50 protein-coding genes, 1 tRNA gene and 4 pseudogenes (2 of these 55 only partly in view) are annotated in these 57,671 nt (G+C 63.3%); 12 read left to right on the plus strand and 43 right to left on the minus strand.

Going from position 1 to position 57,671, the window contains the following annotated elements; translation table 11 throughout:
• The 3 genes in view from tssM to C4B30_RS15505 are tightly spaced (at most 4 nt apart) and all read left to right on the plus strand, a layout consistent with a single transcriptional unit that may run on beyond the window.
• A protein-coding gene (gene tssM, locus C4B30_RS15495; RefSeq protein WP_027783395.1) for a type VI secretion system membrane subunit TssM crosses the window boundary here: on the plus strand, positions 1-3,959 show its 3' portion. The gene continues 16 nt to the left of window position 1, outside the view; only the last 3,959 of its 3,975 coding nucleotides appear in the window; the start codon falls outside the window, past its left edge; its stop codon occupies positions 3,957-3,959.
• Positions 3,956-4,945 (plus strand): type VI secretion system-associated protein TagF, encoded by a 990-nt coding sequence (gene tagF / locus C4B30_RS15500; RefSeq protein WP_027783394.1) that lies wholly within the window; start codon positions 3,956-3,958, stop codon positions 4,943-4,945. Before tssM ends, tagF begins: the two co-directional genes overlap by 4 nt.
• 4 nt (positions 4,946-4,949) lie before the next feature.
• Positions 4,950-5,888 carry an OmpA family protein gene (locus C4B30_RS15505; protein WP_027783393.1) on the plus strand — a complete coding sequence of 313 codons (939 nt, stop codon included), beginning with the start codon at positions 4,950-4,952 and terminating at the stop codon, positions 5,886-5,888.
• A 92-nt stretch (positions 5,889-5,980) separates the two neighbouring features.
• On the opposite strand, the gene C4B30_RS15510 is transcribed toward C4B30_RS15505, so the two are convergent.
• The 3 genes and pseudogenes from C4B30_RS15510 to C4B30_RS15520 form a co-directional block, all read right to left on the minus strand.
• Positions 5,981-6,175, minus strand: coding sequence for a hypothetical protein (locus tag C4B30_RS15510; protein WP_027783392.1), 195 nt, complete (start codon positions 6,173-6,175; stop codon positions 5,981-5,983).
• Between the two features lie 21 nt (positions 6,176-6,196).
• Positions 6,197-7,001, minus strand: a pseudogene (locus C4B30_RS15515) (DUF3304 domain-containing protein).
• A 61-nt stretch (positions 7,002-7,062) separates the two neighbouring features.
• Complete coding sequence (locus C4B30_RS15520; protein WP_419188574.1) at positions 7,063-7,929, minus strand: DUF3304 domain-containing protein; 867 nt, start codon at positions 7,927-7,929, stop codon at positions 7,063-7,065.
• A gap of 295 nt (positions 7,930-8,224) precedes the next feature.
• Here C4B30_RS15520 and C4B30_RS15525 point away from each other — a divergent pair.
• A pseudogene (locus C4B30_RS15525) lies at positions 8,225-8,473 on the plus strand (OmpA family protein); the annotation flags it as partial.
• A 62-nt stretch (positions 8,474-8,535) separates the two neighbouring features.
• Here the strand turns inward: C4B30_RS15525 and C4B30_RS15530 are convergent.
• The 15 genes from C4B30_RS15530 to C4B30_RS15600 form a co-directional block, all read right to left on the minus strand.
• The gene (locus C4B30_RS15530) at positions 8,536-10,797 is read right to left on the minus strand and encodes a DUF2235 domain-containing protein (protein WP_027783389.1); all 2,262 of its coding nucleotides are present in this window, start codon (positions 10,795-10,797) and stop codon (positions 8,536-8,538) included.
• The gene (locus tag C4B30_RS15535; protein WP_034185457.1) at positions 10,784-11,704 is read right to left on the minus strand and encodes a DUF3304 domain-containing protein; all 921 of its coding nucleotides are present in this window, start codon (positions 11,702-11,704) and stop codon (positions 10,784-10,786) included. The genes C4B30_RS15530 and C4B30_RS15535 overlap by 14 nt, the downstream gene beginning before the upstream one ends.
• Positions 11,705-11,822: 118 nt before the next feature.
• Entirely contained in the window at positions 11,823-12,677 is an 855-nt protein-coding gene (locus tag C4B30_RS15540) for a DUF3304 domain-containing protein (protein WP_027783387.1), read from the minus strand.
• Positions 12,678-12,886: 209 nt separating this feature from the next.
• On the minus strand, positions 12,887-13,672 hold the full coding sequence (locus C4B30_RS15545; RefSeq protein WP_158683500.1) for a hypothetical protein: 786 nt from the start codon (positions 13,670-13,672) through the stop codon (positions 12,887-12,889).
• Positions 13,673-13,700: 28 nt separating this feature from the next.
• On the minus strand, positions 13,701-14,723 hold the full coding sequence (locus C4B30_RS15550; RefSeq protein WP_027783385.1) for a DUF4123 domain-containing protein: 1,023 nt from the start codon (positions 14,721-14,723) through the stop codon (positions 13,701-13,703).
• Positions 14,723-17,281 (minus strand): type VI secretion system Vgr family protein, encoded by a 2,559-nt coding sequence (locus C4B30_RS15555; RefSeq protein WP_027783384.1) that lies wholly within the window; start codon positions 17,279-17,281, stop codon positions 14,723-14,725. Before C4B30_RS15555 ends, C4B30_RS15550 begins: the two co-directional genes overlap by 1 nt.
• Before the next feature lie 68 nt (positions 17,282-17,349).
• On the minus strand, positions 17,350-18,471 hold the full coding sequence (tssA, locus tag C4B30_RS15560; protein WP_027783383.1) for a type VI secretion system protein TssA: 1,122 nt from the start codon (positions 18,469-18,471) through the stop codon (positions 17,350-17,352).
• A gap of 43 nt (positions 18,472-18,514) precedes the next feature.
• Entirely contained in the window at positions 18,515-21,184 is a 2,670-nt protein-coding gene (tssH, locus tag C4B30_RS15565; protein WP_027783382.1) for a type VI secretion system ATPase TssH, read from the minus strand.
• Positions 21,185-21,223: 39 nt separating this feature from the next.
• On the minus strand, positions 21,224-22,324 hold the full coding sequence (gene tssG, locus C4B30_RS15570) for a type VI secretion system baseplate subunit TssG (protein ID WP_027783381.1): 1,101 nt from the start codon (positions 22,322-22,324) through the stop codon (positions 21,224-21,226).
• Entirely contained in the window at positions 22,288-24,123 is a 1,836-nt protein-coding gene (gene tssF, locus C4B30_RS15575) for a type VI secretion system baseplate subunit TssF (RefSeq protein WP_089499517.1), read from the minus strand. Before tssF ends, tssG begins: the two co-directional genes overlap by 37 nt.
• Positions 24,124-24,199: 76 nt before the next feature.
• Positions 24,200-24,685, minus strand: coding sequence for a type VI secretion system baseplate subunit TssE (gene tssE / locus C4B30_RS15580; protein WP_027783379.1), 486 nt, complete (start codon positions 24,683-24,685; stop codon positions 24,200-24,202).
• 63 nt (positions 24,686-24,748) lie between these two features.
• On the minus strand, positions 24,749-25,252 hold the full coding sequence (locus C4B30_RS15585) for an Hcp family type VI secretion system effector (RefSeq protein ID WP_006477093.1): 504 nt from the start codon (positions 25,250-25,252) through the stop codon (positions 24,749-24,751).
• Positions 25,253-25,322: 70 nt separating this feature from the next.
• On the minus strand, positions 25,323-26,813 hold the full coding sequence (gene tssC, locus C4B30_RS15590; RefSeq protein ID WP_027783378.1) for a type VI secretion system contractile sheath large subunit: 1,491 nt from the start codon (positions 26,811-26,813) through the stop codon (positions 25,323-25,325).
• A gap of 15 nt (positions 26,814-26,828) precedes the next feature.
• Positions 26,829-27,344: a type VI secretion system contractile sheath small subunit gene (gene tssB / locus C4B30_RS15595; protein ID WP_027783377.1), complete on the minus strand. Its 516-nt coding sequence runs from the start codon at positions 27,342-27,344 to the stop codon at positions 26,829-26,831.
• A 46-nt stretch (positions 27,345-27,390) separates the two neighbouring features.
• Positions 27,391-28,017 (minus strand): tetratricopeptide repeat protein, encoded by a 627-nt coding sequence (locus C4B30_RS15600; protein ID WP_027783376.1) that lies wholly within the window; start codon positions 28,015-28,017, stop codon positions 27,391-27,393.
• A gap of 374 nt (positions 28,018-28,391) precedes the next feature.
• Between C4B30_RS15600 and tssJ the strand changes: the two genes are divergently transcribed.
• The 3 genes from tssJ to icmH all read left to right on the plus strand — a co-directional run bounded on the left by tssJ (position 28,392) and on the right by icmH (position 31,231).
• Entirely contained in the window at positions 28,392-29,003 is a 612-nt protein-coding gene (tssJ, locus tag C4B30_RS15605) for a type VI secretion system lipoprotein TssJ (protein WP_027783375.1), read from the plus strand.
• A gap of 102 nt (positions 29,004-29,105) precedes the next feature.
• The gene (tssK, locus tag C4B30_RS15610; protein ID WP_027783374.1) at positions 29,106-30,452 is read left to right on the plus strand and encodes a type VI secretion system baseplate subunit TssK; all 1,347 of its coding nucleotides are present in this window, start codon (positions 29,106-29,108) and stop codon (positions 30,450-30,452) included.
• Complete coding sequence (gene icmH / locus C4B30_RS15615) at positions 30,449-31,231, plus strand: type IVB secretion system protein IcmH/DotU (RefSeq protein WP_027783373.1); 783 nt, start codon at positions 30,449-30,451, stop codon at positions 31,229-31,231. Before tssK ends, icmH begins: the two co-directional genes overlap by 4 nt.
• A 90-nt stretch (positions 31,232-31,321) precedes the next feature.
• On the opposite strand, the pseudogene C4B30_RS15620 reads toward icmH, so the two are convergent.
• The 8 genes and pseudogenes from C4B30_RS15620 to C4B30_RS15650 form a co-directional block, all read right to left on the minus strand.
• A pseudogene (locus tag C4B30_RS15620) lies at positions 31,322-31,638 on the minus strand (DUF7716 domain-containing protein).
• 159 nt (positions 31,639-31,797) lie between these two features.
• Positions 31,798-32,178, minus strand: coding sequence for an Imm10 family immunity protein (locus tag C4B30_RS15625; protein ID WP_034185391.1), 381 nt, complete (start codon positions 32,176-32,178; stop codon positions 31,798-31,800).
• Between the two features lie 53 nt (positions 32,179-32,231).
• Positions 32,232-32,432 carry a hypothetical protein gene (locus C4B30_RS35355; RefSeq protein WP_155257339.1) on the minus strand — a complete coding sequence of 67 codons (201 nt, stop codon included), beginning with the start codon at positions 32,430-32,432 and terminating at the stop codon, positions 32,232-32,234.
• 59 nt (positions 32,433-32,491) lie between these two features.
• Positions 32,492-32,626: an RHS repeat-associated core domain-containing protein gene (locus tag C4B30_RS36065; protein WP_105132692.1), complete on the minus strand. Its 135-nt coding sequence runs from the start codon at positions 32,624-32,626 to the stop codon at positions 32,492-32,494.
• Positions 32,627-32,838: 212 nt separating this feature from the next.
• A complete protein-coding gene (locus C4B30_RS36300) occupies positions 32,839-33,195 on the minus strand; it encodes an SMI1/KNR4 family protein (RefSeq protein WP_105132668.1) in 357 nt (118 codons plus the stop codon).
• Between the two features lie 275 nt (positions 33,196-33,470).
• Complete coding sequence (locus C4B30_RS15640; RefSeq protein ID WP_155257338.1) at positions 33,471-33,905, minus strand: SMI1/KNR4 family protein; 435 nt, start codon at positions 33,903-33,905, stop codon at positions 33,471-33,473.
• Complete coding sequence (locus C4B30_RS15645) at positions 33,902-38,548, minus strand: RHS repeat-associated core domain-containing protein (protein WP_105132669.1); 4,647 nt, start codon at positions 38,546-38,548, stop codon at positions 33,902-33,904. Before C4B30_RS15645 ends, C4B30_RS15640 begins: the two co-directional genes overlap by 4 nt.
• 57 nt (positions 38,549-38,605) lie before the next feature.
• A complete protein-coding gene (locus C4B30_RS15650; protein WP_105132670.1) occupies positions 38,606-41,785 on the minus strand; it encodes a type VI secretion system Vgr family protein in 3,180 nt (1,059 codons plus the stop codon).
• Positions 41,786-42,154: 369 nt separating this feature from the next.
• Here C4B30_RS15650 and C4B30_RS15655 point away from each other — a divergent pair, with 369 nt between their 5' ends.
• A complete protein-coding gene (locus C4B30_RS15655) occupies positions 42,155-42,955 on the plus strand; it encodes a transporter substrate-binding domain-containing protein (protein ID WP_105132671.1) in 801 nt (266 codons plus the stop codon).
• 59 nt (positions 42,956-43,014) lie between these two features.
• On the opposite strand, the gene C4B30_RS15660 is transcribed toward C4B30_RS15655, so the two are convergent.
• Both C4B30_RS15660 and C4B30_RS15665 read right to left on the minus strand, forming a co-directional pair.
• Positions 43,015-43,218: a hypothetical protein gene (locus tag C4B30_RS15660; RefSeq protein ID WP_027783368.1), complete on the minus strand. Its 204-nt coding sequence runs from the start codon at positions 43,216-43,218 to the stop codon at positions 43,015-43,017.
• Between the two features lie 317 nt (positions 43,219-43,535).
• Complete coding sequence (locus C4B30_RS15665; protein WP_105132672.1) at positions 43,536-44,078, minus strand: hypothetical protein; 543 nt, start codon at positions 44,076-44,078, stop codon at positions 43,536-43,538.
• Positions 44,079-44,457: 379 nt separating this feature from the next.
• On the opposite strand from C4B30_RS15665, the gene C4B30_RS15670 reads away from it, so the two are divergent.
• Together C4B30_RS15670 and C4B30_RS15675 are read left to right on the plus strand one after the other, a co-directional pair.
• Positions 44,458-45,492, plus strand: a complete 1,035-nt coding sequence (locus C4B30_RS15670) for a sensor histidine kinase (protein WP_199779071.1) — start codon at positions 44,458-44,460, stop codon at positions 45,490-45,492.
• 1 nt (position 45,493) lies between these two features.
• Positions 45,494-46,228 (plus strand): LytR/AlgR family response regulator transcription factor, encoded by a 735-nt coding sequence (locus tag C4B30_RS15675; RefSeq protein WP_105132674.1) that lies wholly within the window; start codon positions 45,494-45,496, stop codon positions 46,226-46,228.
• A gap of 69 nt (positions 46,229-46,297) precedes the next feature.
• Here the strand turns inward: C4B30_RS15675 and C4B30_RS36305 are convergent, their stop codons facing one another.
• Together C4B30_RS36305 and C4B30_RS15690 are read right to left on the minus strand one after the other, a co-directional pair.
• On the minus strand, positions 46,298-46,924 hold the full coding sequence (locus C4B30_RS36305) for a hypothetical protein (protein WP_442778458.1): 627 nt from the start codon (positions 46,922-46,924) through the stop codon (positions 46,298-46,300).
• An 86-nt stretch (positions 46,925-47,010) separates the two neighbouring features.
• Positions 47,011-47,493: an RICIN domain-containing protein gene (locus tag C4B30_RS15690; protein ID WP_105132675.1), complete on the minus strand. Its 483-nt coding sequence runs from the start codon at positions 47,491-47,493 to the stop codon at positions 47,011-47,013.
• Between the two features lie 531 nt (positions 47,494-48,024).
• On the opposite strand from C4B30_RS15690, the pseudogene C4B30_RS15695 reads away from it, so the two are divergent.
• Positions 48,025-48,256 (plus strand): annotated as a pseudogene (locus tag C4B30_RS15695) (phage tail protein); the annotation flags it as partial.
• 150 nt (positions 48,257-48,406) lie between these two features.
• Here C4B30_RS15695 and C4B30_RS15700 read toward each other — a convergent pair.
• The 7 genes from C4B30_RS15700 to C4B30_RS15730 all read right to left on the minus strand — a co-directional run bounded on the left by C4B30_RS15700 (position 48,407) and on the right by C4B30_RS15730 (position 53,547).
• Positions 48,407-48,482: transfer RNA gene (locus tag C4B30_RS15700), tRNA-Thr, on the minus strand.
• A gap of 19 nt (positions 48,483-48,501) precedes the next feature.
• The gene (locus C4B30_RS15705) at positions 48,502-49,023 is read right to left on the minus strand and encodes a ClpXP protease specificity-enhancing factor (protein WP_027809263.1); all 522 of its coding nucleotides are present in this window, start codon (positions 49,021-49,023) and stop codon (positions 48,502-48,504) included.
• A 70-nt stretch (positions 49,024-49,093) separates the two neighbouring features.
• A complete protein-coding gene (locus tag C4B30_RS15710) occupies positions 49,094-49,705 on the minus strand; it encodes a glutathione S-transferase N-terminal domain-containing protein (RefSeq protein ID WP_006400565.1) in 612 nt (203 codons plus the stop codon).
• Between the two features lie 94 nt (positions 49,706-49,799).
• Positions 49,800-50,558: a cytochrome c1 gene (locus C4B30_RS15715; RefSeq protein WP_089499500.1), complete on the minus strand. Its 759-nt coding sequence runs from the start codon at positions 50,556-50,558 to the stop codon at positions 49,800-49,802.
• 21 nt (positions 50,559-50,579) lie between these two features.
• Positions 50,580-51,962, minus strand: coding sequence for a cytochrome b (locus C4B30_RS15720; protein ID WP_027783365.1), 1,383 nt, complete (start codon positions 51,960-51,962; stop codon positions 50,580-50,582).
• Positions 51,962-52,582: a ubiquinol-cytochrome c reductase iron-sulfur subunit gene (gene petA / locus C4B30_RS15725; protein ID WP_027783364.1), complete on the minus strand. Its 621-nt coding sequence runs from the start codon at positions 52,580-52,582 to the stop codon at positions 51,962-51,964. Before petA ends, C4B30_RS15720 begins: the two co-directional genes overlap by 1 nt.
• A gap of 218 nt (positions 52,583-52,800) precedes the next feature.
• Positions 52,801-53,547 (minus strand): Nif3-like dinuclear metal center hexameric protein, encoded by a 747-nt coding sequence (locus C4B30_RS15730; RefSeq protein ID WP_027783363.1) that lies wholly within the window; start codon positions 53,545-53,547, stop codon positions 52,801-52,803.
• Positions 53,548-53,568: 21 nt separating this feature from the next.
• Between C4B30_RS15730 and C4B30_RS15735 the strand changes: the two genes are divergently transcribed.
• Positions 53,569-54,774, plus strand: coding sequence for a Do family serine endopeptidase (locus C4B30_RS15735; protein WP_006494427.1), 1,206 nt, complete (start codon positions 53,569-53,571; stop codon positions 54,772-54,774).
• A 204-nt stretch (positions 54,775-54,978) separates the two neighbouring features.
• On the opposite strand, the gene tatC is transcribed toward C4B30_RS15735, so the two are convergent.
• From tatC to C4B30_RS15765, 6 genes are all read right to left on the minus strand, one after another.
• Positions 54,979-55,767: a twin-arginine translocase subunit TatC gene (tatC, locus tag C4B30_RS15740; protein ID WP_027783362.1), complete on the minus strand. Its 789-nt coding sequence runs from the start codon at positions 55,765-55,767 to the stop codon at positions 54,979-54,981.
• A gap of 41 nt (positions 55,768-55,808) precedes the next feature.
• The gene (tatB, locus tag C4B30_RS15745; RefSeq protein WP_027783361.1) at positions 55,809-56,342 is read right to left on the minus strand and encodes a Sec-independent protein translocase protein TatB; all 534 of its coding nucleotides are present in this window, start codon (positions 56,340-56,342) and stop codon (positions 55,809-55,811) included.
• A gap of 26 nt (positions 56,343-56,368) precedes the next feature.
• Complete coding sequence (tatA, locus tag C4B30_RS15750; RefSeq protein ID WP_006751795.1) at positions 56,369-56,599, minus strand: Sec-independent protein translocase subunit TatA; 231 nt, start codon at positions 56,597-56,599, stop codon at positions 56,369-56,371.
• Positions 56,600-56,693: 94 nt separating this feature from the next.
• Positions 56,694-57,059, minus strand: coding sequence for a histidine triad nucleotide-binding protein (locus C4B30_RS15755; protein WP_027783360.1), 366 nt, complete (start codon positions 57,057-57,059; stop codon positions 56,694-56,696).
• A 28-nt stretch (positions 57,060-57,087) separates the two neighbouring features.
• Positions 57,088-57,480: a DUF4870 family protein gene (locus tag C4B30_RS15760; RefSeq protein ID WP_027783359.1), complete on the minus strand. Its 393-nt coding sequence runs from the start codon at positions 57,478-57,480 to the stop codon at positions 57,088-57,090.
• A gap of 70 nt (positions 57,481-57,550) precedes the next feature.
• Positions 57,551-57,671, minus strand: partial view of a phosphoribosyl-ATP diphosphatase gene (locus C4B30_RS15765; RefSeq protein ID WP_027783358.1) — the 3' end only. 245 nt of this gene lie beyond the right edge of the window; only the last 121 of its 366 coding nucleotides appear in the window; its start codon lies beyond the right edge, outside the window; its stop codon occupies positions 57,551-57,553.

Consider the following 57,671-nt stretch of genomic DNA (forward strand, 5'->3'; position numbering starts at 1 on the left):
ACGTGCTGACTCATCCGCGTACGCTCTCGATCGTCGGGATCGTCGCGCTAGCGGCCATCCTGTTCATCGTCGCCGACATGCTGCAGTTGCCGCTCCTGTGGGCGGCGATCGCATTCGCGGCGGTCCTCGCGCTGTGGCTCGTCGTCGCGCTGTGGCGCCGCTGGCGCGTGAAGCGCGCGAACCAGCAGCTCGGCCAGGTGCTGGAAGAGCAGGCGGAAACCGGCAAGATCGCCGCACCGGCCGCCGCCGCGCTCGCGCCGGACGCGAAGACGGCCGATCTCGACGTGCTGCGCACGCGCCTGTCGGATGCGGTGAAGACGATCAAGACGTCGAAGATCGGCCAGGTGTCGGGCGGCTCCGCGCTGTACGAGCTGCCGTGGTACATCGTGATCGGCAACCCGGCCGCGGGCAAGAGCAGCGCCGTGCTCAACTCCGGCCTGCAGTTCCCGTTCGCGGACAAGAACAGCGCCGTGATCCACGGCATCGGCGGCACGCGTAACTGCGACTGGTTCTTCACGACCGAAGGGATCCTGCTCGACACGGCCGGCCGCTATTCGGTGCACGAGGAAGACCGCAGCGAATGGCTCGGCTTCCTCGGGCTGCTCAAGCGCTACCGTCCGAAGGCGCCGATCAACGGCATCATCGTCACGGCGAGCATCGCCGAACTCACCGGCAACCGCCCCGAATTCGCGATCAACCTCGCGAAGAACCTCCGCCAGCGCGTTCAGGAGCTGACGGAAAAGCTGGAAGTGTTCGCGCCGGTCTACGTGATGTTCACGAAGGCCGACCTGATCACCGGCTTCACCGAATTCTTCAGCAGCAGCGACAAGCACGAGTACGACCGCGTGTGGGGCGCCACCCTGCCCTACGAACCCGACGACAAGCGTGACGTCGTCGCGCAGTTCGACACGCACTTCGAGGAACTCTACGAAGGGCTGAAGGAAATCAGCGTCGCGCAGCTGTCGCTGTCGCGCGGCAACCAGCTGTCGCCGGGCCAGTTGAGCTTCCCGCTCGAATTCTCGACGATCAAGCCGTCGCTGCGCGCGTTCCTCGCGACGCTGTTCGAGAACAACCCGTTCCAGTACAAGCCGATCTTCCGCGGCTTCTACTTCACCAGCGCGCTGCAGGAAGGCGAAACCAACAGCACGGCCGCGCAGCGCATCGCGCACCGCTTCGGCCTCGACGGAAGCGCGCTGCCGAAGCCGCACAGCGCGTTCTCGAAGAACGGCTTCTTCCTGCGCGATCTGTTCTCGAAGGTGATCTTCGCGGATCGTCAGACGGTGCGCCAGTTTGCGAGCCCGACCAAGACGCGGCTGCGCTACGCGACCTTCTTCGGCTTCGTCGCGGCGCTCGCGCTCGCGCTCGGCGGCTGGACCTGGTCGACGATCGGCAACCAGCAGCTCGTCGCGAACGTGCAGGCCGACCTCGACAACGTCACGCGCCTGCAGCAAGGCCGCAACGACCTGCAGTCGCGCCTGCAGGCGATGGACATCCTCGAGGACCGGATCGAGCAGCTCGAACAGTTCCGCCGCGACAAGCCGATGTCGGTGTCGCTCGGCCTGTACCAGGGCGACCGTCTCGAGCAGCACCTGCTGACCGAGTACTACAACGGCGTGCGCCAGATCCTGCTGGCGCCGGTCTCGCAGAACCTCGCGTCGTTCATGAAGGACGTGAACGCGCACCCCGACCAGCTCGTGCCGATGACGCGCCCGCCCGAATCGGGCGCCGTGCAGGGCGGCACGCTGCCGGTCTCGACGAACGCGGCAGGCGCCGCGCCGCAGGCCGGCGCCGTGCTGGCCGCGTCGGCCGCCGCGCCGGCCGCCGCCCCGCAGCAGGCGGCCGCGCCGCAGGGCGGCCTCTACAGCGACGCGTCGCCGACCAACGTGCAGGACGCCTACAACGCGCTGAAGACGTACCTGATGCTGTCCGACAAGCGCCACGTCGAACAGGCGCACCTGACCGACCAGCTCGCCCGCTTCTGGCGCGGCTGGCTCGAGACGAATCGCGGCAACATGCCGCGCGACGAGATGATCCGGAGCGCCGAGCGCATGATCTCGTTCTACCTGTCGCGCGTGAACGACGACGACTGGCCGATGATCGACGCGAACCTCGCGCTCGTCGACCAGACCCGCGAGAACCTGCGCCGCGTGGTGCGCGGCATGCCGGCCCGCCAGCGCGTCTACGAGGAAATCAAGGCCCGCGCGTCGACCCGCTTCGCGCCGATGACCATCGCGCGCATCGTCGGCGACGGCAACCAGGGGCTCGTGGCAGGCAGCTACGCGATTCCGGGCACGTTCACGCGCGAAGCGTGGTTCGACTACGTGCAGCCGGCGATCCGCGATGCGGCGACCAAGGAACTGCAGGCGAAGGACTGGGTGCTCAACACGTCGACGCAGGACGACCTGACGCTCGAGGGCAGCCCCGAGCAGATCCAGAAGACGCTCGTCGGCATGTACAAGACCGAGTACGCGCAGCACTGGCAGAAGTTCATGCAGGGCATCGCGGTACAGGGCTTCACCAGCTTCGGCCAGGCCGTCGACGGGATGAACCGCCTCGGCGACCCGCAGGATTCGCCGATCCGCAAGATCCTCGAGACCGCGTACGACCAGACGTCGTGGGACAACCCGTCGCTCGCGAACGTGACGATCAAGAAGGCGCAGACGGGCGTCGTGAACTGGGTCAAGCAACTGTTCTCGCGCTCGCAGGCCGGCCAGGTGGCGGCGGCCAACATCGACATCAACGGCAATCCGGCCGAGGTGCCGATGGGTCCGATCGGCCAGGAGTTCGTCGGGCTCGCGCGGATCGTCGCGACGCATGACGGCACGTCGATGCTGAAGGGCTACATGGAGTCGCTGTCGAAGGTCCGCACGCGCTTCAACGTGATCAAGAACCAGGGCGACCCGGGCCCGGGCGCGCGCCAGCTGATGCAGCAGACGCTCGACGGCAGCGGTTCGGAACTCGCCGATTCGCTGAAGCTCGTCGACGAGCAGATGCTGACGGGCCTGACCGATTCGCAACGCAAGTCGCTGCGTCCGCTGCTGGTGCGGCCGCTGATGCAGGCGTTCGCGGTCGTGATCCAGCCGGCCAGCGCCGAGGTCAACAAGGTGTGGAACGCGCAGGTCTACCAGCCGTTCCAGAGCTCGCTCGCGACGAAGTACCCGTTCGCGGCGAACGCGAAGGTCGAGGCCGGCGCCGGCGAGATCGCGCAGGTGTTCGGTCCGGACGGCTCGATCGCGAAGTTCGTCGGCACGACGCTCGGGCCGCTCGCGGTGCGCCGCGGCGACACGCTCGCCGCCCGCACGTGGGGCGACATGGGCATCGGGCTCACGCCGGACTTCACGAACGGCTTCGCCCGCTGGGTCGCGCCGCTCGCGGGCGGCGCGGCCGGCAGCGCGGCCGCGTCGGCCGAGCCGCAGACCGTGTTCCAGATCCTGCCGCAACCGAGCACGGGCACGACGGAATACACGATCGCGATCGACGGCCAGCAACTGCGCTACCGCAACACGCCGCCGCAGTGGACCAACTTCGTGTGGCCGAACCCGCAGGGCTCGCCGGGCGCGACGCTGTCCGCGACGACCTTCGACGGTCGCACGGTGCAGCTCGTCAACGAGCCGGGCCGCTACGGTCTCGAGAAGCTGATCAACTCGGCGCAGCGCAAGCGCCGTCCGGACGGCACCTTCGACCTGACGTGGGCACAGGGCAGCGTGAACGTGTCGGTGACGATGCGCATCATCAGCACGTCGCAAGCGTCAACCGGCGGCGGCGACCAGCCGCAGCAGCAGAGCCTGCGCGGCCTGCAGCTGCCGTCGTCGGTCGCCGACGCGAGCGCGGGCGCCGCGCAGAACGCGACGCAGTCCGGCACCGGCACGTCCGGTACCGGCACGTCCAGCACCGGCACGCCGGGCGCAGCACCGGCCGTCGCGGCCGCCAACGCAACGAATGCACAGAGGGCGCAATGACGCAAACCGTACAGGCGCAAATCGCCTACTTCGGCAAGATTCCGTCGCGCGGCGACTTCGTGAAGAGCGCGCACAACCCGCAGCTGCTGCAGACGCTCGATCGCTGGATCGCGCAAGCGCTGGAGCTGCTCGCGGAAGACCCGCGCTGGAAGATCGTCTACGAGGACGCGAAGCCGATGCATTTCGCGTTCCTCGGCTCGCGCAGCAAGCTCGCGATCGCGGGCCACATGGTCGCGAGCCACGACGTGTCGATGCGCCGCTTCCCGTTCCTCGGCGCAACCGCGCTCGAGGTCGACCGGCCACTCGCGTTCCTCGCGCGCAGCCCGCTCGCGTTCGCTCGGCTGTGGTCGCGCGTCGCCACGCAGATCCCGCCGCTGCTCGGCAAGGAAGAGCCGCCCGGCGCGCTGCAGGCGCTCGGCGACACGCAGGTGCCGATCGACATCGGCGGCCCCGGCACGTCGCATGACGGCACCTTCAACGATTTCGTCGAACACCAGTCGCTGTACGGCCTGCAGGAGATGCTGCTCGAAAGCGGTCATCCGGTGCGGCTGCGCGGCGCGATGCTCGCGCTCGGCTCGCTGCTGCGGCCGGTGATGCAGAGCGGCTCGTCGCACATCGAGCGCGGCCTCACGCTGCCGCTGCCGGTGGATCCGTTCTACCGCAGCCTCGTCGCCGCGTTCTGGCTCGAGCTGATCGCGCCGTTCGTCGCGCAGGCCGACTTCGAGCTCGCGATCTTCATCGGCTCGATCGCCGAGCGCGAACGGCTCGTCATCGGCTTCAACGGCGCGTCGGCGAAAACGCTGCTGAGCGTCGTCGACCCGCAGACCTACGCCGCCCACAACATCGACATCGACGATCCCGAGTGGATCGACGCCCATGCGCAAAACGATCATCAGATCAGCAAGCTCGTCAGCTACCTCGACCAACCGCAACTCTCGCTGCGCGTCGCCATCGACGCGTTCCGCGAAGCGTTCATCGGAGGCTGACGGGATGCATCGCATGAATCACGCACGACGCGCAGGCGTTTCGACCGCCCTCGCCGCGCTGTTCGCGGCCGGCCTCGTCGCGAGCGGCGCGGCCTTCGCGCAGAACACCGGCGCGACCGTCACGCCGGTCGGCAACGGCTCGGTCGCGACGACCGCGCTGCCGCAGGCCGGCTCGAACGCCGGGGGCGCGTCCGGCACGGTGGTGCACGGCACGGCCGGTACCCTCACGCCGCCGCCCGCGAACGCGGCGCCCGGCCAGGTGGTCGTCGGCGGCAAGGTGCCCGACGAAGCGACCAAGGCGTCCGTGCTGCAGAAGCTGCGCGATACCTACGGCGCGACGAACGTCGTCGACCAGATCGAGGTGGGCGACGTCGCGACGCCGCCGAACTGGAGCGCGAACGTGCAGAAGCTGCTCGGCGCGCAGCTCAAGCAGATCAGCAAGGGTCAGCTGAAGATCAACGGCACGCAGATCGAGATGAAGGGCGAGGTGCACAACGAAGCGCAGCGCCAGCAGCTCGCGAGCGACATGGCCAACACGCTGAACCCGACGTACACGATCAAGAACGGGCTGCGCGTGTCGGCGTCCGAACAGGGGGTGCTCGATCAGACGCTCGCGAACCGGACGATCGAGTTCGAGACCGGCAGCGCGACGCTGACGCCACAGGGCAAGCTGATCCTCGACCAGATGGCGGCCGCGCTCGTGAAGATGCAGAACCGCACGGTCGACATCATCGGCCACACCGACAACTCGGGGAACCGGACTTCGAACATCGCGCTGAGCCAAGCGCGTGCGGATGCGGTGAAGGGGTATCTGATCACGAAGAGCATTCCACCGCAGCAGATGACGACGACGGGCGTCGGGCCGGATCAGCCGATCGCGCCGAATGATACGGCGGAGGGAAGGGCGAGGAATCGGAGGATCGAGTTCCGGGTGGGGCAGTAGGCGAGCCGCAGCTGGCTCCATCGCGAGCCGGTGTGCGATCCGATGCGGGCGGCAGCAGCAATGCGCCGCCCGTTTTCGGTTAACGGCCGCCGTCAATGGGACGGTGTCGCGCCGCCATTGTAGTCCCGCGCCCACTCCTCGCTCTGCTTGGCCACCTGGTCAATACGTGCGGCGGCAAGATCGCCCTTCTTGCGCTTCTTTGCTTCCTTTTCGAAATCGGACGAACCGAATTCGTCCTTGTCTCGTGCGGCACCACGGCGTATGTCGATTTGATCATGCTTGCCCACTTGCCAATTGCCGCTCGAACGTCAATCCCGAGCCCGAGCATCTCTCCCATGCTGCTTCTTCTCCACATGTGGCGGCGGTATCAGCCCATCAGGAATCGTCGGCACAATGACCGGCTCAAACCTGTCGGTCGTCAACGCAAACAGTACATTCTTCGATAGCGACTGCATCGACTTTGCAAACATACCCGGCTGAGCAGCGGCCGTCTGCAAGACTCGCTGAATCTCCGGATGCGCATCGAACCGCTTGTTCACAAGCAAGCTGTAGTACGCGTACTGTTCGAGATCGCTCCGATCGGTCAGGTGGTATTTCAGCCATGCGCCAGCAACGATGCGAGCGACGCGTCGATGCGACTGTCCATCCGTGTCGTCAAACTTCTCGTCGAGTTTCGTTTGATAGTGAGTGACCATCCATCGCGACACCTCGACGATCGGAACGCGTGAATCGTCCAGAAGTCCACCGGGAAACTGAAGCTCGACGTGACGATCGGGGTAAAAATGAACTTCGAGAACACGACTTCCAACCTCGCCGGGAATGGGCGAAGGCGACATCACGACCTTCGTCTCGCTCTGCTGCATATGCGAGTCCTCCTGTGTCCAACGATCCGCATCGTAGTACCTCCACCGGACCGTGAACTCAGTTCCCTTGAGCTTGTAGCAACATGCCACGCTTCCTCCACCAGCACCGGGTGGATCATCTCCCCCCGCCGCTCGCCTGGTTTCCATATGCATCGGTAATGGTGAAACCGTCCATGTTGTACGGCAGATAATTCCGGCCGATCACCGAAATCCCGCTATACGCGGGTTCCGACTTGCCGCATGCTGCCATGGTCGTCACCAACAGGCACCCTGCCACTACGCGGCTCGCCGACCTCGAAAAATCCACGGCCCTATTCATTGATGTTTTCCTTCCAACCGCGCCGTTCGTTCACCACCCGCGGCGGCGGCAACAGGCCTGCGGAAATGGGCGGCACAGCCACCGCCGTGAATTCATCGCTTCTCAACTCGGACAGAACGCTCTTCGGCAGTGCCTGCATCGAAGTCGCGAATGCGCCCCACCGGCCTGCTGTGCTTTGCAAGATGCGCTGGACCTCGGGATGCGCATCGAATCGATCGTTGACGAGCAAACTGAAATACGCGTACCGATTCAAATCATCACGATCAGTCAAACGGTATTTCAACCACGCAGATGCAACGACGCGAACGATGCGACGAAACTGCTGATCCTCACGCTCGTCGTAGCGCTTGTTCAACTGCTCCTGGTAGTGACTCGATATCCAACGTGACACATCGATCATCGGAATGCGCGATTCATCCATCAGCGCGCCAGGAAACTGAAGCTCGACGTGACGATCCGGATAGAAGTGAACTTCGAGAACTCGATCACCGATCTTCTCCGGAACCTGCGACGGAGACAACGTAGCCTTTGCCTCGGCGTGAAGCGTTTCCTCGTTGCCTTTGTGCCACTGGTCGACGTCGACATAATTCCATTTGACCGTGAACTCGGTACCTTGGAGCTTGTAGCAACAAGTCACCCCCCCTACGCCACCCGGCAAGCTATTCCCTCCGCTTGCTTTGTTTCCGGAAGCATCGTTGATCGTAAATCCATCTATGTTGTACGGCAGATAGTTGTGAGCGGTAACCGAAACACCGCTATACGTCGGCTCCGACTTGTTGCATGCCGCCACGGCGGCCACGAGGAAACACCCCGCCAGCACGCGACTCACCATACTCGAACATCTCATTGCTCTACTCATTGAGTTTTCCTTCCGAATATTGCCCGCATGCCCTGCCGACGTATAGATTGCATTGGTTTCGCTCACTCGTGTCGTCAGACGAGTCCGTCTCTCGTTGCCCGAACTGCTCTCGATGCAATCAGCCATGCCGCGCAGCGTCCGCATGTGGCGACGGTATCAGCCCATCGAGAATCATCGACACGACGACCGGCTCAAACCTGCCGCTCGTCACCGCAGACGGTACATTTTTCGATAGCGACTGCATCGATCTTGCGAACATCCCTGGCTGGAGCCCAGAAGCCCACCAAGAAACTGAATGGCGGCCGCGCTCGCGAAGATGCAGAACCGCACGGTCGACATCATCGGCCACACCGACAACTCGGGGAACCGGACGTCGAACATCGCGCTGAGCCAGGCGCGCGCGGATGCGGTGAAGGGTTACCTGATCACGAAGAGCATTCCGCCGCAGCAGATGACGACGATGGGCGTCGGGCCGGATCAGCCGATCGCGCCGAATGATACGGCGGATGGTGGGGCAGCGAGGTGGCGGGGCGGCTCGCAGTGAGTCGCCCCCGTACGATCGGGGGCGTTAGCTATGCGGAAAGCGATGCACGTCGTGCAATAACGTCAACGCGTAGGGGGCGTCCCCTTGTAGCCCCTCGCCCATTGCTGACTCTGCTTGCTCGCCTGTTCGACCCGTTCGGCGGTGAGATCGTCGTTCCTGCGCTGCTCGTCTTCCTTCGCGTAATTCGTCGTTCCGAACACGTCCTTGTCCCGTGTCCTGAAGTACAGTGATGGTGCGAGCACGTGATCCTGCCAGCTCGTCAGCAACGTATCGTGAACAAGCATGTCGAACAGCGCCATCACCTCGGACGGAAGCGGGTTCTTTCCCGCATACCCCTGCTGCCAAGCCTTGACGAGTGCAATTTCGTCCTCCTTCAGCTCGACGTGGCTTGCAAGCGCCGGCGCGAGGAACAGCGGCGTATAGGTAAGCTTGTTGTTGAACGACTGCACGAAGCGGCGCTGTTGCCGTGCCTCGTATTCCGGTCGCATTTTCTCCCACTTGCCAGTCATCTCCTTCGCCTCGTTATCGAGGCGCTGCCAGACCGTCGTGTAGTTGCTTGGCGGGACGTCCTTCCATAGATCGTTGTAACGCTTATCCGCCACCTGCTTCGCGAGCTTCAGCTTCTGGATCTCGGGCGTGTCCATCCGCTTGCTGCCCATCATTGCCCAGTCGAGCTTCGCTTTTGCGTCACGTCGGTCGTAGTCGGCCTTTTCGACGTCCTTGCGCCACTCGGTCGCTGGGTCGGTCACGGAATGACGGAATTCCGGATCCTGGTACCGCATGGCGATCCAGCGCAGAAATACCTCCGCATGCGGCAGAAAGTTCACGCCTTGCGTATCCGGAACGACCTTGCGGTACGCATCGACAAGCGCCTTGATCTTGTATTGCTTGCCTTCATAGGTGATCGGCGTCGCAATCGAGAAGCGGCTGAATACGTCAGGTCTCCGCTTGGCCAGCGTTTCCATGTCGAGGAGCGCACTGCCGGCCTTGAGCGCTTCGAACAGCATGTCCCTGAGCGGAACACGCATCAGCTCCGCATTGAAGCCTAACGAGCCATGCAGCGAACCGCCCGCTACATCGCTGCTCGTTCCCGGATAGAGCCGCTGCTCGGCGCGGGTCTTTTCCAGGCTGTCGAGACGCTGGTACATGCGCATCTCGTGAGCGGCGGCGAAATGCACGCATCGCTGGACACTCGCCGGCACGGCAAGCGACCGGTCCTTGTAATTCGGCTTGATGGTCCCGAGAAACGGAAGGATGCCGATAATCTCGCCAGCCTCTTCCGACATGATCGACGACACCGCATCCAGCAAACCGACGAATTTTATTTCAAGCGAAATGCCATCGAGCGCAAGATCCTGATCGTCCCGGCGCTTGTACTTGGTAGCCAGATCATTGACGAACGCGCGCGCGAGCACGCAGCCGCGGTCTGCGCCAAACACTGATACTTCGATCTTTCGAATCTTCGACATCTGTCCCTTGACCGCCTCGACCGCTTTTTCCAGCTGGTCCTGCGCGGCGACGAGCCGTGAATCGACGCCAGTACCGAAGTAGACGCTCATCACTTGCGAATCACGCACGATCGGTACGTTTTCGATCGCGATTCCCGTAATGACCTGACGGACTGTCGATTGCACGATCTTGAGCGGATTATGCTTCAGATCGTTCTTCGCGTTCCGAAACACCGCGATGCCGCCCGCCTTCGTGCGCTCCCATATCCGCTCCGGCGATGCGTCCAGCACATTCGCGATGCGGCGCGCGGTTCGAGGAATGTTCTGGATGTCTTTCTTGAAATCGTTGAAAGCATTCAGCATCGGCCGAAACGAAAACTCTGCAGCGGACTGCTTCGCTGCCGTCGTCGCGCGACTTTTCACATCCAGTTGCTTGATCGGCTGGTTCACGCGTGCGACCGACTCTGCCACGCCTTTTGCTGCGGCGAGCGCATTCTTGCCGACCATGTTCGCCGCAGCGAGGCCGGCATTGAGCCAGTCGTTCGATTTGGCATCCGCGTTGAGGTCCGTACCGAGGCCCGAATAGTAAAGTCGGAACCAGAACTGATTCACGGGACGGTCGACGTCCATGTTGGTACGGTGCGCATCGAAAAGACGCGAGATGTTCGAGTACAGTCCGCTATCCGGATCGTCTTCGTCCTTGCTGCGACCGAACGCATCGAAGAATACGCCGATACGGATCGTTGCCCCACACGGCAGACAGTCCCCCTTCGGATAGTTGTCAGCCGCCATCTTGTCGACTGCCATGCGAACGCTCTGCGGCGTAGCATCATCCGGATCGAGTCGAATTGCGTTTCGATCGTTAGCTCCGGCCATTGCTATTCTCCTCACGTGGGGGCGGCACCAGCCCCGCAGGAATCGACGGCACCGCAACCGCCTGGAATCGGTTCTGCCCAAGGTCCCTAGCAACCGTCGGCGGCAGGGTTGCCGCCGCCTTCGCGAATGCGCCCGGCTTCCCCTTGCTCGATTGGATGAGTTTCTGCACTTCCGGGTGGGCGTCGAACCGCGGATTCACCAGAAGCGCGTAATACGCGTATTGCTCGAGGTCGCTGCGATCGGTGAAGCGGTATTTGAGCCAAGCCTCCGCAACGGCTCTCGAAATCCGGCGATGCGACTGGGCATCGTTGTCCTCGTATTTCTTGTCGAGCCGCTTTCCGTATCTTTTCGTCAGGTCACGCGAAACCTCCACAATCGGCAATCGCGTACTTCCCAGCATCTCGCCGGGAAAAGCCAGTTCGACATGACGATCGGGGTAGAAGTGAACCTCGAGAATGCGCGAGCCGATCGAATCCGGCGCCTTGGTCAGCGGCAACGAGACAGCCGCCTCCGCCTGCTGTTTTTTCACCTGCTCGCCCGGCCGCCAGTCGTCCGCATCGTAATACGTCCACTGAACCTTGAAATCGGTGCCTTTCAGCAAGTAACAGCAGGCGATGCTGCCTTCCCCAGCCCCGGGCTCCAGATCACCACCTCCGCGTGCCTTGTTGCCAAACTGATCGGTAATCGTGAACCGAACAAGGTTGTACGGCAGGTAGTTCAGTGCCTCTGTTGAAATGCTCGCGTAGGTCGGATCAGACTTGCTGCATGCCGCCATCGACACGAACAGCAAGCTCACCGCGGCGACTCGCAATGCAGCGGACAACCGTCCGCCAGCCGTGCGCATGGTGTGGCGGCCGGGAACAGCCGCATGGAATTTCAGTGCAGTGTGTTGCATGCGATCAGGCATAAGCATTCTCTTCACATAGCCGCGACAAGATGCCGTCGACGACACGGCGACCTGTCGACTAGCTCAATATTGTCGTTCGTCAATTCGAACAGCGGCCGCTTTGGCATCCACTCTGCCGTTACATCCGGTATGTCGACTGCTCCCGTGCTGCCTCCCTCGTACGCCACGGCGGCAGCAAGCCGTCTGGAATCGCCGGGACGGTCACCGCATTGAAGTTGTCGTTCGTCAACTCAGATAACACGTTTCTTGATAGAGATCGCATCGAAGTTGCGAACGCGCCGGGTTGATGGGCAGCCGCTTTCAAGACTCGCTGAATTTCCGGATGCGCATCGAATCGACTATTCACCAGCAAGTCGTAGTATGCGTACTGCTTCAAGTCATCAGACTCAGTCAGCCGGTACTTCAACCACGCTGCAGAAAGGACGCGAACGATGCGCCGATACTGCTGATCCTCGCGCTCGTCGTAGCGCTTGTTCAACTGCTCCTGGTAGTGACTCGATATCCAGTGAGACACGTCGATCATCGGAATGCGGGAATCATCCATTGGCGCAGCGGGAAACTGAAGTTCAACGTGACGATCCGGATAAAAATGAACCGCGACAATTCGTGTCCCTACGTTCTTCGGAACCTTTGACGGAGGCAACGCGACCGTTGCTTCGGCATGAAACGTCTGCTCGTCGCCTTTATGCCACTGGTCAACATCGTAGTAGTCCCACTTGACCGTGAAAACGGTCCCCTTGAGTTGATAGCAGCAAGTAACGCCCCCGCCACCGCCCGGCATGCTGTCGCCACCGCCACTAGCCTTGTTGCCGTATGCGTCAACGATCGTGAACTTGTCCAGGTTATAGGGTAGATAGTTCTGGGCCATGACCGAAATCCCGCTGTAGGTCGGCTCCGACTTCCCGCATGCGGTCATGGCCACCGCGAGCAAGCACCCTGCCAGAACACGACTCGCCAGACTCGACACCCTCATTGCTCTATTCATTGATGTTTCCCTTCCGAATCGCGACCGACCCGCCATGCCAACATCGACCAGCCCCAACCATCCGAATATCCTCAGCGACAAGCCACTAAGCGCGCCGCACCTATTTCCGTCGCCGCGCGTCAATCGCGCCGACGTCCACGTGTCATCAATCCCGCTCGTCCACATCGAAAATTTCATACGAGACGCGCCCGATACGATCAGCCACGCCGTGCATCCTCTGCACGCGGTGACGGCAACAAGCCATCGGGTATCGCCGGCACCACCACCGCTTCGAACTCGTCGTTCGTCAACGCGGACAATACGCTCTTCGGCAGCGATTGCATCGATTGCGCGAACATCCCGGGCTTGCTGGCGACCGACTGCAGGATGCGCTGAACCTCCGGATGCGCATCGAATCGACTATTCACCAGCAAGTCGTAGTACGCGTACTGCTTCAAATCATCGAGATCAATCAGCCGGTATTTCAACCATGCCGCCGCAACGACGCGCGCAACGCGACGAAACTGCTGGTCCTCGCGTTCGTCGTATCGCTTGTCTAGCCGAGCCTGAAAATGCTTCATCCACCTGACGACATCGACCATTGGCAATCGATCGTCATCCAGCATCTCGCCGGGGAACTGGAGCTCAACGTGCCGATCCGGAAAGAAGTGCACTTCGAGAATCCGGGCACCAACATCGTCGGGGGACTGCGACGGTGACATCGATACCTTCGCGTCGCCACGGAACATCCGCTCGTCACCCTTATGCCACTGGTCGACATCGTAGTAGTTCCACTCGACGACAAACTCCGTGCCCTTGAGCTTGTAGCAGCACTTCAAACTCCCCCCGCCTGCGCCGGGCGGATCGTCGCCCCCACCGTGGGCCTTGTTTCCATACGCGTCAGTCACGGTAAACCCGTCCATGTTGTACGGCAGATAATTCCGGCCCATCACCGAAATCCCGCTATACACCGGCTCCGACTTGCCGCATGCGCTCAAGGCCATCGCGAACAGGCACACCACCGCCACCGACTTACGCCACGCCACTGTGCACCTCCAGCAATTCCCGCTCGTGCGCATCGCGAATCGCATCCCACGTCGCGTCGTCGATCGTCGCCAGCGCGTCATTGAGCGTCGTCTCTCCATGAGCCACGGCCCCCAGGCACGCCCGTACCGCCGGATGTTCGTCGAACCGGGGCCCAACCAGCACGCCCGTCATCACGTAGCACTGCAATTCCGCTTCTTCGGCGATTCCGCGCGCAGTTGCACGATCGAGTTGCTCGACAACCTGGTCATACAGTTGCGCATCGGACAGATGGTCGACCACGGCCGCCATCGTCTCCCGAAACTTCAGCACGAGCTTGTCCGGATACCCGAGTTCGATCAACTGCGCATGCTGCTGCTCGCTCAAGCCCGGCGCATCGCCGGCCAACGCCGTGCCTTCGATCAACGGCATGTCATTACGCCACACGACTTCCTCAAGCCGCCGATCGCGGTAGCGAATCTCGTCGAACGGCGCAACGAACTGCCGCGCCTGCGCATCGCTCCACACCTGCCGGAGCCGCCCGAACACATGGTTGTCGAAGAAGAACAGGTAGTACGCGCGGCCATTCGGCAACGTGTACTTCACGTACTGGCGCAGATGCGCGTCGAGTGCATCGAACGACCACGCCGAGCACAACCACGTCACCGCATGCAGATCGACCGCGTCCAGCCACAGTTGCCGCAGCACGCGATGCTGCTCGGTGTTCTCGTCGTCGAGCGCGTGCCGGTCGAACGCGATCAGGTACGGTGCGATATCCGTATAGGCCTCCAGCCCGGTATCGGCCCAAAGCGACGCATGACGCAGCCCGCGCACGGCTGCAAGCTGCGTGTCCAACTCCTGATAACCGCGCGTATCGACGAGCACGTAAAGCTTCATCGCTCTACCGTCGTCAGCCTTGCGCTCCAGCGATGCCTTCAGTGTCTCGAGGAATACCGGCCATTCAGGCTCGCGCGGATTCGGCAGATCCGCGGCCACCTCGATGGCTTCGCCCGTATCGTTGACTTCGTCCATCAATCCGCCTCGACCATCGACTCGCGCCCGCTATGTGCATTCAGCACGCATTGCTTGCACGTACCGCCCGGCATCGCGGGCAGCGGATACGGCATGCTCGTCGGGCCGCTGAACTGGTGCTGGGCACCCTTGAAATCGATCTTCCCGGGCGCATGAATCTCGATGTTGCCGCCCTTGATCCGGATATAGGCGCCGCCGGACGTCAGCAGGATCTCCCGCTTGGCGGCCACGTCGACATTCTCCGTCGCCGACACCATCTTCACGGCCTTCTGCGCGGTAAGCTCGACACTGTCCGCGTGCGCCTGAACCTCGACCTTGCCCTTCGCGGCGAACAACTTCATCCCGGCGTTCTGCGCGAACAGACTGATACGATCCCGGATGCCGGCGATCAGCGACTTCCCACTGGTAATGAACGTACTTTCGCCACTGACGATATTGGTCTGCCGGTCGCTCGCCAGATGCACCGACTGCTGCGACGCCATCCCGATCCCCGCAGGGCTCGCGAACAGCATCACCGGCTCCTTGAACGCATTCGCATTACCGGTCCCGCCGCCCGCCGTCCTGCCGCCCGAGGTCGCGCCCGCCACGCTGTTCTGCGTCGCGTCGGTGAATTGCTTCAGCGCGTCGTGGCCTGTGCCGAGACTCTCCGCCTGATGCATTTCACTGACCTGCGACATCGATTCCAGCAGCCCTTCCGCATTGACGAGCTGCTGCTGCGCTTCGCTCACATCGAGCGGCTGGCTGTTCGCCTGCTTCGGATGCGTCGTGACATACAGCCCCTGCCCGGCACGCACGGCGCCATACGCATCTGTCCGCAAGTCGAACCCCGAACCGAGGTACGCGCCCCGCGTGTTGCCGTTCTGCTCGATCAGATAGCCGAGATGCAGCATCGAATTCGCACTGCTGCTGAACAGGCGCGCCCGGTTCTGCCCGGTCGCGTCGTCGAGCACCATCTCGTTGTGACCCGATCCCGCATACTCCTTCGACCGGAAACCCGACAGGATCCCGTCGCTATGCCACTGCGGCTTGGCGGCCCCGTTGTAGACGCGATGCATCACGATCGGCCGGTCGCAGTCCCCGCCGATGTAGCCGATCATCACTTCCTCGCCGACCCGCGGAATATGGACGCCGCCGTAACCGCCGCCGGTATCCGACTGCACGACGCGCATCCAGCACGACGCGTTTTCGCGGCCTTCGCTCTGCCGGTCCCAGACGAACATGACCTTGATCCGGTTCAGTTCGTCCGTATGAACCTCCTCGCCCTTCGGCCCGACGACGACGGCCGTTTCGAGCTGCATCGCGGGCTTCCGGTGCTCGAACGGGCTGCGATACGGCACGGCCGCGCGTTGTGCTTCGACTTCGACGAGATAGAACCCGGCTGAACCGTCGTCATGCCCCACTTCGAATGCAGCCGCTTCGCCATGACCGGCTTTCACCTGTGCCAGCCGTCCCTGCAGACTGTGCGGGAAATTCGCTTCGTGGTCCGAGATCGGCAGGTTGTTCTCGATGTACCGCGACACCTTCAGTGCCGCGAATTCCCGGTCTTGCGCGGCATCGCGATCATGCTCGGGGTGATCCGCCAGCGTGAAGCGTCGCCCGGCATCGATCCCCCGCACGCCGCCCACGCCGAAGAAGCGCTTCGCGCGCGACTCCCACTCCTCGAGACGAATCTTCGACAGATGTTCGCCGCGATCCTGCCCCGCATACGTATACGCACCGGTGTATTCGTAGATTTCCGCCTGATCCGGCAGATCTCCCTGGCCGGCCTTCGTCGGCAACGTCGTACCGTTCGGATTGCCCGGCGAGGACGGCGACTTGTAGTCGAAGGTACGCGTCGTGTGCAGCGTACTCTGCAACGTCCGCGATGCCGCCCATTGCGTGAAACCCGCAGTCTCCGTGCCCGCTCCCGAATGGTCGAATCTGACGGTTTTCGGCGACAGTTCATCGACCGCATGCAGGTCGTCGGTAATGACCAGCGTGTGCGCGTTGCCGTCGTCGCTGTGCCGCCAGAAGCCAAATAGCCCTTCTTCTTCCATCAGGCGATGCACGAAGTTCCAGTCGGTTTCGCTCTGGCGGCAGTACGAACGCAACGGCAGCGGCTTCGACAACGCGAACTGATACTGCCCCTTGGCCTGAGGATGCGCGTCGAACACGTCGGCCAGAATCGTATCGACACGCTCGTCCTGCCAGTACCGCATGTCGCTGCGGAACTTGAGGAAGTGCATCCACGACGCGAAAGTCAGCTGGTAGCTCGACAAGCTACCGTCCGCGCCAAGCCGACGCGCCGTATGGATATAGCCGTTGATCGGAAGATACGACTTGTCCGCCTGCTGGATCCACAGCGTCATCGGCTTCGCGATCAGCGTCTTGAGCTCGACGTCGCTCGCGGTGGAGACCAGGTCCAGCTCGACGCTGAAATCGCGCCCGAGCTCCGAAGAGGTCACGGCGCGGCGCGGCACGAGCGCATTGTTCGGCAACGACGGAATGTCCGCCTTCAGCAGGCGATCCTGCTGAATCAGGCCGCCGCGAATCGCCTGTGCGAGTTCGGTCACGTTCATGCGTCAATCCATGTTCTTGTCTGCCGCGAACCCGCTGGGCTCGCGCTCTCAGGTCAACAACCCGGCGCTCACGACTGCTCGTCCGGCCTCACACCCAGCAATTCGCGAATGTGCGACAGCGAGCCGTCGTCCTTCACGACGCTCTCGAGCCACTTGTGCAGCGGCATGTCGGCCCATTCGGCCGCCTTGTCGGCGAGATACGCGACCGGGCTGTGCGGCTCGGTCTGACGGAAATAGCGCGCCACCGCACGCAACTGGTCGACGGCCTGCGCGCGGTTCTGGATGCCGGCGATCATCTGCGTCACCGGAGGACGCGAAGCGGTCTGCTGCTGCACGTGAGTCTCCTCGGTCTGGATCGAATTGCCGAAAACCGGCTCGATGCGTTCGGGCTGGGCCTGCGGCGCCGACGGCGTGTGCGGCGCGCTGCCCGTATATCCTTGCTCGCGCGCAAAGCGCTCGGCGAGCCGGTACACCGTCTCGAACGCGTCGCGCGCCTGCCGGAAGCTCGGGGCCGAATCGCCCGCGCGTTCGACGAGCCGCTCCTCGAACGCATCGAGCGCGAATTCGAACGCCTTCAGATTCGCCAGCAGCGTCGTGTAGAACGCGATCGACGTCACGCGCCGCGACGCGTCGATCTGCTCGATCGACGGCTTGCCGCGCGCGATGTCGTCCGCGTGGTCGGGGTCGCGCTTGATCGACTGCGCGACGTGCTGCGCGACTTCCCAGTCGAGCGTGCTGAACGCATTCGATGCGCCGTCCGTCAGCGGCACCGCGCGCAGCAGCTCGGCCGTGCGGCCGGACAGCCACGCGACGTTGCCGAGCCGGTGCTCGATGTCGTCGTCCTCGGGCAGCGGGTGGAAGGTGTCCCAGAACTCGCGGCACAGGCCCTCGAGCAGCGCATAGCCTTCGGTGAGGCCCGTGATGCCGTCCTCGAGCGCGAGCGCCTCGGTCAGCCATACGGCGAGCCGCAGGTCCTTCGTGCGCGTGCGCAGCAGCTCGCCCGCATGATCGACGACGAAGCCCCAGTCGGCCTCCTTGATCTCGGTCACCCACTCGCCCTGGTCGAGCGTCGGGTCGTCATAGCGCCGCGCGTCCTGGATCGCGTCGAATTCGTTCGAAAACAGCAGGTCGTCGCCGCTGGGCGACGCCTCGCTGACCGGCGTCAGCAGCTCGGGGAGATTGATCGGCATGGTTCAGTGAATCCGTTGATGCATGAGATGTCGCGCGCCGAACTCATTCGACCGTATAGGCGAATTCGCCGGCCTCGTCCGCGCGCACCGCGATGCGCGCGATGGCCGCGCCGTCGGCGATCCGCCCGAGCACGTGGCCCGCGATCTCCGGCAGCAGCGTGCCGTTCAGGATGTGGTCGACGTTGCGGGCGCCCGAGTCGACCTCGGTGCAGCGCGCGAGCACCGCCTCGACGAGCGATTCGTCCCATTCGAACGCGGCCTTGTGGTTCGTCTCGATCCGGCGGCGGATGCGTTCGAGCTTCAGTTCGATGATCTCGGCCAGCACGTCGTCGGAAATCGGGTAGTACGGGACGACCTTCATCCGGCCGAGGAACGCCGGCTTGAAGGTCTTGTACAACTGCGGACGCAGCGTCTCGGCAAGCGCGTCCGGATCGGGCAATTCCTCGGCCGGCTTGTTCAGGCAGGCCTGCATCACCGCGGCCGAGCCGACGTTCGACGTCAGGATGATCAGCGTGTTGCGGAAGTCGATCTCGCGCCCTTCGGCGTCGTCCATCGCACCCTTGTCGAACACCTGGAAGAACATTTCGAGCACATCCGGGTGCGCCTTCTCGACCTCATCGAGCAGCACGACGGAATACGGGTTGCGGCGCACGGCCTCGGTCAGCACGCCGCCTTCGCCGTAACCGACGTAGCCCGGCGGCGAACCCTTCAGGCCCGACACGCTGTGCGCTTCCTGGTACTCGCTCATGTTGATCGTGACCATCTTGCGCTCGCCGCCGTACAGGATGTCGGCCAGCGCCAGCGCCGTCTCGGTCTTGCCGACGCCCGACGGCCCGACGAACATGAACACGCCGCGCGGCTTGTTCGGATCCTCGAGGTTCGCGGTCGCGGTGCGCACGCGCTGCGCGATCGCCTCCAGCGCATGGTCCTGGCCGATCACGCGCGCGCCGAGCAGCGACTGCAGGTTCAGCACGGTGTCGATCTCGTCCTTCACCATCCGGCCGAGCGGAATGCCCGTCCACGCGGCGACGATCTCGGCGACCACGTGGCCGTCGACCTGCAGCGGCACCATCGGCTCGCCGCCCTGTAGCGCATGCAACGCCGCGACGCGTTCGGCGAGCTTGTCGCGGGTGGCCTGCACGTCGACCGGCTGGCCGTCTTCCGCCGGGCCGCGCGCGCGGTCGAGCGCGTCGCGCAGTTCGGTGATCTCGGCGACGATCACGCGCTCGGCTTCGTAGCGTTCCTCATCCTTCGCCAGTTGTTCAAGCGCCGTGTCGCGCGCGCCGCGCAGCTCGCCGAGCCGCTCGTCGTGCACCGCACCGCCCGCCGCCTCGCGCTCCAGCGACGCGATTTCCGCATCGATGCGCTCGATGCGCTTCTTGGTATCGTCGATCGCGGCCGGCGTCGCGCTGTGCGCGAGCGCGACCTTCGCGCACGCGGTGTCGAGCACGCTGATCGCCTTGTCCGGCAACTGGCGGCCGCTGATGTAGCGATGCGACAGGCGCACGGCCTCGGTGATCGCATCGTCGAGAATCCGCACGTTGAAATGCTTCTCCATCAGGCCCGACATCCCGCGCAGCATCGCGGCGGCCAGCGGCTCGCTCGGCTCCTCGACCTTCACGACCTGGAAGCGCCGCGCGAGCGCCGCGTCCTTCTCGAAGTACTTCTTGTATTCGCTCCACGTCGTCGCGGCGATCGTGCGCAGCTCGCCGCGCGCGAGCGCCGGCTTCAGCAGGTTCGCCGCGTCGTTCTGGCCGGCCTGACCGCCCGCGCCGATGATCGTGTGCGCCTCGTCGATGAACAGGATGATCGGATGCGCGCTCTTCTTCACCTCGTCGATCACGCTCTTCAGACGGTTCTCGAACTCGCCCTTCACGCTCGCGCCGGCCTGCAGCAGCCCCATGTCGAGCACATGCAGCGCGACGCCGCGCAACGGCGGCGGCACGTCGTCGGCCGCGATCCGCAGCGCGAGCCCTTCGACGACCGCCGTTTTGCCGACGCCGGCCTCGCCAGTCATGATCGGGTTGTTCTGGCGGCGGCGCATCAGGATGTCGATCGCCTGGCGGATCTCCGCTTCGCGGCCGATCACCGGATCGATCTTGCCGTCGCGCGCGCGCTGCGTGAGGTTGGTCGTGTACGTGTCGAGCGCGGGCGTCTTCGACGGGCCGGCCGCGGGCGCCATGCCGTCGCCGGCCGGCGCGACGTCGCTGCCGTCGTCGTCCGCCTGGCGCGGCTCGGCTTCGCTCGAACCGGCCATGATTTCGTCGAACTTGTGCTTCAGGTCCGTCACGTTCATTTCCGCGAACCGCGACGACATCCGTTGCGCGAACTGCGCGAGATCCGGCGCGGTCAGCAGCGCGAGCAGCAGGTGCCCCGAACGGATGCGGCCGAGCTGCGAATCGAGCGACGCGATCAGCCACGCCTGCTCGAACAGCGCGATCAGATGCACGGAGAACACCGGCGTGCGCGTGTTGCCCGTCTTCAGGCGCGTCAGCTCACGTTCGAGATCGGCATGCAGCGCATGCGGATCGACGCGGCTCGCGCGCAATGCGAGCGGCAGGTCGCCCGTCGCTTCGTCGAGCAACGCGAGGAACAGGTGCTCCAGATCGACCTCGTAGTGGCCGCGCGCCAGGCACGCGCTCGCCGCACGCTCGGTCGCGTGGCGACACAGCGGGTTCAGTTTCGTGATCAGGGTCTTCAGAGGCGTGCTCATGGCGTCGATCTCAGGTTCGATTGCTTGTTGTTGTCAGGGTCAGTGAATCACGTGCAGTTCGTAGCGGGCGTCCGAGCGGTCCTCGAGCGCGTCGCGCGTGCACAGGAACGCATCCCAGCCGAGCCGTGAGCCCGCACCGAGCACGCTCGCGCCGACTTCCGTGCGCTTGAGCACGAGCTTCACCTCGTACTCGAGCGTGACGCCGGCGAGCAGCGTCAGCATCCGCTCGAGCGCGACGGCATGCGCGCCGCCGGGCAGGAATGCCTCGTAATCGCGCTTGGACAGCGGGCCGACGACGATCCGCGCGCGCATGTCGCGCTGCCACACGCGTTCGCCGACGAGCGCAGTCGCGCCGAGCACCGCGTTGACTTCGCCCAGCACGCTCAGTTGATCGGGCGGCACGTCGTACCACTTGCCGACGAACTGGTCGATCTTCACCGGCACGCGGAAATAATCGGACAGCGTGCGCTGCAGGTACGCGGCCGACATCGGCCGGTGCCGCGCGGCGAGCGCGTAGCCGGCCACGGCCTCGTCGAGCACGCCGCCCGGGCCGGCGGCGAGACTGTCGCGCACCTCGTCGCTCGGCACGCCGGCGATCGCGAGCAGCAGCGGCAGGTAGCGCTCGTCGCGGTCGAGTTCGTAATGGAACGGCAGCCGGTATTTCTTCCACGCCGCGTAGAACAGCGCGGTCGCGCGGTTCGAGAACACGTCGAAGAACGCGCGCGCCGCGTGGTCGCGCCTCAGGTGCTCGCGCGCGACGATCTGCTCGGTGTAGTGCAGCGGCAGCGCGCCCTGCCCGCCGAGCAGCCCGAAGAACGCCGGCGTCAGCTCGACGCGTCCGAGCTCGCCGGCGGCCAGCGCGGCGCCGCGCTGCTCGCCGGAGTTCAGCGGCATGCCGCCGTCGTCGAACGAGCGCGCGCCCTCGATCTCGCTCGGCGGGAAGCCGAGCGATAGCGTGTTGCGGAATGCGATGCGCTGCGCGACCACGTCGCCCTGCCGCCACGCGCCCGGCGCATCCGACGCCTGCCGCGCGAACAGCCCTTCGAGCACGCGCACCGCCTGGAAGAACTCGAAGCGATGCGGTTCGTCGAGCAGCGCGTCGACTACGCCAGGATCGATTCGCCGGTTCGGGGCTTGCATCGAATGATCTCCTCGCCGGTGCGCTTCGACACGGCGACCAATTGAACGAAACTGTTGAGGTGGACGTACAGCCCGAAGAAGCTGTCGAGCACGCGCACGAACGACGCGAGGCTCGCGCCGACGAAGTGTTCCTCGTCGATCGTCAGCCGGATCTCGATGCCGCGCACGAACGTCGCGAACGGCTTGCCGGGCAGCCACTGCACGGCGCCGCGCTGCTCGACGCCGGCCAGGCCGTCGATCTGGCGCATCGATACGGCCGTGCGTCGCAGGTCGTACAGCGTCAGCATTTCCTTCAGCGGCGCGAGGCCGTGCGCGACGAGCGACACGTGGTTGAGCGCGAGGTGCGACACGAGCCGCCAGTGCGCGGCGCGACCGCGCTCGAAGCGCACGCTTTGCGTCGGGCGGCGCAGCAGCGAGACGCCGCTCGTCTGCGCGCCGCCTTCCTGGAACAGGTCGCCGCCCTCGAGGCCGAACGCCAGCATCGCCGGCAGGTCGCGGTTCGTGCAGGTCAGGTCGAGGCTCAGCGTGTCGGTCTGCGGCGACGTCGGCTCGAAGTCGATGTCGACGATCGAGATCTCGGTTTCGTAGCCGGGGCTTTTCTGGGCGACCCAGTCGTTGCGGCGCGCGAACCAGTAATGCCCGATCCGCGCCGATTCGCCGTGATGCAGCGAATAGAACGGCCGGAACTCGATCACCGATTCCTCGTGTGCCTGCTGCCGGACGAGCTTCACCGAGTCGATCGAGTACACCTCGTACGCGAACGCGCGCCGCGCCTCGGCGATCACCGGATACGACACCGCGCGGTGCGTGATGCGGATCGGCTCGCCGTGCTGGCGGAACAGGTTGACGATCGGCGTGCAGAACAGCCGGAAATGGCTCGCCGTCAGCAGTTCGAGCAGGCGCGCGACGTGCGAATCGCTGCGCACGTCCTGCAGCACGAGGTGCAGCGTCGCGCGCTGGCAGCGGCCCGATGCGCGTGCGATCGCCGCGAGGTCGAAGTCGACGAAATCGAACTTGTCGGGGAACGCGAAGTATTCGGTGAGCAGCCGGTACGCGGGATGCGATTTCGCCGGATAGTCGATCAGCGCGTCGTCCTCGGCGAAGCCGGCCTGCGCAATCGGCAGCTTGCGCAGCGCGGTCCAGCGGCCGTTACGCTCGGGCTCGACGTACGCGCCGAGCACGTTGACGAACAGGCAGTCGGTCAGCGCGGCGACGAACGACTGCTCGCCGTGCAGGTGCGCGCGCAGCGTCGACAGTTTCAGCGCGCCGAGATCGAGCTGCGCGGCGAGCGATTCGAACGTGATCGAGATCACGCCCGTCGCGTTCGACGGCAGCACCGTCGCGCTCGGCGCGAGCGCGACCGGCGTATAGCGCGCCTCCGAGATGCGGATCGGCGCGAGCGTCACGTCGTAGGCGGTGCGGAACCGGCACTGCACGCCGCGGATCGGGCGGCTCTTCAGCTCGGTGCCGCGATCGATCACGACCGGTTCGGTCTGCTGGCCGGGCGACGCCGGCGTGAACTGCGCGATCGAGCACGACGGGAACGGCCGCAGGTAGTGCGGATACAGCACTTCCAGCAGCGCTTCGGTGAATTCGGGGTAGTCGTCGTCGAGCTTCTTGTTGATGCGCGCGCCGAGCAGCGCGAACGACTCGATCATCCGCTCGACGTGCGGATCCTCGCAATGCTCGCCGGACAGCGCGAGGCGCGCGGCGATCTTCGGATAGCGTTCGGCGAAATCTCGCGAATAGCGCCGCAAAAACGATAATTCGCGTTCGTAATACGGCAGCAATTCTTCCATCGACGACCCCGAACCTCAATATTTCATGCCGGACCTGATTGACCACCGGGCGGTCCGGCCCGCTCGGCGGCTTGATTTACTGCATTCGTGCCGCGCGTGCGCGCGTGACCGAATATTGCAGCGTCGACGGTTGCAGCATCGCGTCGAAACTCACCGGCTCCTCGGCCGGGTGCACGACGAGCAACGCCTGGATCGCGAAGTAGAGCGCGTTGGTCGCCTGCTCGTTCAGCTCGAACGTCACCTGCACCTGCTGCAGGCGCGGCTCGTGACGCGCGATGGCCTGCTGGATCGACTTGCAGATGAACGCGCGGTCGTAGTGGCTCGCGAGGCTCAGCCCCGCAAAATCGTTCAGCCCGTAGGTCAGCACCGATTTCTGGCATTCCGGCAACGCGGCCAGCTCGTTCTCGGTATGCGCGATACGGGTGTTGAGGATCGCCTCGACGTCGCGGGCGACCGTGTTCTTGAGCTCGTCCAGCGACAATTGCCGCATCGCGGCCGTTGCCGGCAGATGCGGTTCGTCGTCGAACAGCTTGTCGAGAAAACTGGGTTCGAATCGTTTCATCGGCCGGAGTGCACAGAGCAAAACGGCAACGGGACGCGACGCGCCCCGTTGCCGCAACCGACCTTAGACCGCGTAGGTCTTGTCGTTCTTCGTCAGGCTCCAGGCGCCTTGCGTGTTGCCGCCCTGGTTGCCGCCGATCTTCTGCTGGGTTTGCTTCCACTGCACGGCTGCGTACTTCAGCGAGAACGTCTCGAGCGGCAGACCTTCCTCGCGAACGCTCGGGGCGATGCTCGAGATGATCACGTACTTGAGCTTGACTTCCAGATACTGCACGCGCTTGCCTTCACCGTCCGCGCGCGAGAAATGGACCGTCACTTCGTCGAACGTGGTACCGCCCGAAGCGTGCTGATACAGCAGCGGGCTCGACGAATCGATTTCCTTCGTGAAGATCATGTCGCCGTGCTCGCAACGCGTCATCGTGTGACCGCCAGCGGTCGATGCGGTTGCCGAACGCGGCTGAACGATCGAGTGATCCCACGATTTCAGTTCGATCCAGCCCTGATGGTCTTTGTCCGCGGACTCGCCCTTCACCGCGGGACTACCAAACTGCAAGTGCATATGTAACATGGCCCTTCGACTCCCCAAAGAGGTGGTTTTAACGTCCTACCCAGGCGGCCCGCCCGGGCGATTTACTCGCTTATGAATTTGCCGGTTTGGGCAGATCAGCGACAAGTCGCAGAGAAATCGAGAGCTCGTCGAGCTGAAAGTGCGGGCGCAGGAACGCGACCGAACGATACGAGCCCGGCTTGCCCGGAATCTCCGACACTTGTATGGATGCCTCGCGCAGCGGGAATTGCGCTTTCTGTTCCTGCGAGGCGTTGTCGTCGAGCAGGACGTACTGCGAAATCCACCGGTTGAGGAAAGTCTCCACGTTCTGCGCCGATGCGAAGCTGCCGATCTTGTCCCGCATCATCGCCTTCAGGTAATGCGCGACGCGCGATACCGAGAAGATGTACTGAAGCTGGGCGGACAGGACGGCGTTCGCATTCGCGCTGTCGGTGCTGTATTTCTTCGGCTTCTGCACCGATTGCGCAGCGAAGAACGCGGCGTAATCTGAGTTCTTGCAATGGACGAGCGGGATGAAGCCGAGGTCGCTCAGCTCCTTCTCGCGGCGATCGGTGATCGCGATTTCGGTCGGGCACTTCAGCGCGACTTCACCGTCGTCGGTCTTGAACGTGTGGGTCGGAAGGTCCTCGACGAGGCCGCCGCCTTCGACGCCGCGGATCGCCGCGCACCAGCCGAAGTCGTCGAACGCGGCCGTGAGACGTGCCGCAAAGGCCCATGCCGCGTTGCACCACAGGTACTTGTCGTGATCGGTGCCGTCGACTTCCTCGACGAAGGTGAAGTTCTCCGCGGTCTGGCCGTCCTTCGGATTGAACGGCAGGCGGCCGAGGAAGCGCGGCAGCGTCAGGCCGACGTAGCGCGAATCCTCGGCGTCGCGGAACGACTTCCACTTCGCGTATTCGACGGTGTCGAACACCTTGCCGAGGTCGCGCGGCTTGCCGAGGTCGGAGAACGACTCGAGGCCGAGCAGTTCCGGCGACGCCGACGCGATGAACGGCGCATGCGCGGCCGCCGCGACGTGCGACATCTGCTCGATGAAGTACATGTCTTCCGGCTGACGCGAGATCTCGTAATCGCCGATCAGCGCACCGAACGGCGAGCCGCCGAACGTGCCGAATTCCTCTTCGTAGACCTTCTTGAACAGCGCGCTCTGGTCGAATTCGCTCGCGCCCTTGAAATCGCGCACGAGGTCGCGCTTCGGTGCGTGCAGCGCCTTGATCTTGATCGTCTGGCCCGTGTTGCTTTCCTTGACCAGATAGTCCATCCCGCGCCACGTGCTTTCGAGGCGCTGGAATTCCGGCGCGTGCATCACGGCGGAAAGCTGCGTGGAAATCAGGCGGTCGAGCTCCGCGACGCGAGCGTCGATCGTGGCCGACAGGTTGTCCGACACGATCACCGTGCCGTCGAGCACCTGGTGCACGAGTTCGCCGATCAGGTCCTTCGCGCGCGCATGCTCGGAATCGGATTTCGCGACCTTGCTCTTCTCGACGATGTCGTCGAGCAACGAAGTCCCGGCGGCGTATTCCGCGCCGCTCGCTTGGGCCGCAGCCGTTTGCTGGTTCATCTCAACACTCCGTCGTCATTCGCCGTCTTTGTCGCTGCCGGTGCCCTTCGCGAGCTCCTGCAACTGCTGCGTGTTCTTCAGCACCTCGGACAGCAGATCCTCGAGCTTGTCGTTGCCGGCAAGCTTGTTGCGCAGGTCGGCGAGCTTCGAGCGCGCCTCGAGCAGGCGGCGCAGCGGCTCGACCTGTTCGACGACTTCGTCCGGGCTGAAATCCGACAGCGAGCGGAACTTCAGGTCGACCGCGAACTTGCCGCCTTCCGGGCTCAGGCGGTTTTCCACCTGGAACGCGGCACGCGGCTCGATCGCCTTCATCACGTCGTCGAAATTGTCGCGGTCGATGTTGACGAACTTGCGGTCGCGCAGCTTCGGCTGCTCGATTTCGGACTGACCCGCCAGATCGCCGACGACCCCGACGACGAACGGCAGCTCCTTCACCTCGATCGCATCGCCCTTCTCGACCTCGTAGGTCAGCTGGACGCGCGGCGGCCGTATTTTCTGCAAGCTTTTCTGAATGCTTTCTTTCTTGGCCATCTCGACGGCTCCCAGGTTAGTTGTGGTTATCGCGTCAGTTGCGGTTTCAGTTGCGCAGCGCGCCGAACGGATCCGCGCTGCCCTTTTGCGCCGGGGGCTGCGTCGGCGTGGTCGACGCAGCCGCCTCGGCGGCCGGTGCGGCACCGCCCTTCGGACGATGGACGACGCGGCGCGGCGTGCGCGTTTTCACGGTCTTCGTTTCCGGCGGGAACAGCGCCGATTCGCCGAGCGTGTCGCGCAGTTGCTTCGCGAGCGCCTGCGCGTCGGACTTCGCGTCGCCCGCGAGCGACGCATCCTGGCGCAGCTCGCCGAGCGACTGCGTCGCGATCCGCAGGCCGGCGACGGCCAGCACGCTCTTCGCCTGACGATCGGTCGCGTCGCGCTGCAGCGCTTCCTGAGCGGCGACGATCGCCTGGCCGTAATGGTTTTGTGCGAACTGGATTTGCGCGATGCGCGACCACGGTTCCTCGCGCGTCGGATCCGACTTCGCGAGCTGCTGGTACAGGCCGAGCGCCTTGTCCTGATCCCCCGCCTTCGCGACGGCGTCCGCATCGGCCAGCGACTTGTTGAACACTTCCGCAGTCGGCGGCGCGGGAGGCTGGCTCGCACAGCCGGCGATCACGCCACAAGCCACCACTACCCCAGACAGTTTTGCGAACAGACGGTCTTTCATCGTTATATCCACCGGCGCGTGAGTTTTAAATCGTTGAGAATCTGGTTCTTTTGCTTTGCAAGATGCGCGCGGGTATAGTACCGATCAATTTTTCATAATTCAATCGTCGTGTGAAGAGTAATTCCTTTTAAAACCGGGCGCTACCCCCTCGAATGGCCTCTCGCTGCGGGCTCGCGGCGGTTTTTTCTTTCGACCGGAATGCGCAAGTTTTACTGGCCGCACGACGCGCCGCCCGGATAGCGGAAAAAATTTCCGAACGCTTGCCTGGCGCGAGCGTGCTTAATAGTTGAATGGTGCAGTGTCGGGGGATACGCGGCGAACGCGGCAAAACCCGGCAGTTTTGACAGGGATAAAGGCGGCACGCCGGAAAAACGATGAGATCGTCCATGATTCGCTACGCGCTGCCGCTGGTTGCCTGCGCCCTTCTGGCCGGATGCGCGGCCGCCCCGCTGCTCGGCTCGGCCGCGAGCGCCGTGATGTCCGCGGCCGGCATCGGCAAGCCCGAGGTGCCCGACGCGCAGAAGCCGCCGCGCAACATCGGGCTCACGCTCGCCGCCGCGCCGAACCTGAATGCCGCGACCGACCACAAGCCGCTCGCGCTCGTCGTCCGGCTCTATGCGCTGAAGGACCCGACCTCGTTCCAGCAAGCGCCGTTCGACGCATTTACCGATCCGACCAAGGAAAAAGCCGCACTCGGCGCCGATTTGCTGAACGTGCGCGAAATCACGCTGATTCCGGGCCAGCGCTATACGGCAACCGAGAAGGTGTCGCGCGAAGCGCAGGCATTCGGCATCGTCGCGCTGTTCCGCGATCCCGCACTGCAACGATGGAAACTGACGTTCGATCCGGTGAAGTCGGAGAAATCCGGCATAATCATCGGCCTGCATAATTGCGCGATGACGGTCACCGACGGCACGGTCATCGCACCGCAACAGGGTGCGCCTTCGCAACCGCTGAATATGCTTTCTTCGGTCTCCTGCGGTTAAACATGACGCACGAATGTCAATTAACAAGAATTAACACTCGGCGATTTAATTCGGGCACGAACAAATCGATTACGTCGCAACGCCACATTAACCGGATTTGACATGAGTTATTCGGCCAAGGTGCTGTGGGGGGAAGGGCTGTTCCTCCGGCCTCAACACTTTCAGCGGCAGGACGCGTACCACGAGGCGCGCCTGTTCGAGTCCATCCAGGCGATCCAGCCGTACAACTGGGGCGTGCGCTCCGTGCGCATCGATCGCGACGCGCTCGGCAGCAATGTGCTGCGGGTGGCCGAGCTCGCGCTCGTGTTCCCGGACGGCGCGCTGTATGCCGCGCCGCAGGCCGATGACCTGCCGCCGCCGATCGCGCTGGATACGTTGCCCGACGGCATCAACGAATTCGTGTTCTATCTCGCGCTGCACCCGCTGCGCGAGAACGGCACCAACTACAGCGACGATCCGGCCGCCGGCTTCATGACGCGGTTCGTCAGCGAGCAGACGAGCGTCGCCGACAACTTCACCGACGCCGCCGAAGCCGACATCACGTTCCTGAAGACGCAGGTCAAGCTGATCGCGCACAGCGAGCCGCGCGACCAGCTGCTGTCCGTGCCGCTCGTGCGCGTGCGCCGCACCGCGACGTCCGGTTTCGAGATCGACGACAACTTCGTGCCGCCGTGCCTCGCGATCGAAGCGTCGCCGATCCTGCACCAGCGGCTGCGCCAACTGGTCGACGCGCTGCAGGCGAAGGTGAACGCGTTGTACGGCTTCCACCGCGAGCCGTCGAAGAACATCATCGAATTCCGTTCCGGCGACATCGCGTCGTTCTGGCTGCTGCACACCGCGAACGCCGCGTTCGCGACGCTCGCGCACCTGCACCAGCACGCGGCGCTGCATCCGGAGCGGCTGTTCCAGGAACTGCTGCGCCTCGCGGGCCAGTTGATGACCTTCTCGAAGGGCTATACGCTCGCCGACCTGCCCGTGTACCGCCACGACGATCCGGGCCCGAGCTTCGCGCGCCTCGACCTGATGCTGCGCGAATTGCTCGACACCGTGATCTCGACGCGCTATTTCGCGATCACGCTCGACGAAGTGCGCCCGTCGTTCCACCTCGGCCGCCTCGATTCCGGCAAGATCGACGACAAGACCGAGTTCTACCTTGCGGTGTCGGCGGACATGCCGAGCGTCGAGCTCGTCGACGCGGTGCCGGCCCGCTTCAAGGTCGGCGCGCCCGACGACGTCGACAAGCTCGTGCTGTCGGCCATGCCCGGCGTGCGGCTGTCGTACACGCCGCAAGTGCCGCCCGCGATTCCGGTGCGCCCCGGCGCGTGCTACTTCGCGCTCGATTCGCGCAGCCCGCTGTACGAGCGCATGCTGCAGGCCCAGTCCGCGATGATCTACGCGCCGACTGGCATCAATGACCTGAAATTCGAACTGATCGCGGTCACATCATGAGCTACGCGCCTTCCCTGTTCGGCGACAACGTGCCGCCGCCAATGCATAGCCCGGCGTCCACGGACGCCGCGTTCCAGGCCCGCTCGCTGCTCGATTTGCTGTACGACGGGTTCTTCATGCTGTTCCTGCTCAAGAACGGGCGGGAGCCGGACAGCGCCGGCGAGTTCAGCACGCGGATCCAGGAATTCCTGTCGGATTTCGAGCGCGGTGCGAAGAAGCTGAATATCGCCGCCGAGGACGTGTACGGCGCGAAGTTCGCGTTCTGCGCGGCCATCGACGAGATGGTGCTGTCGTCGCAGTTCAAGATCCGGACCGACTGGGAACGCCGGCCGCTGCAGCTCGTGCTGTTCGGCGAGCAGCTCGCGGGCGAGAAGTTCTTTCAGTATCTCGAGGAAGGCCGTGCGCAGGGTGCGGCCCGGCTGCAGTCGCTCGAGGTGTTTCATATGTGCCTGCTGCTCGGGTTCCAGGGCAAGTATCTGCTCGAGGGGCCGGAGAAGCTCGCGTATCTCACCGCGCGGCTCGGCGACGAGATCGCGCATATGAAGGGCAAGCGCGCTGCGTTTGCTCCGCATTGGCCGCTGCCGGATCAGATCGCGCATCGGTTGAAGCGGGAGGTGCCGGTCTGGGCAATCGGGACCGTGTTCGCGCTCGTTGCGCTGCTCGGGTATCTCGGGCTCAACACCTATCTGAAGGACAAGACGCTGCAGACGTTGGCGCCGTATTCGCAGGTGATCAAGGTCGGGCCAGAGTCGGCTAATTTGACGATTTCGTTGCCTTGAAGGCAGTGGTGGTGCTTCGTTCGAACACTGCTGCATCACGAAAAAGGACCGCTCGGCGGTCCTTTTTCACTGTGGTGCGTGTGAGCGTGGTCAGAGCAGAATGAATTCCTCGTTGTCGACGTAGAACACGAACGCGTCCAACAATTGCGCGACGCTCGGTTCGTCGACCTGGTCATGCGCATTGATCACGATTTCCTCGATCGTCGCGCTGTTCAGTGTCACGCGCCAGCCAGGTTGCGATGCGATCGTGGATAGCGTGACGGCTTCGATATCGTCAGGGTTTCGGTGAATGCTCCTTCCGTATCGAGCGTCCACGGCATCGGTGGCAGACAGAGCCATCCGGAGAAATCGCCAGGATGTTCGAGAATGTGTTTTAGCGACACTTCGGTCGCGGGGGTAGTCGACATAGGAATTGCGGTTGTAACTGTGGCAAATGCACCGGAACGACGGCACGGCGATCATACGAAAGTGCGCGCATCGCAACGCGCCCCTCAGCGAGGCGTGATTATGCCAATTCGGAATGTGCATGGTCGACCTGGTGGTGGTCGTCGGCCATCTCGCGTGCATTAATTGAAGCGCAGCTGGGTCGCCTCCCCCGCAAAGACTTCCGTCAGCCCCCGCTTCAGCTGTCCGAGGCTGTCGGTCGCATGCACCACGATCGTCACCAGCGCCAGCCCTTCCGTCCATGCGACATCGCGAGACAGTTCGATGTTCAACATCTTCCCCTGCAACGAAACCGACGTGACTCCACCATAGCCGGCGACTCCGTCTTCGCCTACTTCCATGTAATAGGTATCGAGACCAAGCGCCTTATCCTGTTCGTCGTCGTCGGTCTCGCGCTGCAGGATCACGTAGCTGGATGGCGGGTCGTGATCTGCGAGACCGACGATATGCACGCCATTTTCGAACGTATAGGTTACGATGTTCGCGAAGAATCTGAATTCCAATTCGCTCGACTCCTGACAGATATTGCTCGTCCACTGTGATTTGACTCGACCATCTAACATACTGGGACAATGCCGAGTTCTTGAATCAATACCACACTCCCATCAGCACGTTTAAATTGATACTCTCTTGTCCATATCGGATGATTACCTTTCCCCAACACCGGCAAACCGTCAGAACCAGTCACCATGACTTGATTATATTGCCCCATCTGATCGGCTTTTTGATTGAGCACTTTGTCAGGTTGTTGACTCAACGCGACTCCCAAATCACGCTTCGCTTGACGAAATGCGCCTCTGCGTCCCGGGCACGGAGTTAGCCAACCGGATCAGTCCACGCGATAGGGTTCAACGCGTATCGGTAAGCATTGATGCCACCCGATAATCCGATGGGATCTTTCGATACGAACCGACCACCGCTTAGATCGTAATATCGGCACCGGTTATAAATAGCCCCCTAGACGCGCATTCCCCCCTTATACAGCCCGCAACCCCTTTCCCCACAAGACTTTGCGCCACCCCATCCCAAGACGGAACGCATTTTTCCCCTGGACGCGTTTTTTTACAGTTGTCGATGCTCGGCTCGATGCGCCATCAAGCAGCCGCATCCGTGTCCTTGTCCGTTTCGGCATCCAACGCGGCGCAAAGATACTTCCTTCATCATTATCCAGGTCGACCGGGTGTAGTCAGGAAGGCTGCGAAGCTATCAGCAATCGCTGACACTTGCCCAGTCTCATGCGACCAAAGAACTACAACAGGCTCCCCGGCGTCACCAAGCGTTCCGTAGTCGAAGCAGTAGTAGTCCCCTGTTCCGAATTCGGCAAACGGTAGCAACTGAGAGAGGTCGATAGAGGTACCTGAGAAGTTGTCTCGCCACTCTTGCCAATCTTCTTTGAAGTGACGAACTATCGACTCCCACGTTTTGCGGGGATCGCGTGCATCGAATACAGGAAACACCACCAAAGCGCCCGATGCTTTGCCGTTGTTGTCCAGAAGCCATTCCGAGAACGACTTAGGCAATGTTCACGCCAATTCCGTCTCAGTTGCATGGATCGCATCTACTGTTGTACCTATCACTCACGCTTTAGCCATCATTTTTCGCTTAGGGTAAAGAACCCGCACGAGCGATCACTTCCGGCGCTTCGCCTCACTTCCTTGTACGACGTCTCCCGCACGAGTCACCGTCGTCATCCGTTAGCAACTGCTGCGTACCGATCTGGTCAAAAATAAACAACGATAACAATAAATCCTCGTTACTCCCAATACACCAAAGGACGCGTTTTCAGCCCTTCCCATCAAGGCACCACGTCAAAATACCACATTAGGAATTCATTAAATGTCTGCCAGCGGGCAGGCACTCGCCCACTTACAAAATCATCCAATACAACGATATCGAGATCGTAAACAGCCCGATCCTCGATATTATACAAATACATCCCCTCACTCTCATCCGACGTCAAGGCAAGATATTGCCCAGGAATACGATAACGATCTCGGACGTAATCCGTCTGATCCGGAATCGCTGGAATCGCCGGCCCCTCGATGTCCAGAAGCTCAGCAACCGGGCGAGGACTGATAAAGCCCCCCTGATATTTCAGATAAAATTCACCAAACTCCGAACCGGAATCGACGCCCAGGCTAACAAGTACTTTTTCTGCCGCCTTAGGATCAGCCCTATCTACGTCACCAGAAACCGCAGCCAGATACTGCTCGACTTTCAATGGAATCATAAATCACAACCTCCCTTGCTAGATGCATTGGCCGTTGCCGCGCGATCTTTCCAGTACTGCTGCCTGTCAATGTCGAATGCACCACGATCAACAGGATACTCTGGATTCTTTTGATTTCCGTAGGGATGCAATGCTTCACGGCCAGCACCGCTTGCTGCTCTATGAGTGCTAGTTGTCACCTCAAACAACGGACCAATGGATTGCTGCCTTGAATGATGCAACTGAATCTGCTGCGGCACCCCATCCTTCATCAGAAAAGGCGCACCACCCTCCATTGCGCGCTGCAGGTTCGTCTTACCTCGATGCTCCATATTCCAATCAATGTCCTGCTGGAAAACCGTATATGAAATCCCAGTACCCTTCTTGCATGGTCCCCAACTTGATTTTTTAAATCGACTTAAACCGGAAGGATCTACCCAGCTAACAGGGTTAGGTGCGTACTGATAGTCATTTACCCCACCAGCCAGACCAATAGGATCCTTGCTGATGAAACGCCCATTGACTGGATCATAGTACCGATGCCGGTTGTAAGCGAGTCCCGTCTCCGCATCGACCTGCTGGCCTTGGAATTGCAGAGGATTCCCCGGCACGATCCCCGCAGCCTTCGACGCTCGCGCAATCACCCCCCGCGCCTCGCCCCACGCCTTGTACGACGCCTCCCACACGACGTCACCGTCGTCATCCGTCAGCAGCTGCGGCGTACCGATCTGATCGCAGTGGTAATAGAACACCGCCGCGTCGCCTCGCCGCTCCGGCATCTTCTGCAGCGGATCTTCCTCCGGCACATAGCGGTCCGTGCTCTTCCATTCCGGCGTCTCGATCCCTACTACCGGCCCCGCCACATACTGCGCCAGTGGCACAAACGTCCCCGGTTCGTAGATGTAGTGCGTCCCGCGCTCGCCGTCGCTTTCATACGCCAGCGTGTCACCATCCCATCCGAACACCGTACGCTCGCCGTTCACCTCCTTGGCGATCCGACGGCCGAACGCGTCGTAAAAATACCGCGCCTCGCTCTGCCGCGACGTCTCCGCAACCCGCGCCGCCAGCAAGCGATTGAACTCATCCCACTCATATTCCTGCTCACCCGCCGGCGTACGCTTGCGCACCAGATTCCCGCGCGCGTCGTACTCGAAGTGCATCCCCGCATACGCCTTCAGCAGGTTGCCCAGCACCTTCGGCACCTCGACCGGCAACGTACTTTCCGGCCGCACCGGGCTCGGACGGGACGCAGGTGCCTCCGCGGACCGCACCGGATCGATGATGTTGCTCGCCGGATCGAACGCAAACCGCTCCTTCGCGACCGGGCTGATCGCTTCGATCAATCGCCCGACCGGATCGTATCGATAGTCGGTCCCGCCCTTGCGGCTGTCCTCGATCCGCGACAATTGCCCCGCCGCGTCATAGCGATACCGCCGCTCGGCAAGCGGCGCCGGCGACGTCGATCGCTGGACCGTCTGCTGCAGCACGCGTCCGGCCGGATCGTAGTGGGTGCGCTGCCCGACCTTGCTCGACAGCACGCGTACCGTCTCCCGATGAAGGTCATCGCGTTCGAACTGCACACGCTCCTCGCCATCGAGCAGCATCCCGTGCACATGCCCCGAGCCGTACATCAGCCAGTCGACTGCATGACCGTCTGGCCGCACCGTGCGCCGCCGATTGCCGAGTTCGTCGTATTCGTGATGCCAGACGTAGCTGCGCCGTTCGCCGAACAGATCGTAGGCGTGATGTTCGCGCACGAGATTGCCGGCCGGATCGAAGAAGAACTGCACGCGGCTGTATCGGTTCACAGCGTCGATCAACCTGCCGCTCGGATCGTAAGCAAACCGTTCCTCGCTTTCCCCCGCGGCGCGCTTCATCAGACGGCCATTCACATCGACGTCAATCGACGTCACGCACCCCGCTTCGTCAACCGAAACGAGGCTACCGCTTTCCTTGTCGTACTCGTAACGCGTCGACTTGCCGTCGAAGCCGATTTCCTCGATCAACCGTCCCGCCGGATCGTAGTGGAACTGGTACGTCGCGAAGTTCGCATCGGTCAGCGCAGTCAGGCGACCGAGACGATCGTAGCGATACGCAATCGTCTGCCCGAGCGCATCGGCGCGGTTCGCGATACGGCCCGCTGCGTCGTAGCCGTATCGCGTCGAGCGGTTGAGTTGATCGGTATGCCGCAACAAGCGACCTTCGGCATCGTATTGCACCTGCTCGACACCAGCCGGCGAGCGAACCTCCGTCAATTGACCGTTTGGACCATAGTCATAAGCAACCACGCCACCGGCTGCGTCCTTTGTCTCGATCACGCGGCCGATATCGTCGTAGCGCCACTCCGTCTTCTTTCCGGAACAATCCGTGTAGCTCGTGAACTGCCCTGCATCGTTGTATTCGAGCGCCTTCGAACCGCCCTTCGCGTCGATGATCTGCGTCGGCAATCCCTTGTCGTTGTAGACGTACTTCGTCGCGTGCTCGAGCGGATCGACTTCCTCGACGAGGTTGCCCGCATCGTCGTACTTGCGCTGCCAGACATGGCCGTTCGGATCGACGAGCCGGATCATCTGATCCTTGTCGTCGTACGCCATCTCGACGATGCCGCCATCCGCCCGCTGGTGCTGAACCAGATTGCCGCGTGCGTCGTATTCCCGCCGTTCGATACTGCCGTCCTGCCGGATATGCAGCACCAGATTGTGATGGGAATCGCGCCGGAACCACTCCTGGTTACCGTCCGGATACACGATCCGGTACACGTAGCCGTGGATGTTGAAGTAGTACCGCGTCATCTGGCCGAGCGCGTCGGTCACGTAGGTCAGACGGATATTCGGATTCCACGCGAGTCGGAGATCGAGGCTGCCGTCATCCGCATATTCGCGGATGCACTTCGCATCGGCATTGTCTTCGGCATCCGCACCATCCCACTCGAGCGTCATCCCGCGGCCCGTGCGATCGGTATAGCGCGTCACAAGGTGGCGGCGATATTGGTACGTCCGTGCATTGCCATGACGATCGACCGCGCGCACGAGATCGCCGTCTGTATCGTATTCGTAGCTCGCCAGCGTGCGGCGCTCACCGTCCTTGAGCACCTGCTCGATCTGCACGATCCGGCCATGCTTGTCATGCTCGAACGCAAGCACATTGCCGCTCGAATCGATCAGGCGCGCAAGGCGATCGAGCGCATCGTAGTCCAACGTGATCGTGTTCCCGGCGCGATCCTTCTGCATCGCGAGCCGGAACGCGTCGCCCCGGCGCTCGTACACGTGCAGCGCTACGTGACCGTATGCGATCGTCACCCACGTATCGTCGAGCCGCGACAGCGTCAGGTTCTCAGATAGATCGTCGTGCACCGCGCCGGCCGCGAGCACCGGATAGTCGATGCTGCGACCCTCCGCATCGCGATAGATCCATTGACCATTCTTGATGTCGATTCGCGTCGTATAAGGTGTGATCCATCGCGCACCCAACTCGCCGTTGTCATACGCGGACAGCCGGGAGCGATACGTGCGCTCCCAAACGAGCGGCAGCGCGCCCGGCAAGTCGAAATCCACGTGCGAGAACGTCTCGTCACCGAATGCGAAATCGATGGATGCCGGCGACGCGCCGAGCCCGCATGCCTTGCACGCGCTCTTCCCAGGCCCTTCGGCCGGTGCTTGCCCGCCGACTTTCTCCAGCCCTTCCTGCTCCCGCGTCTTCCTCGCCTGGCTCGTCCCGCCCGCCTTGACGTCCGCGCTCTGCTCATGGAGTTTCGCGCGCGCCTTGACGCGCGCAACGGCCTCGATCAGTTGCAAGACCAACCACATCATCTTGCCTTCTTCGCTACCGGCGAGCGAACGGATCGATGTCGCGATCTTCGGCGCCTCGGTCCGAAGGAACGTCACCGTGCCGCGAAACGGCTCGAGCCAGGCATCCGGGGCGAGCTTCGCCATCGTGCCCGCCGTCTTGTTGACGACCTCCTTGCCGAGCGCCTTGGTACCCTCGTACGCGAACTGGATGCCGTCACCGACCCGACTCGGGCTGTACCACGGCCGGTCGTCCGCCATCTTCTTGGCGAGCTGTTGCTGGCGCTTCAGATTGGCGTTGGCATCGAAGAGCTGCCCGTGCAGCGCCTTGTCCATGCCGGTCGCCAGCGCGATCATGAGCTCCTCGGATTTCGACGCGCATCCATCGAGCAGCTCGACGAGGCCGGCCTTCAGCTTGTTGAGAAAATCCTCGATCTCGGTCGCGCAGGTCGCGTTGATATGCGTGACCAGCACGGAGATGATCGCCGCGCCGAGATTGTTGCGCGTCATCAGCAATTCGTGACGAACGAGCGCGAGCAGCGGACGCGCCGACATCCGGAACGGCGCGAGCGTCGGCGGAATCGGAATGATGCCAAGCAGGTTGATCGCGAGGCTCATGTAGTCGAGCACCTGGCCGCCGCGCTTCTCGACGATTTCGGCAATATCGCCAAGCGCGTCGACCATCGCCATGATGTTGCCGACGATCGGCACCGCGCCGGCAAACGTCTTCACATCCTCGAACGTGATGTGGTTGCCGCTGATCCGGCGCAACCACGCGTCGAAGCGGTTGCCGACCGCGGCGACGTCCTTGGCGGAAACATCGCTGAGCCAGGTAACGGCCTGTTCCTTCTCTGCGCCCGGTGGAAGTTGTTGTGCCATGTTGTTCTTCGTTCGAATCGCGATTTAGTTGTGCTTGACGGCTGATGCGCCGCCCTCTCAGGATTTCAGCGGTCCACCGAACCCGCTCGTCGGCAGCTTCATGCCGGTCGCACCGGCTGCCGATGCCACAGTCGTCGCGCCCTTGCCGGCGATTCCGGCAACACCCGGCAGCGCGCCCTGCAGCGCCCCGGATGCCGCGTTCGCCGCCGGCGCAGCCAGCGCCGCGAGCCCGCCTTGCCGTGCAGCCTGCACCATCCCGGCCACCTGCTTCGCCGCACCGCTCAGGCTCGAGGCCGTCTGCAACGCGGACGCCACGCCCGCACCACCCAGCGCACTTGCCGCAGCCGGCAATGCGGAACTCGCCAACCCGCCCAGCGCTGCGCCCGCACCACCGCCGCTCACAAGTCCCATCGCAGCGGTCGAAGCAGCAGGCGCGATCCCTTGCAACTGGCTCGCAAGCTGCCCCGTCGCCGCAGCCTGCGCTTCCTCGGGCGCGGGCGTGACCGGCTCCGCCGGCCACTTCGCCTGCTTGAAATAGTTCGCCGGCTGATCCGACTCGCGCGGGTCCTTCCCGAACTCGACGCGCACCGCGCCGAGCGGCAACCCACTCACGACCGTATAGCCGCTGTTGTCGAGCGCGCCTTTCTTCAGCACCGCACCGTTCACGTCTTTCACCGTGAACAACCCGCCCTTCACCGCCTCGCCGTTCACGTACTTGTGAAACAACTCCAGTTGCCCCGGCTGATCCGGCCGCGGGCTCGGCAGCGGATACCCCATGCTCGCCGGCCCCGCGAACGTGTGCGACGCGCCCTTCACATCCACCGCACCCGGCGTATGAATTTCGATGTTCCCGCCTTGAATGCGGATATACCCGCCGCCGCTCGTCAGCAAGATCCCCTGATCGGCGGCGATCTCGATCCGGTCCGTCGCCGACACGATCTTCACGGCCTTCTGCGCGGTCACTTCAACGTTGTCCGATTGCGCCTGGATCTCGACCTTGCCCTTGCCCGCGAACAGCTTCATCCCCGCGTTCTGCACGAACAGGCTCAGCTTCTGCCCGATGCTGCCGATCAGCGATTTGCCCGCCGCGACATGCACGCTCTGTCCGCTCGCGACGTTCACGTGATCGTTCGCGACCATGTGCAGCGACTGCTGCGTCGACATCCCGATTCCCGACGGGCTGCCGAACAGCATCACGGGCTCCTTGAACGCATTCGCGCTGCCGGTGCCGCCGCCGGCCGTACGTCCGCCGGACGCGTTGCCCGACGCACTGTCCTGCGTCGCGTCGGTGAACGCGCGCATCGTGTCGTGCGCTTCCTTGAGACTTTCCGCCTGATGCTGCTCGCTCACGCCCGACATCGCCTCGACCAGGCTCTCGCCCGTCACGAGCTGCTGCTGCGCCTCCTTCACGTCGAGCGGCTGGCTGTTCGCCGCCTTCGGATGCGTCGTCACGTACAGGCCCCGGCTCGCCCGCACCGCGCCGTACGCATCCGAGCGCAGGTCGAAGCCGCTGCCGAGATACGAGCCGCGCGAATTGCCGCTCTGGTCGATGATGTAGCCGAGATGCAGCAGGCTGTTCGCGATGCTGCTCATCAGTTGCACGCGGTTCTGCCCGGTCGCGTCGTCCATCACGAGCTGGTTGTAGCCGCTACCCGAATACTCTTTCGATCGATATCCGGACAGGATCCCGTCGGTATGCCACTGCGGCTGGTTCGCGCCGTTGTACACGCGGCCGACCGCCAGCGGCCGATCGCAGTCGCCGCCGACGTAGTCGATCAGCACTTCCTCGCCGATGCGCGGCATGTGCACGCCGCCATAGCCGCTCCCCGTATCCGACTGCACGACGCGCACCCAGCACGACGCGTTCTCGTTGCCCGGGTTCAGGCGGTCCCACACGAACTGCACGCGAATCCGGTTGAGGTCATCCGTATAGACCTCTTCACCTTGCGGCCCGACGACGATCGCCGTCTCGAGATGCATCTCCGGCTTGTGATGCTCGAACGGGCTGCGATACGGCACGCTCGCGCGTTGCGCTTCCACTTCGACGAGATAGAAGCCGGTCGAACCATCCTCGTGCGGGACGCGAAACGCAGGATCGGCACCGTAGCCGTCCTGCGCCTGCGTCAACGCATCGCGCAGGCTGTACGGAAAGTCCGCGCTGTCGCTCGCGACGGGCAGGTTGTTCTCGATCCACCACGCCACCTCGATCGCGGCGAATTCGCGCTGATCGTCAGGGTCGCGATCGTGCTCGGGATGGTCGACCAGTGTGAAGCGTCTGCCCGCATCGATGGCGCGCACGCCACCCGCGCCATGGAAGCGCTTTGCCTGCGATTCCCATTCCTCCATCTTGACCTTCGTCAGATGGTCGCCGCGCGTCTGGTCCAGATACGTATAGGCGCCCGTGTACTCGTAGACCTCGAGCTGGTCGGGCAAGTCGCCCTGGCCGCCCATCGTCGGCAGCGACGTGCCTTTCGGGTTCGACGGCTGCGAAGGATTCTTGTAGTCGAACGTGCGCGTCGTGCGCATCACGCTCTGCAGCGTACGCGTACCTGACCATTGCGTGAACGCGTCGGCTTCGCTCGCCGCGCCGCCGTGATAGAAGCGCACGGCCTCCGGCGACAGCGGCGCGAACGCCTGCAGATTGTCGGTGATGACGAGCGTATGCGATTTGCCGTCGTCGGCCTGCTGCCATGCGCAGTAGAGCCCTTCGTTCTCCATCAGCCGATGCACGAAATGCCAGTCGGTATCGTGCTGGCGCGTGTACGAACGGTTCGGCAGCGGCTTCGACAGCGCGAAGCGGAAATGGCCCTGCGCCTGCGGATGCTTGTTCAGCACGTCGCTGATGATCTGGTCGACGGTCGTGTCGTTCCAGAGCCGCTGATCGCGGCGGAACTTCAGGAAATGGGTGAAATCGGCGAACGCGAGCTGATAGGTCGTCAGGCCGCCATCGGCGCCGAGCCGGCGCGCGGTATGCACGTAGCCGTTGATCGGCCGATAGCTGCGATCCGCCTGCTGGATCCACAACGTAACGGGCTGCGCGATCAGCTTTTTAAGTTCCAGATCGCTATCGGTCGACAGCACGTCGAGCGTGAACTCGTACGAGCGCCCGATGCGCGAACGGCCGACCGCGCGCTGCACGGTAAGCACGTTGGCCCCTAACGGCGTATCGAGCTTCAGCAGCCGGTCCTGCTGAAGCAACCCGCCGCGCAACGCGGCAATTGTGTTCTGCATGTTCATGACTACGGCCTTTTCTTCTTTTGACGCGCCCTCGGATGGCGCCGGCGTTTGATTCCGCTCGCGCGATTTTACAGATAAATTATGGAACGAACCTGAAATATGACCTGATTTAAAAGAACATTTCGAGTGCAACCGGAAAATATTCGAGCGGGACTGCTCACCGAATTGCTCGCCCCCAGCGGAGCCGATTCGTGTCCACGCCACCGGAAGTCAGTCGCCTCTCCCCCATGAAATCGATTGCAATCAGGGCCACTTCGACTTCCGGTAAGGCTCGGTTGCGAGTAGTGTCTACGTGCCCGTATTCCGGCCCAGCCGGTCCCGACCGGCGCTCTGCGCTCGTTACACAACGCTGCACACTGGAGATCTACGATGAAACGTTCGACGTTCCTGTTGTCGGGCCTGCTGCTCGCGTCGGCCCTCGGCTTCACGGCCATTGCCGCGCACGCGGAAGACCTGCTCGATTCCGTGAAGAAAGCCGGCGTGCTGCGCGTCGGCCTCGAAGGCACGTATCCGCCGTTCAACTCGCGCGGCACGTCCGGCCAGCTCGAAGGCTTCGACGTCGACGTCGCGAACGCGGTCGCCGGCAAGCTCGGCGTGAAGACGCAGTTCATCCCGACCGAATGGAGCGGCATCATCGCCGGCCTGCAGGCCGGCAAGTTCGACGTGATCGTCAACCAGGTCACGATCACGCCGCAGCGCAAGGAAGCGCTCGACTTCAGCGAACCGTACACGTACTCGGCCGCGCAGCTGATCCAGCGCAAGGACGACACGCGCAACTTCAAGTCGCTCGATGATTTCAAGGGCAAGAAGCTCGGCGTGACGCTCGGCACCAACTACGACCAGATGGCGCGCACCGTGCCGGGCATCGAGGTGCAGACGTATCCGGGCGCGCCGGAGAAGCTGCGCGATCTCGCCGCGGGCCGCATCGAGGCGACGCTCGACGACCGCCTGATGCTGCCGTACATGATCAAGACGTCGAACCTGCCGCTGCGCGCGGGGGCGGTGCTGAACGGCGGCAAGCAGGAAATGGCGATCCCGTTCCGCAAGGGCAACCCGAAGTTCGAGAAGGCGATCAACGACGCGCTCGAGTCGCTGCGCAAGGACGGCACGCTGAAGAAGATCTCGACGCACTGGTTCGGCAGCGACGTGACGGTGCCGGTCGCGCAGTAAGCGATCGCGCGCTTCAACGCGTCACGCCGTTCATGTCGATGAACGCGTGACGCGTCTCCTCAAGCCGCTTCGTCGAAGCGCGCGAGCAGCATCTGGCCGATCGGCGTCAGCGCCGGGCGCACGGCCACCGCATTCACGCGCACCTGCGTAGGGTCCACCAACCGCTTCTCGACCAACACGGCGAAAGCGGGATTCGATTGATCGACGCTGTCCGGCGCACGCGCAATGCGCAGCAGCATCGAGAATTCATGCGGGCTCAGCATGGTTCGTGTCTCCTGATCGTCCGCGATCCGGTCGGAATCGGCGTCGATCGTGTTCTCAAATGGAATGGTGCGATATATACCGCTGCGGCGCCGGGAGCGAGATCCCGGTTGTGTCTGCCTGCGACGCGGGCACGTCGTCGCCGGCAGGTTGCGCGCGGCCCGATCCGGCGATGTCGCCGCGACGGGAACGTAACGTTAGGGGTGCACCGTGACGCTGCCGTGACAGCGAAACGGGGGCGAAACGACACGCCTTACCTGCCGCTTTCACCCGATACGACCCGGCCGACAACGGCGATCCCGCATCGCGTTCGCGCCCTTCACCGCGAGTCAACCGGATACGGGAAACCGCTTCCTCCGGATCCGCTCGCATGACGCATGCAGCGCACGACCACGTTCACCGCGCGCCCGAGCGTCATCCCGACGAGCACACCCCAGACCGCGAACGATAGCATCACGAAGCCGCCCGTCGCCGCCCACGGCGCGCGCACGGCGATCGCGTAATGCAGGCAGGTTTCGGCGACGAAAGTCAGCATCAGCGTGACGAGCAGGCTCGCGTCGCCCGGCAGACGCACGCGCAGGCCGGACGGCGCCGCACGGTACGCGAGCCGCCATCGGCCCGCATGCAGCCAGCCCAATGACGCACCACCGAGAACGGCCGCCAGCGCGATCGCGTTCGCCTCGATACCGGCATGCGGAAAGAGCCCGTTCAGGTTGACGATGCCGAGTACCCCGAACGCGACCGGCGAAACCAGCGGGCGGGCGGCCGGCACCTCGCGCGGGACGCAGCGCTTGATGCCGATATAGAGCAGCACACAGAACATCACGTACACGTAAGGCTTCAGGTGGAAGAGCGCGGACATGGTCGGGGGTCGCCTGATCGGAGTGGACACGGCGACACCGTACTGCGCAGGCGCGACACGCGGCAGGGCTTGCGACGAGCGGCCTGAATGCGCGGACGAGGGGCGTGTCGAGCCGATGGCCGCTCGGCGTTCCGTGCACGGTGCGAAACCCGCGCCGCCCGGTGTCCTTCCGCCCGTCGTTCCACTACACTCATGACGGAAATCGGCCAATCGTCGGCTGCCGAAGCGCTCCGTCGAAGCCGCGCGCCGTTCGTCGCAACGCTCGCGCAGCCGGCCGATCCCGCGCTAAGGTCACGCCATCCGCGTCACGCGCCCCTTACCCGACACCATGCGAGCCACGTCCGCCCCTTCGCCGATCCCGCAGTCGCCTGCCGGCGCCATGCCGAAGCGGTTGCGCGGCCCGCTCACGCTGCTCGCGTTCGCATGCTTCAACTCGGCCGTCGGGCTGGGCTTCTGGGTCGTGCATGTCGGCGAACCCCTGTTGCCGTACCTCGTCGTTGCCAACGCGATCGGGTTTTGCGCGCTGCTGTTCAGCCGCGCCGCCGACCGGCTGCTGCCGCGCAAACCGGGGCTCGCGTTGAAGGCCGTCGTGATCGCACCGGCCAGCGTGTTCGTCGGATTCGAGATCGCGGCGGCGATCATCAGCGGGGATGTGCCGCATGCGTTCGGGCACGCCCGCATCGGAACATGGGACAACTACGGGCCGTCGTTCCTCGTGTCGGCCGTGCTGTTCGTGTGCGTGTCGCTGTTCCTGCAGTCGATGCGCATGCGCGCGACGCTCGAAACCGAGCGACGCGAAGCCGCCGAAGCCCGGCAGGCCGAGACGGCCGCACGCCTGGCGCTGTTGCAGGCGCAGATCGAACCGCATTTCCTGTTCAATACGCTCGCGAACGTGCAGAGCCTGATCGAACGCGATCCGGCCCGTGCCTCGACGATGCTCGACAGCCTGAACCGCTACCTGCGCGCCAGCCTGCGGCGCACCCGCGATACGACGTCGACGCTCGGCGAGGAACTCGAACTCGTGGACGCGCTGCTGAAGATCGCATCGATCCGGCTCGGCGAGCGGCTGTCGTACACAGTCGACGTGCCGGCCGATCTGCACGCGCTGCCATTCTCGCCGCTGCTGCTGCAACCGCTCGTCGAGAATGCGCTGCTGCACGGCATCGAGCCGTCGCTCGACGGGGGCGTAATCGTCATTCGCGGCAGGATGCGAGGCGGCATGCTCGAGTTGAACGTGATCGACACGGGTGTCGGCCTCGGCAAAGGCGACTCGCGCCTGCACGGCGGCGTGGGGCTCGCCAACGTCGCCGCGCGTATCCGGACGCTGCATGGCGAACGCGGCCGCGTCGCCGTCGAAACGAATGCCGGTACCGCGCACGGCGTCACCGCGACCCTGCTGATTCCACTCGACTGACATGCCGACCGCCCTCATCGCCGACGACGAACCAAACCTGTCAGCGTCGCTCGCGCAGCGGCTGCGGCAACTCTGGCCCGAACTGGAGATCGTCGCGATGCCGCGCAACGGCGTCGAAACGCTGGCCGCGCTGAACGCGTCGCCGCGCCCGGACATCGCGTTTCTCGACATCCGGATGCCCGGCATCGACGGGTTAAAGCTCGCTGCGCTGGCGCCGGGCGTGCATGTCGTGTTCGTCACGGCCTACGACGAATATGCGGTCGATGCGTTCGATCGCTCGGCGGTCGATTACCTGCTGAAACCGGTGACGGACGATCGGCTGCTGCGCTGTATCGCAAAACTTCAGCGTGGCGGGCCGGCCGACGCATATGCGGACGCACTGACGCAGGCCGCGCAAGTGCGCGATGCCGCGCCGATCCGCTGGCTGACCGTCGGCGTGAAGAATGCGACGCGGCTCGTACCGGTCGACGACGTGCTGTATTTCCAGGCATCGGAGAAGTACACGGAAATTGTCACGGCCGGGGAGCGGCTCGTGATTCGCACGCCGTTGAAGGAGTTGATGCTGCGGCTCGATCCGGAGCGGTTCGCGCAAGTGCATCGCGGCGTGATCGTTGCGTATGCAGCGATCGATCGTATCGAGCGCGATCTGTTAGGGCGGTTGCGGATTCGCGTGCACGGGCAGCGGGAGATGCTGCCGGTCAGTCGCGCGTATGCGGGATTGTTCAGGCAGATGTGACGCTATCTGCCGCCATGCCGCTTACCCGACAGATGCGGCAGGGCACAATTCCGTACGGCGGCGCGCAGTTCAATTGCAGGAGTCGAGTCCGAGCACGCCCGTTCGCAGCATCACGCGTCCCTTGTCCTTGATGAACGACAGGCTGTATGCCCGAATTCGCTGCCCGGAGACGCACTGGGCATGGCTCAGGTCGATCGAGTAATTGAACTCGGAAACACACTGCCCGACTGGGAGCGCCTGCGACGTACGCACCGCATCCGGACTGTGATCATGCCCGGGATAGTACAGGTATGCCGAGTCGTGCGCGGTCTTGAACGATCCGAACACGTCCGGATGCTGGGCGAGAAACGCGGCGACGGCACGCGCCCGCGCGGGACCGCTCGCGGTCGCCGCAAGCGACTGCGACAGCTCGTTGATGTTGCCGGGCGTATTCTCGGAACGCCTGGCACACCGAAGCGCCACATGACTGAGAAGTCCGCGCAGCTCGCGCGCGACGTCGTGCGTCTGTCGCCAACCGGCGGCGTCGTCCTGGCCCCCTTCGCCGGGTCGGGCACGTTCCTCCCGCGGCGAAGAGCGCCGGCCTATCACCAGGTCGCGACCGCACGCCTGAGTGAGTTCGACACCCTGCACATTGCTGCGTGTTGATAACGGGGTAAAGCCACGCTTAAATGGCGGCGCGCCAAGTAATTCGCTCATATACGAAGGGGCCAGATGGCCCCTTCTGATGCGACGCGATGGCAATTTCGGCCGGGATGGTGGCGACCATGGCCAAAATGAAACAATTACGCGTATCGAGGCGCTTTGGCGGCTACCGCATCCAACAACTTACGCACTGTCCATCGCTGCGCCTGCGTCCCGTTATAGGGATACGCCCAAATCACGTTGTTGCTTTGCAAACTGTCGAAATGATCGTCCATCACGAGATTCCGGTTTGCTAGCGATGTGATATATCCCGGACGCATAGTGAGGCTCCACCGCTGAGATATCGCACCGGTATAGTAATTCACGACGAGGGGCGTTTCGGCAGCGACCTTTCCTCCGGCAAAATCGATCGCCAACCTCTTTTCGCCTGGAATGTCGGTGAAATCCAGAATAAAGGTCCCGAGGGTAGCATTAAAATTCCATACGTTTAGTACCACCGGGTCGGTCAGAGAGCGTAGCTCTAACGGCGAGCCTGGACCTACAAAGCCACCCTCGCTAGAGTCAGGCTTAACTCCGATACAGCGGCTCAGGTCCGCGGTGAACTCGATTACCACGTCGCTCATGATATTTCCCCTAAGATAGCTTCGAAAATAATCAACATTGTCAACCTTAAATTCACCCTTGAAATACAAGTCCGGAGCGACCCGCGATTCAAAGGTATCGGCGAGTTACCCGTACCGGTGCTCACCTGGATATAAATTAGATGAATAGCCTCTGATGCTCAATTACACTTGATTACACACCAAAGAAAATTGAGACCGATTCAATATTCGACGCAGGCGAGGATGGAATACATAATTCCCGTGCCGCATTCCAGTTTCGTAACCCCCCGGGTTGCGACCGGTGACTTGCCTGTTGTTCTTCGGCAAACGCTCATCTACTAGGTGCGGCGGGGCGCATGCTCGCCGCAGTCGTTCATCGCCGCGGAGCTCCTACCGCGAAAATGGTTGTGCCTAGCCGCTGCACAACCTCTCGCGCGTGATCTCCGCGCGCGCGGAAGGCAATCTTTCGGAGCCTCACTTCCGGAAGATTGCATGCCTTCTAGTTACCACCACGGCGTACGCGTCATTGAGATCAATGGCTGCCGAGCTGGCGCGAACTTCGGTCAGCGCGAACTGATGACGAGCTGGCCGGACTTCGTGAACTGGAACACGGCGATCGACGCCGAGGACATCATTTGGGCGACCGCGCGCTCGGCATGCGCGCAAAGATCGATGAGAAACCGGCTGGCACAAGACGATCTCGAACGACGTAGTGAACGGCGTCACCGGCATCAGCCGCGACGTGTTCTGGGACCTGCAAGACACGAACACCGATGCCGGCTACGCCTGTATGCCGATCTGGAATAAGGTGACGGAAACTCACGGGCACTGCTTACCTTTCGACATCTCGACATGCCTTTTGTCGTTTGTAGAACGTGCGCACTTTTGTAGAACAAAAAAAAGCGGGCCCCATCTCTGGGACCCGCTTCGGTATTGGTGCCGGCTGCAGGACTCGAACCCGCCACCTGATGATTACAAATCAACTGCTCTACCAGATGAGCTAAGCCGGCGTAAGCGCGAGATTCTACCTCATTTCACGATCTTGAGGCGAGGTCTGCTGCCGCCTTTCGAGCCGTCGCCGTCGGTTTTCGGCGGTTCGTCGGCACCTTCGGACGGCTCCTCGTTCGCGCCGCTGTCGGCGACGGGCGCCAACGGCGATACGGACTCGTCACGCTGCGCGTCATCGGCCGGCACGGCATCGTCGTCGAACGCGCCCGAATCCTCGCCTTCGCCTGCGACCGCATCGACCTGGAACGCCATGCCCTGCCCGTTCTCGCGTGCATAGATCGCGAGCACGTTGGCAACCGGAATCTCGATCTTGTGCGCCTTCCCGGAGAACCGGGCCGTGAACTCGATCCACTCGTTGCCCATCTGCAACTGGCTCGTCGCCTCGAAGCTGATGTTGAGCACGATCTCGCCGTCACGCACGAACTGACGCGGCACGCGCGTCGAGTTGTCGACCCTCACCGCGATATGCGGCGTGTAACCGTTATCGGTGCACCATTCGTACAACGCGCGCAGCAGATAAGGCTTCGTTGAAATCTCTTGCATCACAATCCTCGAACCCGGAGCGGGCGCGCGGCACGCCGCGCCGCCGCTCCGTCATGCCTTCATTGCAACATTAACGACGCATGACCTTTTCGGACGGCGTCAGTGCTTCGATGTAGGCCGGGCGGCTGAAGATCCGTTCGGCATACTTCATCAGCGGCGCGGCGTTCTTCGACAGCTCGATGCCGTAGTGATCCAGGCGCCACAGCAGCGGTGCGATCGCGACGTCGAGCATCGAGAACTCTTCGCCGAGCATGTACTTGTTCTTCACGAAGATCGGCGCGAGCTGCGTCAGGCGATCGCGGATCGCGAGGCGGGCCTTCTCGTGATTCTTCTCCGCCGCCTTGCCCTTCTCGTTCTCGAGCGTGCTGACGTGAACGAACAGTTCCTTCTCGAAGTTGAGCAGGAACAGGCGCGCCCGTGCGCGCTGCACCGGGTCGGCCGGCATCAGTTGCGGATGCGGGAAGCGCTCGTCGATGTACTCGTTGATGATGTTCGATTCGTACAGGATCAGGTCGCGCTCGACCAGGATCGGCACCTGACCGTACGGGTTCATCACCGAAATGTCTTCCGGCTTGTTGAACAGGTCGACGTCACGGATTTCGAAGTCCATGCCCTTCTCGAACAGCACCAGCCGGCAACGCTGGGAGAACGGGCAAGTTGTGCCGGAATACAGAACCATCATATTTGCGTTTCCTCAAAAAAGCCGAGGGCCGGCACGCGGCGAAACCCCTTTCACGGGTTCCGCCTTGCGCCGGCCCCACGCCGGTCAGGCGTGTTTACTTGATATCTTTCCAGTACGCGGCATTCAGCCGCCAGGCCAGGAAAGTCAGGACACCGAGAAAGATCAGCACCCACACGCCGAGGCGCTTGCGGGTCTGCTGGGCCGGCTCGGACATCCATGTCATATAGGCCACCAGGTCGGCCACCGCAGCATCGTAGTCGGGCGACGAGAGCGTGCCCGGCGTGACCTGCTGGAAGCCGACGAGCGTGTGGACCTTCTCGCCCGTCTCCTCGTCCGTCTTGTCTTCGAATTTGGCTACGCGCTGCCCCTGCAGCTGCCACAACACATGGGGCATGCCGACGTTCTCGAACACCGCGTTGTTCCAGCCGGTCGGCCGCGTATCGTCGCGGTAGAAGCTCCGCAGATACGTATACAGCCAGTCGCGGCCGCGCGCGCGCTCCTCGACCGACAGGTCGGGCGGCGTGGTGCCGAGCCAGTTCTTCGCGTCGTCGGGCCGCATCGCGACGGACATCGTGTTCCCGACCTTGTCGGTCGTGAACAGGAGATTCGCTTCGATCTCCTTCTGGGATATGCCCAGATCCGTCAGACGGTTGTAGCGCATCAGGTTCGCGCTGTGGCAGTTCAGGCAATAGTTTACAAACAATTGCGCGCCGTGCTGAAGCGAAACGAGATTTTCCGTGTTATCGGGCGCCCGGTCGAGCGGAAAATTACCCTCCGCCCGCACGGCCGGCGCCGCCAGCAGCGCACAGGCGGTCGCCCCGATCAGCGCGAGTGTCGAAAGCAGTTTCTTCATGTCGTTCTCTCCTCGCTCACGTTAATGGGGCTTGAAGCGCACCCGTTCCGGCGGCTGCTTGAACGTGCCAAGCGGCGTCCAGACGGGCATGCCGAGGAAGAACGCGAAGTAGATCAACGCACAGCCCTGCGCGATCAGCGTCGCCGCCGGCGATGGCGGTCGCGTGCCGAGGAACGCGAGGGTAAGGAACGCCGCGACGAAGATCCCGAGGAACACCTTGTGGAACAGGGGCCGGTAGCGGATCGACTTCACCGGGCTGCGGTCGAGCCACGGCAGGAAGAACAGCGTGATCACCGCCGAGCCCATCACCACGACGCCCCAGAACTTCGACTCCGTCAGGTACATGAACACGACGATCGCGGCGGCCAGCACCGGCAACCCGATCTTCCACTTGCCGCGCGCACGGATCAGTGCGAGCACGCCGAGCAGCGCGATCACGATCATCAGCACGATCTTGAACGGGTCGGTGGTCGCCCGCAGCATCGCGTAGAACGCGGTGAAGTACCAGACCGGCGCGATCTCGGGCGGCGTCTGCAGCGGGTTCGCCGGGACGAAGTTGTTCGCCTCGAGGAAGTAGCCGCCCATCTCCGGCGAGAAGAACACGATCAGCGCGAACACCATCAGGAACACGCATACGCCAAGGAAGTCGTGCACCGAGTAGTACGGGTGGAACGGGATGCCGTCGAGCGGGATGCCCTTCTCGTCCTTCTTCGCCTTGATCTCGATGCCGTCCGGGTTATTCGACCCGACTTCGTGCAGCGCAACGAGGTGCGCGACGACGAGCCCGACTAGCACGAGCGGAATCGCGATCACATGGAACGCGAAGAAGCGGTTCAGCGTGACGTCTGATACCACGTAGTCGCCGCGAATCCAGAGCGACAGGTCCGGGCCGACGAACGGGATCGCCGAGAACAGGTTCACGATCACCTGCGCGCCCCAGAACGACATCTGGCCCCACGGCAGCAAATAGCCGAAGAATGCCTCGGCCATCAGGCACAGGAAGATCGCGCAGCCGAAAATCCACACGAGCTCGCGCGGCTTGCGGTACGACCCGTACAGCAGCCCGCGGAACATGTGCAGGTAGACGACCACGAAGAACATCGATGCACCGGTCGAGTGCATGTAGCGAATCAGCCAGCCCCACGGCACCTCGCGCATGATGTACTCGACCGACGCGAACGCGAGCGTCGAGTCGGGCTTGTAGTTCATCGTCAGGAAGATGCCCGTGACGATCTGGTTGACGAGCACCAGCAGCGCGAGGGAGCCGAAGAAGTACCAGAAGTTGAAGTTCTTCGGCGCGTAGTACTCGGATACGTGCTTCTTCCAGGTGGACGTGAGCGGGAAGCGCTGGTCGATCCAGCCGGTGAAACCTGTCGTGGAGACTTCCTTGTTGTCGGCGGCCATCACGCTTCTCCTTTCTCGTCCTTGCCGATCACGAGGGTCGTCGCCGACGTGAACATGTAGGGCGGGATGTCGAGATTCTGAGGCGCCGGCTTGTTCTTGAACACGCGGCCGGCGAGGTCGTAGGTCGAACCGTGGCACGGGCACAGGAAACCGCCCGGCCAGTCGTCCGGCAGGTTCGGCTGCGGACCCGGCGTGAAGCGTTGGCTAGGCGTGCAGCCGAGGTGCGTACACACGGCCATCACGACGAGAATGTTCTTGCGATCGGTCCGCGCGCGATATTCGTTGGCGCAATACGCGGGCAACGGCATCGAATACGGGGATTTCGTGGTCGGATCGGCCACTTCCTTGTCGGCCTTGACCACGTCGGCCAGCATCGAATCGGTGCGATTCAGGATCCAGACGGGTTTGCCGCGCCACGGCACGGTGAACATTTCGCCGGGCTTCAGGCCGCTGATGTCGACCTCGACCGGCGCACCGGCCGCTTTCGCTTTCGCGGACGGCGCAAGCGACGCCGCGAAAGGTATGACGGTGGCTACGCCTCCTACGCCACCTGCTACGGATGTCGCAATCAGCCAGGTACGGCGGCCGCTGTCGACGCGTTTCTCTTCCTTGTCTCGCATCACACGCCCCACTTCTGAGTTGGATTTTCCGTCACGACTTTTCATTCCGCCGCTAGTTTGCGCGAATGGAGTCGTCATTTACAAGGCCCGGAGATGAAAATCCCTTCGAAGTGTTTGATAGTTAAGGGTTATCCCCCACTATCGGAGCGATTAAATCATTTCTCTTTTAAGCATTCGCTACATTGAGAAATTTCGATGCGCTGCCGCAAATCCGTCGCTCAGACCGGATTATGAATATCGATAAAAAGGTGTTCGAGATCGAATTCTTCGGACAAGTGGCGCCCCAGCGCCTGGATTCCGTAGCGCTCGGTCGCATGGTGCCCCGCCGCAACGAACGCGACACCGCTCTCCGCCGCCGCGTGCGTGGTCGACTCGGACACCTCGCCGGTCAGGAACACGTCCGCACCGGCTTCGATCGCCGCGTCGAAATAGCTCTGCGCGGCGCCCGTGCACCACGCGATGCGGCGCAGCTGCGTGTCCGCATCGCCGAGCACGAGCGGCGTACGGCCGAGCGTGCGCTCGACCTTCGCGACGAAGTGCTCGAGCGTGACGGGCATCGGCAGCGTCGCCATCCAGCCCAGGTCGCCTTCGCCGAAACGCTGCTCGCCGATCAGGCCGAGCTTTTCGCCGAGCTGGGCGTTGTTGCCGAACTGGGGATGCGCGTCCAGCGGCAGGTGAAACGCGAACAGGTTCAGGTCGTTCGCGAGCAGCAGCTTCAGACGCTGATACTTGCGGCCGGTGATCTGCGGCGCCTCGTTGCGCCAGAAATAGCCGTGATGGACGAGCACGGCATCCGCCCCCCATTCGAGCGCGGCTTCGAGGAACGCGACCGACGCCGTCACGCCGGTGGCGATCTTCTCGATCTTGCGGCGCCCTTCGACCTGGAGGCCGTTCGGGCAATAGTCCTTGAAGCGCGCGGTTTCAAGGGTATTGTTCAAGTACAATTCAAGTTCGATCCGATCCATATAAACCTCTAATCCATTCAGATGCTTAGACGCTTCTGGCTGTTCTTCGCGCAGGCGGTGACCGTACTGCTCGCGCTGATGTTCATCGTCGTGACGCTCAAGCCGCAATGGCTGCAACGGCAAGGACAGCTCGGCAAGCAGCTCGCCACGCCGATCGTCGCGCTGCGCGAAGTCGCGCCGGGCATCGGCGGCGCACCGGCGACCACGTCGTATGCCGAAGCCGCGCAGAAGGCGATGCCGGCCGTTGTCAACGTGTTCTCCAGCAAGGACGGCTCGCTGCCGCCCGACCCGCGCGCAAAGGATCCGCTGTTCCGTTACTTCTTCGGCGACCGCAACGCCCGCAAGCAGCAGGACGAGCCGGCCGCCAACCTCGGCTCCGGCGTTATCGTGAGCCCTGAAGGTTACATTCTAACGAACCAGCACGTCGTGGACGGCGCCGACCAGATCGAAGTCGCGCTCGCCGACGGCCGCACGGCCACCGCGAAGGTGATCGGCAGCGATCCCGAAACCGATCTCGCGGTGCTGAAGATCAACATGACGAACCTGCCGACGATCACGCTCGGCCGCTCCGACCAGTCGCGCGTCGGCGACGTCGTGCTCGCGATCGGCAACCCGTTCGGCGTCGGCCAGACGGTGACGATGGGCATCATCAGCGCGCTCGGCCGCAACCACCTCGGCATCAACACGTTCGAGAACTTCATCCAGACCGACGCGCCGATCAACCCCGGCAACTCCGGCGGCGCGCTCGTCGACGTGAACGGCAACCTGCTCGGCATCAACACGGCGATCTACTCGCGCTCGGGCGGCTCGCTCGGCATCGGTTTCGCGATTCCGGTCTCGACCGCGCGCACGGTGCTCGAAAGCATCATCACGACGGGCTCGGTCACGCGCGGCTGGATCGGCGTCGAGCCGCAGGACGTCACGCCGGAAATCGCCGAGTCGTTCGGGCTCCAGCAGAAATCGGGCGCGATCGTCGCGGGCGTGCTGCAGGGCGGCCCGGCCGACAAGGCCGGCATCAAGCCGGGCGACATCCTGGTGAGCGTCAACGGCGAGGACATCACCGACACGACGAAGCTGCTGAACGTCGTCGCGCAGATCAAGCCGGGCACGCCGACCAAGGTGCACGTCGTGCGCAAGGGCAAGCAGTTCGACGTGAACGTCGTGATCGGCAAGCGTCCGCCGCCGCCGAAGCAGACGCTCGACGAGCAGGACAGCGACAGCGAATGAGGCGCGGCGGGCGGCGCACCGCCTGCCGGTCGCGACGCAACGCAACGCGACGCGGAAATGAAACAGGGCAGCCGATTGGCTGCCCTGTTGCTTTGCTTCAAGCGATGTCTGATGCCGGGAAGGTGGCTTTGCCACGCGCCGGCCGGCCCACGGCGGTACTGAGCCAATCCGGCCTGGCCCGGAAAGCCGCCCGGCGCCGCGCCGTCAACCCGCGGCTTCGCCGTTCCCCGCCTCGCCTTCTTCTACCGGCTTCTTCGGCACGAAGAACCGCGCGGCCAGCAGCCCGATCTCGAACAGCACGACCAGCGGCAGCGCCAGCATCAATTGCGAGAACACGTCCGGCGGGGTGACGACCGCCGCGACCACGAATGCGCCGACGATCACGTACGGGCGCATCTCCTTCAGCTTCTTCAGCGACAGCACGCCCATCCGGACGAGCAGCACGACGACGATCGGCACCTCGAACGTGACGCCGAACGCGATGAACATCCCGAGCACGAAGCTCAGGTAGTTGTCGATGTCGGTCGTCATCTCGGCCCCGAGCGGCGCGTTGTAGTGCGCCATCACGCGGAAGATCGTCGGGAACACGAGGAAGTACGCGAACGCCATCCCGCACAGGAACAGCACGTAGCTGCTGCCGACGAGCGGCGTGACGAGCTTCTTCTCGTGCTGGTACAGCCCCGGCGCGACGAACGCCCAGATCTGGTACAGCACGATCGGCAGCGCGATCACGAGCGCGACGAGCATCGTGACCTTCATCGGCACGAAGAACGAGCCGGTGACGTCGGTGACGATCATCTTGCCGTCTTTCGGCAGGTTCTCCATCAACGGCCGCGCGAGCAGCCTGAAGATGTCGGGTGCCCAGTAGACGAGCCCGAGGAACACGACGATCACGGCCAGCCCCGCGCGAATGATGCGATCGCGAAGCTCGACGAGATGGGAAATGAAGGTTTCTTCCGGGGCGTCGCCCGGGTTCTGCTGGGGGTCGCTCACACCGGCCCTCGGTAGGATTGACGAGCGAGCATGCGCTCGACTCAGAAGAAGCGCGTCGGCCGGCGCAGGCTGGCCGGCTGGTGGCGCGCGACACGCGCGGCGCCCGACTGCACGTGCGTGCGGCGGGTCGTCGCGCGCTTGTACCAGACAGGCGTCGCCGCCTGCTTGATGCGCCAGTTGCGACGCTTCGGCGCGAGCGCGGCCGAACTGCCGCCGCGCCACGACGGCGCCGCCGGCGTATTGGAACCGTACGACCCGGCATCGCCGGAAGCCTCGTTAAGCCCCCCGACCGCGGAATGCCACGTGTCGTTCAGGTCCTTCTCGTGCTCGCGCAGGTTGTCGTGAATCGTCGTCTCGACATTGCGCGCGGCCGATTCGAAATCGGTCTTCATCGTCCGCAGCGCGTCGAGTTCGATTTCGCGCGAGACCTCGGCCTTCACGTCGTTGATGTACCGCTGCGCGCGGCCGAACAGCGCGCCTGCCGTACGCGCGACGCGCGGCAGGCGCTCGGGGCCGAGCACCACGAGCGCGACGACGCCGATCAGCGCCATCTTCGAAAGACCGAGATCCAGCATCGCGAATGCCTGTCAGCGTACCGGCGTTACGCCTTGTTCGAATCGGAACGCGTCGTTTCCTTCGCGTTGACGTCGACCGTACCCGTACGCGGCAATTGCTGCGCGTCCGCCGGCGTTTCGCCTTCCTTCATGCCGTCCTTGAAACCCTTCACGGCGCTGCCGAGGTCGTTGCCGATGTTGCGCAGCTTCTTCGTACCGAAAACCAGCGCGACGATCAGCAGCACGATCAGCCAGTGCCAAATGCTCAATCCACCCATGATGAAACCTCTCCTCAACCACGCCGCCATGCGGCGCAAATCGCCGGCAACGCGCCGGCTTCGACCATCGGATGCGGGGAAACGCCCCGCGCCGTCAACCCATCCGCTGCCACGGGCGCGGGCCGGCCAGGATATGCGCGTGCAGGTGGTAGACCTCCTGCCCGCCGCCCGGGCCCGTGTTGATCACCGTGCGAAAACCGGTTTCGCCGCCCGTATACGCGACCCCGAGCTGGTCGGCCAGACGCGCGACGAGCAGCATCAGCCGGCCGAGCATCGGCGCATCGGCCTCACCCGCCGCCGACAGCGTCGGCAGGTGCCGGCGCGGAATCACGAGCACGTGCGTGTCGGCCGCCGGGCGGATGTCGCGGAACGCGACGAATTCGTCGTCCTCGTGCACCTTCGTGCTCGGGATCTCGCCTGCCGCGATCTTGCAGAACAGGCAATTCGGATCGTGACTCATGTTGCTCCTGCAAACGCCCGTGCGCCGGTCAGAACCACGCCTGCGGATCGAGCGTCTTGTTGTCGTTCAGGTACAGCCAACCCTTGATGATACGGTACAGCGTCCAAATCCATGTGACAAACATCACGACGAATCCGATCGCGACGAACATCAGCGCGAACCCGATCGCGTAGGCGATCAGCGCGCGCCAGAACGTGCGGATCTGCCACTCGAAGTGATCGGCGTACGGCGTGCCGGCCACGTCGCCGCGCTTCACGTAGTTGATGATGATCGCGATGATGCCCGTGACGCCACCCGTTAGCCAGTGAATCGCATAGAGGCCGTACAGCACGTGGGTCAGCGTGCGCAGCCCGTTCAGGCGTTCGGCATCCGCTGCTCCCGGCACCGCCGGCGTCGGAAACTGGTTCGACGTTTCGTTCATGATGCTACCCCCGTTAGATGACAATTCTTACAGCTTACCGCACTGTTGCCACCGCGGCGGGGCCTGCGTGTCACCCGCCGTTTTCCTCGCGCTCGCGGCGCTTGCGCAGCGCTTTTTCCTCGATGCCCGACAAGCCTTCGCGGCGCTCGAGTTCGGCGATCACGTCGGCCGGGCTCAGGTCGAAATGCGAC

It is taken from the genome of Burkholderia sp. BE12, assembly GCF_002959955.1.
Classification (GTDB): Bacteria; Pseudomonadota; Gammaproteobacteria; order Burkholderiales; family Burkholderiaceae; genus Burkholderia.

Coding starts and splice junctions, on each gene's coding strand:
- tagF (WP_027783394.1), top strand. CDS start 3,956: ATGACGCAAACCGTACAGGCGCAAATCGCCTACTTCGGCAAGATTCCG.
- C4B30_RS15505 (WP_027783393.1), top strand. CDS start 4,950: ATGCATCGCATGAATCACGCACGACGCGCAGGCGTTTCGACCGCCCTC.
- C4B30_RS15520 (WP_419188574.1), bottom strand. CDS start 7,929: ATGAGTAGAGCAATGAGATGTTCGAGTATGGTGAGTCGCGTGCTGGCG.
- C4B30_RS15530 (WP_027783389.1), bottom strand. CDS start 10,797: ATGGCCGGAGCTAACGATCGAAACGCAATTCGACTCGATCCGGATGAT.
- C4B30_RS15535 (WP_034185457.1), bottom strand. CDS start 11,704: ATGCCTGATCGCATGCAACACACTGCACTGAAATTCCATGCGGCTGTT.
- C4B30_RS15540 (WP_027783387.1), bottom strand. CDS start 12,677: ATGAGGGTGTCGAGTCTGGCGAGTCGTGTTCTGGCAGGGTGCTTGCTC.
- C4B30_RS15545 (WP_158683500.1), bottom strand. CDS start 13,672: ATGGCCTTGAGCGCATGCGGCAAGTCGGAGCCGGTGTATAGCGGGATT.
- C4B30_RS15550 (WP_027783385.1), bottom strand. CDS start 14,723: ATGGACGAAGTCAACGATACGGGCGAAGCCATCGAGGTGGCCGCGGAT.
- C4B30_RS15555 (WP_027783384.1), bottom strand. CDS start 17,281: ATGAACGTGACCGAACTCGCACAGGCGATTCGCGGCGGCCTGATTCAG.
- tssA (WP_027783383.1), bottom strand. CDS start 18,471: ATGCCGATCAATCTCCCCGAGCTGCTGACGCCGGTCAGCGAGGCGTCG.
- tssH (WP_027783382.1), bottom strand. CDS start 21,184: ATGAGCACGCCTCTGAAGACCCTGATCACGAAACTGAACCCGCTGTGT.
- tssG (WP_027783381.1), bottom strand. CDS start 22,324: ATGCAAGCCCCGAACCGGCGAATCGATCCTGGCGTAGTCGACGCGCTG.
- tssF (WP_089499517.1), bottom strand. CDS start 24,123: ATGGAAGAATTGCTGCCGTATTACGAACGCGAATTATCGTTTTTGCGG.
- tssE (WP_027783379.1), bottom strand. CDS start 24,685: ATGAAACGATTCGAACCCAGTTTTCTCGACAAGCTGTTCGACGACGAA.
- C4B30_RS15585 (WP_006477093.1), bottom strand. CDS start 25,252: ATGTTACATATGCACTTGCAGTTTGGTAGTCCCGCGGTGAAGGGCGAG.
- tssC (WP_027783378.1), bottom strand. CDS start 26,813: ATGAACCAGCAAACGGCTGCGGCCCAAGCGAGCGGCGCGGAATACGCC.
- tssB (WP_027783377.1), bottom strand. CDS start 27,344: ATGGCCAAGAAAGAAAGCATTCAGAAAAGCTTGCAGAAAATACGGCCG.
- C4B30_RS15600 (WP_027783376.1), bottom strand. CDS start 28,017: ATGAAAGACCGTCTGTTCGCAAAACTGTCTGGGGTAGTGGTGGCTTGT.
- tssJ (WP_027783375.1), top strand. CDS start 28,392: ATGAGATCGTCCATGATTCGCTACGCGCTGCCGCTGGTTGCCTGCGCC.
- tssK (WP_027783374.1), top strand. CDS start 29,106: ATGAGTTATTCGGCCAAGGTGCTGTGGGGGGAAGGGCTGTTCCTCCGG.
- icmH (WP_027783373.1), top strand. CDS start 30,449: ATGAGCTACGCGCCTTCCCTGTTCGGCGACAACGTGCCGCCGCCAATG.
- C4B30_RS15640 (WP_155257338.1), bottom strand. CDS start 33,905: ATGATTCCATTGAAAGTCGAGCAGTATCTGGCTGCGGTTTCTGGTGAC.
- C4B30_RS15645 (WP_105132669.1), bottom strand. CDS start 38,548: ATGGCACAACAACTTCCACCGGGCGCAGAGAAGGAACAGGCCGTTACC.
- C4B30_RS15650 (WP_105132670.1), bottom strand. CDS start 41,785: ATGAACATGCAGAACACAATTGCCGCGTTGCGCGGCGGGTTGCTTCAG.
- C4B30_RS15655 (WP_105132671.1), top strand. CDS start 42,155: ATGAAACGTTCGACGTTCCTGTTGTCGGGCCTGCTGCTCGCGTCGGCC.
- C4B30_RS15660 (WP_027783368.1), bottom strand. CDS start 43,218: ATGCTGAGCCCGCATGAATTCTCGATGCTGCTGCGCATTGCGCGTGCG.
- C4B30_RS15665 (WP_105132672.1), bottom strand. CDS start 44,078: ATGTCCGCGCTCTTCCACCTGAAGCCTTACGTGTACGTGATGTTCTGT.
- C4B30_RS15670 (WP_199779071.1), top strand. CDS start 44,458: ATGCCGAAGCGGTTGCGCGGCCCGCTCACGCTGCTCGCGTTCGCATGC.
- C4B30_RS15675 (WP_105132674.1), top strand. CDS start 45,494: ATGCCGACCGCCCTCATCGCCGACGACGAACCAAACCTGTCAGCGTCG.
- C4B30_RS36305 (WP_442778458.1), bottom strand. CDS start 46,924: ATGAGCGAATTACTTGGCGCGCCGCCATTTAAGCGTGGCTTTACCCCG.
- C4B30_RS15690 (WP_105132675.1), bottom strand. CDS start 47,493: ATGAGCGACGTGGTAATCGAGTTCACCGCGGACCTGAGCCGCTGTATC.
- C4B30_RS15705 (WP_027809263.1), bottom strand. CDS start 49,023: ATGCAAGAGATTTCAACGAAGCCTTATCTGCTGCGCGCGTTGTACGAA.
- C4B30_RS15710 (WP_006400565.1), bottom strand. CDS start 49,705: ATGATGGTTCTGTATTCCGGCACAACTTGCCCGTTCTCCCAGCGTTGC.
- C4B30_RS15715 (WP_089499500.1), bottom strand. CDS start 50,558: ATGAAGAAACTGCTTTCGACACTCGCGCTGATCGGGGCGACCGCCTGT.
- C4B30_RS15720 (WP_027783365.1), bottom strand. CDS start 51,962: ATGGCCGCCGACAACAAGGAAGTCTCCACGACAGGTTTCACCGGCTGG.
- petA (WP_027783364.1), bottom strand. CDS start 52,582: ATGCGAGACAAGGAAGAGAAACGCGTCGACAGCGGCCGCCGTACCTGG.
- C4B30_RS15730 (WP_027783363.1), bottom strand. CDS start 53,547: ATGGATCGGATCGAACTTGAATTGTACTTGAACAATACCCTTGAAACC.
- C4B30_RS15735 (WP_006494427.1), top strand. CDS start 53,569: ATGCTTAGACGCTTCTGGCTGTTCTTCGCGCAGGCGGTGACCGTACTG.
- tatB (WP_027783361.1), bottom strand. CDS start 56,342: ATGCTGGATCTCGGTCTTTCGAAGATGGCGCTGATCGGCGTCGTCGCG.
- tatA (WP_006751795.1), bottom strand. CDS start 56,599: ATGGGTGGATTGAGCATTTGGCACTGGCTGATCGTGCTGCTGATCGTC.
- C4B30_RS15755 (WP_027783360.1), bottom strand. CDS start 57,059: ATGAGTCACGATCCGAATTGCCTGTTCTGCAAGATCGCGGCAGGCGAG.
- C4B30_RS15760 (WP_027783359.1), bottom strand. CDS start 57,480: ATGAACGAAACGTCGAACCAGTTTCCGACGCCGGCGGTGCCGGGAGCA.